The following is a 57,671-nucleotide window of genomic DNA, read 5'->3' as shown; positions in this document are numbered from 1 at the left end:
GAATTGCTTTATTTTGATGGGGTTTAGGATATCAATCTCAGTAAAACCATATGTTGATAAACAGATGTTCATCAATTTAAGGCTGCCTTAATTTATTTGGTTTTACTGACAGTGTGTTGAAGTTATTGGTCGAATTTATTCGTTTGAATAATCTTTGTCAACTTCAGCATAGTTTACATTAACTTTTAATGTATCAATGAGTTTACCCATACCATCCAAGATGCGGAACTCAGCAATAGCATAGTCACTTTCGCTCGTTACAAGTGTACGTAAAGCGCTGTTGTATTCATCTTCAGTATTGAGCAAGTCAAGCAAAGAACGTCTTCCTAAACTAAACTGTTTGCGGTAGCCTTCAAGAGTTTCATAGGTAAGTTTTATATGTTTTTTAATGTAGACTAATTGTTGGCCCACATATTTTTTTGCATCCCATGCATAGCGAAGGTTTTCAATAGTTTGGCGACGAGTATTGTTGCGTATCTCAGCGGCTTGTTGCACGCCTGCAGCGGTTCTTTTTCGGTTGGCTACGTCTTTACCACCATTATAAAGGTTGTAGCGTAAACGTAGCATCGCTTGTAAGTCTTCGTTTTTCCCTTTAATACCGTCAATGTCTTCATCGTAAGTTTTTAATAATTCAATATTCAGTGTAGGAAAGTACGGGCTTTTAGCACTTCTATGTTGGGCTTGAGCTTGCGCAATATCAGCATTAGCAGAACGTAAAGTTGGGTGGTTTAACAGTGCAATATCAATCGCATCTGATAAGGTGTCGGGAAGTTTGAAATTTAAATCAGGTTTAATTAGATCATTGTCCGGTAAACGACCAAGCACACGTTGAAATCGACTTAATGCATCATTGTAGTTATTGTGAGCAGCTAATTGGTTAGACGTGGCAAGAGCTAATCGTGCTTTTGCTTGATCAACTTCTACTTGGTTTCCAATTCCAGCTTCACTACGTTGGGTAATCTGATCAAGAATACGTTCGTGGGTTTTTCTGTTTTCAGATTCTAAACGAAGTAATTCTTGTTCTTTCAGTAAATTAACATAAGCCTGTGCCATATCAAGGGCAATTTTGCTGGCTTTTGCTTCTGCTGTGTAACCCGCAGCATCCATTTTGGCTTGTTGGCGTTCAATTTCGTTTTCTGTCTTAAAGCCTTCAAAAAGATTTTCTTTAATACTAATTGAGGATTCTTTTCTGGTCATACTTGTTGATGATCCACGGCTATCAATATCTGTTTCTTCATGGCCAATTCCTGCGGCCACATCAACAGTTGGTAACCAGCTTCCTTCTGCACCTTCTAACTCTGCAGCGGCACCTTGATGAATTTTAATTTGCTGTCTAAATTCTGGGTTATGAATAATGGCATCTTCAATTGTAGGAACCAGTTCCATCGCATAACTTGGCATGACAAAGCAAGTCTGCAAAATTGTTGCAGAAATAACAGAGGTCAGTAATTTGGTCTTTAAAGAAGTGTTTTTCATTATAATCCCGGGGATAAAAATCATTGTATTAAACAGTAAGGCGTATTAGTTTATTCTAATATGTTGAAATTATTACCAATTTTTTATTTTTAATACTAGTGCAAGTCTATCTGTAACGTCAAGTTTTTCAAACACATTGTGAAGATGTGATTTTACAGTTCTTTCAGTTATGCCTAGTTTATGGGCAATCTCTTTATTGGTATTGCTTTGCAAAACCAACTCTACGGTTTCTTGTTCTCTGTCCGTTAATAAATCTTTCCAGGCTTCTTGAGATTGCTCATGGCCTGAAATTGAGCTTATCATTGCAGCCATAACGTTTTGCCCTAACCAAATACTGCCGGCTTTTATTGTGGCTAAAACTTGTTCAATTCTTTCTACGGTTGCAAAGGTATTTACGTAACCTTTTACGCCGTTCTGAAAAAGTTGTAATCCTTCTGCATTATTAGGTTCATTGGCAAAACAAATAACGTCAAAATCTTTTGCTAATTTAATCACTTCATCAATCGGTGAATTATCAGAAATCTGAATTAAGAGTATGTGTGACTCTGTTTCAAACCGTTGAGATAAATCCACTAAATCATATAAGATTTTTGACTCTGTTCCGCATGCTTTCAACCAGTTTTTGAGTGCACTTGGATCCTGTACAAATATTAAAGGGCATTTCATTCGGTTTATTTAAAACTCTTTATTTTTGATTATAAAAATAACACCCCTTAATTCCGTGTATTCTAATGTAAATTACGTAGGGATGCAAAGGTTTTTAGGATTCTCTCAGAGCGGTATCTTTAGCTTTGATTATCGGTTTTAAGATGTAATCTAAAACAGTATGTTTACCAACAATAATATCAACACTTGCCGTCATACCAGGGAGTAAATAAAGTGGCTTGTCAGGCGTACCTAAATGATTTTTATCAGTTTTGATTCGGGCAATATAAAAACTATTTCCCTCTTCATCTGTAATGGTATCGGCTGAAATTCGTTCAACTGTACCTTCAAGCCCACCATAAATAGCAAAATCGTATGCCGTGAATTTCACTTTTGCTTTTAGCCCTTTGTAAACAAAACCAATATCAGAGGGTAAAATTTTAGTTTCTAACACGAGAGAATCATCTTCAGGAACAATTTCTACAATATCACTTCCTGGTTGTACAACACCACCAATCGTGTTTACAAACATTTGCTTAACCGTGCCATTTACTGGTGATTTAATGTCAGTACGGTCAACTCTGTCTTGTAGGGCCGCTTTTGATTTTATGAGCTGTTCTTTTTCAGCCAGTACCTTATTCATCTCTTCATGAGCATCGTTGGCAAAGGTTTCTTTGGCATCTTCTCGTTTTGAGCGTGCTTCAGAAATGGCTGATTTTAACCTTGGAATTGAGAATTCAACCCCCTTAAGTTTTGATAAAGCATCGTTCTCTTCACGCTGTAGTTTCAGAAGATCAACCTCTGATGCAATACCTTGTTTTACGAGCGGTTTCATAAAACTCACTTCTTTTTTTAGCAAGTCTAAAGAGCGAGTAAGTTGTTTTTGCTGGCTATAGGCATCTTTTAGATCGAGTTTTTTTTGTTCTATTTGCTCAACTAGAATTTGGTCACCTGTTATAAGCTGTTTTTGCCTAGCTTGGTAGAGGTAATATTCTCGGTCGTAAAGTTTTTGAATATCTGGATTGGTAGAAGGTATTTTATTAACTACGAAAGGTTTATCAAATGCCTCGGCGGCTAAACGTTGAGATTTAGCGGTTAATTCAGCCTCTTTAAGCTCACTTTCACCATAGGAACTGGCAAATTGGGTGTTATCTAATTTTAGAAGAATTTGACCTTTTTTGACTTTGTCGCCAGGGTGAATATAGAGATCTTCAACAATCCCACCCTCTAAGTTTTGAATAATTTGAATTTGAGAAGAAGGTACAACTTTACCTTCACCTCTAACAATTTTATCTAGTTCGGCATAGTTGGCCCAAACAATTAACCAGATAATAACCAGTAAAATGACCCAAACAACCATTTGAGATCTAACGGTTGGTTTTTCTAATGCAGCCTGGCTTAAGCTCGACATATAGGCAATGTCTTGCTCGGCAATTTGCTCTTTACGAGATTTTTGCTTAACTTCAGGCACTATGGGTAGATTTTCTTCTGTCATTGTCTATGTAACCTTATTAATTTTGCCTGTTTTTAAGGCTTCTAACACGGTTTGTTTAGGTCCATTCGCAATCAATCTACCGTTTTCAATTACCATCAATCTTTCGGTTAATTGCAGTAAGCTCATTTTGTGAGTCACTACCAAGGTTGTACTCGTAAGTGTACCTTGCTGTAAGCGATTAATCATTAATTGCTCGGTCTTTGCATCCATGGCATTGGTCGGTTCGTCAAACAGATAGATAGGTGAATCTATTAATAAAGCTCTTGCAACACCAATGCTTTGGCGTTGACCACCAGATAGAGAGCTACCACCTTCATTGACTTTTAGGCTGTAACCCGATGGGTGGCGTTTAATAAAGTCATCAACACCAGCAAGTTTCGCTGCCCTCAAAATGGTTGAGTCATCTACATATGGTGCACGGTAAGAGATATTGTCTCTTACATCGCCACTAAAAAGAGTAATGTCTTGTGGAACATAGTTTATATTTCGACGAACTTCTGCCGGGTCAAGCTGAGTGATATCAATGCCATCAATAAGAATAGAACCTTCATTTACATGATAAAACCCTAAAATAAGCTTTTCGATGGTTGATTTACCTGAACCAATACGGCCAATAATGCCAACTTTTTCACCTGGCTCAATTACAAAGCTAACGCGGTCTAACGCCGGCTTAGTCTCTCCTGGGTAGGTAAAGGAAACATTATTAAATTCAATGCGGCCTTCAAAAACAGGGTGTTGGATAAAGCGTTTATTTAGAGGGCGTTCTACCTCTTTTGCCATGAGTTCGTTTAAAGAATTAAGAGAAGTTTTTGTTTGTTGATAACTGGTGATTAAGTTTGCAAACTGCCCCATTGGTCCGATAGCACGCTGACTTAACATGACGGTAGCAATCAAGCCCCCCATGGTTAAATTACCTTCTTGAATAATATAAACACCAGTAAGTACGATAATGACTGTGCTCATTTGCTGCATAAAGCCAGTTACACGTCCTAATGAACTTTGCAGCATTTTGGATTTTAAGCTGGCTTTAGCAATCTCGCCAATCGCTTGCTCCCAACGCCATTGAGCTCTTGCTTCGACGCCTAGGGACTTTATGGTTTCCATTGCGGTTAAGGTTTCGATTAACACTGCATTTTTTTGGCTACTAGCTTCATAGGTTGCTTCAATTGCTCTTTTTATTGGACCTTTCATTAAAAAGCTATAAAGCAAAATAAGCAAAATAATACTGATGGGAACCAAAACAATAGCACCAGCTATGTAAAAAATAACCAGTAAAAAGATAATAAGAAAGGGTAGGTCTACAATGGTAGCAATAGTGCCTGATGTAAAGAAACTACGAATACTGTCAAATTCTTTGAGTTGATTGGCAAGAATACCAATTGAACCGCCGCGGTTTTCCATTGTTAAACCGAGCGTTTGTTCAAACAGCTTACCAGACATAATGACATCGCTTTTTTTGCCTGATATTTCTAAAAAATAAGAGCGTAAGTATTTAAGAATAATATCAAACATATACACAACACTAACACCAATGGCTAAAACCCATAGAGATTCAACCGCATTATTAGGCACAATTCTGTCATACACATTCATAACAAATAGCGGGTTAGCTAAAACAAATATATTGATGACGATTGAAGCAATCAACACATCGCGGTAGATTGATTTAGAAGCCCATAATGTACCCCAGAACCAATGTCCCTCCTGAAAGCCCATTAAGTTTTCAGTTTTTTGTTCGTGAAACGAGGTGTTGGTTAGGTAAACTGCAAAGCCAAGATAATCTTCCTCTAGAGCTTCAATGGTTACTTCTTTTGAACCTTCTGGAGCATCTGGAATAATAATGGTTGCAATGTTTTTATCAGTGTTGATGTTTTCTAAAATGCAGGCCTGGTGATTTTTTAAAGTTAATATGCATGGCAAAACTAGGTTAGAAATTTCTTCTAACTTACGTTCTTTAAAGGTCGCTTCTAAATTAGCCCTTTCTGCAGCACGTTTAAAGATTTCGGGTGAAATGTTTAGCGGATCTAAAGGTAAGCCCGATATAAGTGAATCTTTAGAATAGGGATGGCGGTTTAGCTTGGTATAAATGACTAAGCAATCAAGAAGGGGACTTTTAAGCTCAGAATCAACAGAGTGTAGATTGATATTGGCATCTTCCTGTATGGATGATTTTGACTTTTCTACTTGATCTGTCATTGCCAGCGAGTTCCTACTTCTATTTATAAAATAATTGATCTGATCTTTCAGTCTTTTAAGTTTGTCTGCTTAAATAACCCTGTAATAACTAGGTTAAACCTTACGCAATTTGCATCATAGCATAGTGATAAGTCTATGTTGTATTGTTTTATATCATTATATTTGAAAATTTTATATCAATCATTGCAAGGTAAATTATCTGTAATATTTTGCCTTTTAATTACGTTTCTCCAAGCGATCTAACCTATCTATCAAAACCTTTAAAATATACTAAAAAGAGGTTTTTTCTGTAAGCAAACTTGGAGCACCAAAATAATAGCCTTGGGAGTATTTTACGCCTAGCTCAGTAAAAGCTTTAAGCTGTTCTTCATTTTCAACCGCCATGGCAATGACATCAATATCTAAGCTGTTTGCCAATTCACATAGGCTAGATACATAATTTCGGGTTTGTTCATCTGATTCAATTGCTTTACTGAATGCTGAATCCAATTTTACGTAGTCTGGGCGTAAATCTTTAAGGTAACGCATGTTACCCAAACGAGTACCAAAATGGTCGATCCCTATATTAACCCCAAAGTTTTTAAGTTCGGTAATTAGCGGCCAAGCAAGCCCTTTTTGTTCATTGATAAGACGCTCTGGCAATTCAAAGGCCATTCTGTGAGCAAGTTTTGCGTGATTTGCTAAAGCTTGTAGTAAGTTTTTATGGAATAGGTCATTTTCTAAGACGGCTTTAGAAAGATTGATTGCCAAAATGTGAGTATCCAAGTGAGTTTGTAAGTATTGAATGACATAGTTTAGAACCAATTGGTCGATTTCAGCTGTTTTATTGAGCTGTTCAACCGCAGGCATAAAGTAACCTGCTGAACGGATGCTGCCATCAGTATCTTTAAGGCGAATAAAGAGCTCTTGATCATGCACTCTGTGATTGATGTCGTAAGCACTTTGTTGGAAAAGAAGAAAACGTTTTTCATTCATGGCTTGGTTAAGAGTCTCTTCCCATGAATGTTCGTTATTCTCTTCGCTTTGTTTGGTGTTGTAATAGAAAACACTGTTTTTGCCGTTTTTCTCTGCTTGTTCAATGGCAAAATCAAGGTGACTAAGTACAGGGCCTCGGCTTTCGCCTGGCTGGTAATCGGTATAAGCAACAGAGATTGAGGCTGCTGCTTCTGTAGCTTGAAGTTTGTCTAATATCTCAGGAAGAGAAGAGGCTATATTATTACAAGGTTGAGTAATTTGTTGGGATACCAGGCCTGGTAAAACCGCTACTAACTCAGTTCCATTTAAACGTGCAAAAAAGCTTCTCTCACAAGCTAGGTTAGTTCGCATGGTGTCTGCTAATGATTTCATTAATTTATCACCCACTAAATACCCAAATCGGTCATTGAGTTCTTTTAAATCATGAACACGAATTAAACAGATAATCCCTTCAGGGAGTTCTTCGTTTGGATCAAGCAAGGTATCAACAATCATTTCAAAATGGCGGCGATTACTTAGTTCGGTAACGCTGTCTTGGTAAGCCATTTTTTGTAGTTTTTCTGCGGTATTAGCATCACGTTCAAATACAGTTTGCAGTTTTTTCACCATCGCATTCATGGCAGAAACCACATTTCTAAACTCAATGGTTGATGGTAGGTGCTCTTGAATTAAATACTCTTTTTTAACAATCGCTTCGGCTTGTATTTCCATGTCTCTTAACGGTTTTAGCATCACTTTAAGAGTGTAAATAACGATTAAAATGGCTATTAAAGCCGCAATGCCAAACCAGATAGAAAGGTTAACGACGGATTTCCAAAGTTCTGTATAAGCGTAACCAGCATGACTTTGAACGCTTAAAGTTCCTATTGGAATCCATCCTGATTGAACCATGGCTTGAGCTTCAGGAGCTTTAAGTTGAATGGCATTAATAAACCAATCTGGAACAGCTTCCATACTTTTTGTGTTTTCACGACTATATAGAGGGTGGTTATCCATGTCCGTAAGAGTGATGTGAGAGTAATATCCGCGGTCAAAAACTGCATTAATCATGGTTTCCATGCTTGATAGGTCTTCTGGGTTTTCTATGCTACTTAGCGATAAACCTAAAGACGTGGCAGTATCTTGAGCATGTGATTGCAACTGATCTTGTAAGAAATTTTTGGTGTTATTTAAATTTAAGGTAAAGGTACCCAGTAATAAAATTATCAGCATAGTTGCGATAAAGAGAATCATCTGTTTGTTTAAACTCATACCTAAGTCCTTTTGTTAACACCTGTGTGTTACGCTGTATTTTAGCTTAATTTGTGTGTTTTACGCTTATCATTGTTGATTTAAGCGTTGTAGTAAATTGTTCCAGTTTTTAAGTTTGGATGTGCCGCCTGAGACCGACTTTCCTTTACCTCGTTCACGAGCTAGCCAAAGGCCATCACCATTAAAACTATATATTGGTACTAAATCTTTTCGTCTGCTGGCTTTTAGAATTCGTTTGTTTAAGTTGTCTAAAACCAGGGGAATGGATTTTGGTGTTTCAAAATAAGTGAGTACCATATGGGCTTGATTTAAACGTATGGCCTTAACGTAAGTAATATAAAGTTTACTTTCGGGAACGCCTAAGGCTTTAAGGGTAAAGTATTTAGCAATAGAGTAGTCTTCGCAATCACCAGCATCGGTAGCCAGCATTTCTAATGGAGTAGCCCAATAATCTTTTTGATGCCAATGAGTTAAGTCATCTATATATCGTACACGGTTAAAAAAGTCATTAACGATTTCGAGTTTGTCTTTTTCAGATTCATTTTGATTTTCATCAACTAGCTCTTGCCATTCTTGTAGTCTATCTGCAGCTCGAGAGCCATATTTGGCTTTAGTTTTTTGAATTTCTTGTTGGGTAACAACTCGTGGTGGTTCTCCAGCCGTAACCCATACAGCAATGATAGTGCTTAAAAACACGCTTAGGGCTAGGTTTTTTTTGAAAGAGAATCTCATGAAACTAAGTGTAGCCACAGAAAAAAATAAAGGCAACCAATAATGGTTGCCTTTATCTTTGGTTTTACTCGTTGTAAATGCACTGAGTAAGATGTTTTTTAAGCAACAAGTTACTTAACAAGCATTGCCTTAGGAATAGTCTCTTTTGCATCCGCTGGTAATTCATCTATATTGATGACTTTGAGTTCAATACGGCGGTTTTCTTGACGTCCTTCAGCTGTTTTATTGCTCGCAATAGGTTGCATTTCACCTTTACCATTAATATAAATGCGGTTAGATTTATAGTTTAATTCTTTCTCAAGGAATGTTTTAGTGCTGTTGGCACGTCTCCAAGATAAACGCTCATTTACATCAGCTTTGGCTTGCCAGTCAGTATGACCTGTAATTAAAACGACTTGATTATCTTTTAAGTCACTTAATACGCCAGCATCATGTTTTAACTTTGCAACCTGGTCGGCACGAATTTTGTCATCAAAAGAATCAAATACAATGTTTGCTAAGGCATATACTTTTGGCTCACAACCGTGGGCATTTACTTTTACACCTTCTGGAGTGCCTGGGCATAAATCATCGGCATCATTTACACCATCTTTATCGGTGTCGAGCAATTTTTTACAGCCAACTTCATCAACAATTGTGCCTTCTGGAGTACCAGGGCATTGGTCTTTACTATCATAAACACCATCTTTATCTTCATCGCCTTCACAGCCATAACGATTAACCTTAACACCAGGTGCTGTATCTGGGCAGTAATCTAAACGATTAAATACACCATCTTGATCTGAGTCTAATTCACAACCTTTAGCATCAACATCAACATGTAAAATAGTATTTGGACAATGATCAAGTTTGTCAGGTACACCGTCTTGGTCTAAGTCTTTATAGCTGCTTTCAACTAGATCAGCATCAATCTTTGGAATGCTTTCCAAAGCTTCTGTTTTTTGTCCAGCAGGATTATAGTCAAGTGGAACTGGTTTCGTTTCATTGGCTTGAACGTGCGTAAAAGCCGTAATTAAAATGAACGCTAAAAGATGGCTTATTTTTTTCATAGAAAATTGCCCAATATTGAATGAGTAAAGTATTAAGGATTAGTTTATAAGCAATGATACACTTTTTTTTAATGCGGTTAAAAGGAAAAGCTATGAAAAATTACCTATAAGCGTTTTCTAAAGTGTTTGTTTTAAAGAGAAATTTCAATAGCTTTTATCAGTTGTTTGTCAGAAAGCTTAACTGAGTTGCCAAGCATACTACCACTGCGGCAATTCTTGATGACTACTGAGGTGTTTTCAGTTGTAAGGCCAAATTCTGCTAAACCTTGCGGAGTATAGAGCAAAGCATACTGTTCTAAGGTATTTACCAGGCCTGGTAAAAGTTTTTTTTCAGTTAAGTCGGGGTTAAATAATTGACTTACCTGTTGGTATTTTTTTAATGTTTGCTTGGCGTGTTCTGAGTTCTCTTTTGCAAGAGATTCAATGTTTTGCTGAGTTATGGGGGCAAGTAACCTTGCACAGACTATGCCGTGAGGTGCTTCAAAAAAAGCACCAATTGGCCCAGCCAAGCCATGTACCGCACCTAACCCAGCGTTGGCTAAAGTAGTGCCCGAAAGTGACGCTGCTAGCATTAAATTGCTGTAACCATTTTGTTGGCGTATTTTATCTGTACTATTAATATCTTCAAAAGCCCCTTTAAATAAGGTCATGCCTTGCCAGGCTAGAGCGTCTGTCATTGGGTTAGGTTTTAGGGTGGTGTAAGATTCTAAGAGCTGAGTAAAAGCGTCCATGCCAGTTGAATAGAGAACATCTTGTGGACAAGAGACTAATAATTCAGGGTCTAACCAGGCTTCTTTAGCGAGGAGTTTATTGTCTCTAAAGGATTTTTTAAATTCACCAATGCGTGATAACACCGCATTTTTGGTGGTTTCACTGCCCGTACCAGCGGTCGTTGGAATGGCAATAAATGGGCAGGTTTCCACGTGGAACGGCTTGCCAGCCCCTACACCTTCTAAATAATCCATTACAGAAGTTTGGCTGGGGATTAAGCCAGCAATCGCTTTAGCGGCATCTAACACACTGCCACCGCCTAAGCCTATAACGACATTGCTATCAGAATCACATTGTTGAACAATTTCATCCACAATGTCAGGTGAAGGCTCACTGGAGATAATGAAGTGTTTTACCAGGCCTGTTGATTTTAAAACCTGAAACAGCTGATCTCCAAACTCATCTGGATGAGCAATGGTTTTACCGCTGATTAATACAACTTTTGCATAGGATTGTTGTTGTAAAGTATCAATCAGTTTATGACGGATTCCCCAACCGAAATGAATATGTGGCATGGGGGCAAATTCAAAGTTTGAAATTGGGTTTGTCATAAGGGCTCCTGATCACTGAGATAGAAAGTGGATAGAAAGTAGATAACAAGTAAATAGCAAGTCTAATTTTTCTTAAACATCGATTTTAAATTGGCAATATGGGCGTTACCCGTTTCCATTTGCTCTTCTTTAGAAACCACTACGCCAGGTTTACCTTCCCATTGCAATGCTTCTGGTGGTAGCTCTTCTAAAAAACGGCTGGGTTCACAGGCCATATCTTCACCATATTTTCGGCGTTTGGTGGCGTAAGTCATGGTTAAAGAGCGTTGGGCACGAGTGATTCCAACATAGGCTAATCGACGTTCTTCTTCCAGGCCTGGTGATTCAAGGTTTTGTTTATGCGGTAACAACTCTTCTTCCATGCCGATTAAAAATACATGGGGAAACTCTAATCCTTTAGAGGCATGCAATGTCATTAAACTGACCATATCATGCTCTTTTTCAGACTCATTGCGTTCCATCATATCCATTAATGCCATATGAGTCACAATAGTTTCTAAACGTTTCTCTTCACCATCTTCTTCTAGTGCTTTATTTACGATGCGTTCAATCCATAGGATTAAATCTCTAACATTATTAATACGGCGTTCTGCAGTTTTGGGATTGCTGGCGTTTTCGTGAATCCAGTTGTCATACTCTATTTTTTCAATAAGCTGTTTCACAAAAGAGGGTACTTCTTCACCAGAGGCGGAATCGGCTTCTTGAATCCACCCTAAAAGTTGTTCGCCAAAATATTGCACACGTTTTAAGGCTTTGTCAGACAAAATGGTGGTTAAACCAAATTCTTGGGTGGCGTCAAACAGACTAATGCCTCGGTTTGTTGCGTAGGTGGCCAGTTTTTCTAGGGTGCTGGCACCTATTTCACGTCTTGGTGTGTTTACAATCCTCAAGAAGGCCGCATCATCATCAGGGTTAACGATAATGCGTAAATAACTCATCACATCTTTCACTTCAGCATGGTCAAAAAACGATTTACCACCTGAGATAACATACGGAATATTCTGTTCACGCAATGCACGTTCCATCAAACGAGCTTGATGATTTCCTCGGTACAAGATCGCATAGTCGCGGTTTTTGGTTTTGTGCTTGAATTTATGCACAATGATTTCAGAAACCACACGTTCAACTTCTTGGTTTTCATTGGCACAAGATATTACGCGTAAAGGATCGCCAGCCCCCATCTCACTCCACAATGATTTTTCAAATACGTGCGGGTTGTTTGAGATAAGTTGGTTGGCCGATTTTAGAATTCGGTTGGTTGAACGATAGTTCTGCTCAAGCTTAATTAGTTCAAGTGAAGGAAAGTCTTCTTTAAGCATCGCCAAGTTTTCTGGTTGAGCACCTCGCCAGGCATAAATCGATTGGTCGTCATCGCCCACCACGGTAAAACGAGCTTGAATGCCCACTAATTGTTTTACCAACGCATACTGCGAGGCATTGGTGTCTTGATACTCATCCACCAATAAATAACGTACACGGTTTTGCCATTTTTCTAAAATATCTGGGTTGTCATTGAATAGACTAACCGGTAGGCCAATCAGGTCATCAAAATCCACCGCATTATAGGCTTTTAACTGTTTTTGGTAGGCCTGGTATAAAATGGCACGGGCTTGTTGTTGAGCATCTTCGGCCTTCTCTAGAGCTTGTTCTGGCGATATGTGAGCATTTTTCCAGTTAGAAATATCCCACTGAACCCCTTCTAATACTTCTGGATCTAAAGTTTGTTTAAGCATTAACTCTTTTAAGATTTGTCCGCTATCTGCGGCATCCATAATTGAAAAGTTAGACTTATAACCGAGTGCTTTATATTCGCGGCGAATAATATTTAAACCTAAGTTGTGAAAGGTAGAGACATTTAAGCCTGTAGTATTCTCATTTTTGAGAAGCTTGGTGACACGCTCTTTCATCTCTTTTGCGGATTTATTGGTAAAAGTTACCGCATAAATATTATGAGATTTAACATCGCATTTGCGAATTAAGTAGGCAATTTTCTCTGTAATTACGCGTGTTTTACCCGATCCAGCACCCGCCAAAACAAGGGTAGGTGTTTCTATATGCTTTACGGCTTGGCGTTGTCTTTCATTTAAACTATGCATGGGGTAATTGGCTACTTACGGTTTTTAAATTACAGAATGTAGAAAAGGTACAATATGATAATTCAAAATGCAGACAATTATTGGAAAATACCGTGGCAACCATTCAAGAATTAAAACAAGATTTACACATTCAAGCGAATTTAGCTGGCAAAGATTTAAAATTTGCCACTACCTGGGGAATTTTTAGCCCAAGAGAGATTGATTCAGGTACTGATCTGTTTCTGAAATACCTAGAAATTAAAGAAGACGAAATTGCTTTAGATATTGGCTGCGGTTACGGCCCAATTGGTTTAGCTATTGCCGCCAATGCACCAAAAGGTGAAGTGCATATGGTGGATAAAGATTTTGTTGCGGTCGATTATGCAAATAAAAATGCCAAGTTAAATAACTTACCCAATGCCAAAGCGTATTTGTCGAATGGACTGAGTGCTGTGCCTAAAGATATTCAGTTCACCACTGTGGTGTCAAACGTGCCGGCTAAAGTCGGTAAAGAGATGTTAAGTATTATGTTGCATGATGTACATAATCAGTTAGCACCAGGTGGACAGTTTGTGGTGGTCACCATTAATGGCTTAAGACAGTACATGAAACGCAACTTTATCGAGGTGTTTGGTAACTACGATAAAGTTAAGCAAGGTAAAGATTACACAATTTCTCGTTGCATTAAAGAAGCTTAATTCAAACAACGGTTACTAATGGTTTAATTAGCTCTGTGGACAATGATATCTATGGGCACAGGGCATACCAGGCCTGGTAAAAAGTAAATTAGCTTTTATGAATTGGTGTTTTAGATTTAAACCATTACAATGCATGCATATCCAATTACATATAGAAGTCTTGGCTTGAGTCAAAGGCCTCTAAATAAAATAAAAATAAACCCTAGGAGTTTATGAGTGAAATCCTTAATCAAATTTAAGTCTGTTTCGGTAATTATGTTGAGTTTGTTTTTTACCCTTATGTCGGTAACGCATGTTGCAGAAGCAAAACGTTTTGGAATGGGTAAAAGTTTTGGTTACAACAAACAAGTTGCCCCAAAACAATATACGCCATCCAAAACAACAGCCGCTAAGCCAGCCGCTACAACACGTCCTGCATCTGGTGCTTCAAAATGGCTTGGACCTTTAGCAGGCTTGGCAGCAGGCGGTTTAATTGCAGCAATGTTATTTGGTGACGGGTTTGATGGGTTACAGTTTTTTGATATTTTAATGTTTGCTTTGATTGCCTTTGTTTTATTTAAATTATTTGCACGTAAGGCTCAAAGTCGTACAGAAGAACAGTACCAACCTGTTTATGCAGAACAAGATAAAACACGCCAAGATGCTTTTTCTAATCAGCAAAATGCTTTTCTTAAAGCTAATGGTCAAAAAAATGAAACTTCTGCAATGAATGGTTCATCATCTAACAGCGGCTCTATTATTGGAGCAGATTTAGACGATGGTATGGGGCAAGGTGTTAGTGACAACGCTCAGTTTTTAAACGAAATTCCTGCTTGGTTTGATGAGCAAGGTTTTGTTGAAGGAGCTAAGTCTCATTTTGTTACCTTGCAAAAAGCTTGGGATAATGTTGATTTAAGTGAGATTGAATCTTACTGTACTCCAGAACTTTTTAGCGCATTACAACAAGAGCTAAGAGGTGTGCAGGCCGGTGATAACCAAACTGTTGTAGATACCTTAGATGCAGAAATTGCAGCAATGGCGGTTGATGGTGAATTCTTTATTGTGAGTGTCCGTTTTACTGGCTTTATTCAAGAAGATGCAGTTAAAGGTGCCCATGCATTTAATGAAATTTGGCATATTCGTCGCTTAGCTCGTGATGAAGGTAATTGGTTAGTTGCTGGTATTCAGCAAGCCAACAGTATTCAATAAAAGCGACAATAAAATTTAACATAACCAATGAGTTGTAGGTTTGGTTTTGTTAATTATTTTATGTGTGCGTTTTATTAATGGTCATACTTTTGTAGGTAGTTTGTTAAAAATTTAGTTAAAACAGAGGTGTTGTATGCGTTATTTCTGGTCTAAATGGTTTACATTAATGGCAGTTTTGTTCAGCTTATTAGCCCTTCAAGGCTGTAGTAAAGCACCCGTGCAAATTACATCGGCCAAGATTGTGGATAGCTTGGATAAAGGATCAGGAAACTTTGATCGTGTATTACAAATCTGCTTCGATAAACCTCTAAGTTCAAACTACTATCACAAGATTTCGATTATTACTAAAGAAGAAGTTAAAATCAGCGGCGACGGGACTTTACGCCCGTTAGCATCGGATCCAAATAATAAGTGCCATTTGCGTAATGTGTATTTATACATCAATAAAGATTCACCTATAGATGCCAGGCAGCTTATTAAAGATTATGTGGTACCAGGTAATATTCGCCAGATATTAGTGCAAATCTATGATGAAAAACCAGAAGGCAACGAACCTCCTATTGCTGAAAAACTATTTACTGATTTGTAAAACGCATAAAGCGAGACTTTGGCAAATCAAATATTTTACAGGCCTGGTATTTCCAGGCTTTTTTGTACCAAAAATAAAGAATTAATAAAGAGAATTGCTCATGCAATCAACCGATCATTTAAGACTTACCCCGCAAGAAAATGCTCAAGCTTCAAGTAATAAGGCCAATTTTAATTTATTTGCTTACGCTTATTCTCAACCTCAATTAACCGGACAGCTTAAAACCTTTGCTGAAGATTTTAAGGTTGAAGAAATCAACCAAACTGAGTTAAGTGGAGAGGGTGAACATCTTTGGTGTTGGGTTGAAAAGCGTGGTCAAAATACCGATTGGGTAGCTGGGATGTTAGCTAAATGGGCAGGTACAGCTAAACATAATGTTGGGTTTGCAGGCCAAAAAGACAGGCAAGCAGTCACCAAACAGTGGTTTAGTATTCAATTGCCAGGTAAAGCAGATCCTAATCCAGCGGATTTAGATATTGAAGGCGTTCATATTTTAAACATGCAACGCCATAATAAAAAAATACAACGTGGTGAGTTATTAGGCAATCGGTTTGAATTACTCTTGAGAAACATCAAATCTACGGATCAAAGTCTATCTATTGAAGAGATTAAAAAAGAATTAGATTCTCGTTTACAAACGATTCAAACTCACGGTGTGCCCAACTATTTTGGTGAACAACGTTTTGGCCGAGATGGTAATAATTTAGTTCAGGGTGAAAAACTCTTGTTAAGTGATTCGTATGCAAACGATAGAAGGCGTAAACGTGGAGCTAAAAGAGATCGCGGCAACCAAAACCAACAAAGTTTGTATATATCTGCATTGCGTTCTTGGATGTTTAATGAATTACTGAGCCAGCGAATTAAGCAGAAAAATTGGGATAACGTGATTCCAGGAGACCTTTTACAAACGGCAAATCAAGATGATTTCATTCTTGCTGATGACACACAAAACCTCGCTGATTTACAAAAAAAACTAGAGAGTACAGAACTATTCATCACTGGTGGGTTGTTTGGTGATGGTCATTTGCCCACAGCTTTAGAAGCCAAAACACTAGAGCAAGCTATTATTGGAAAATACCAGGCATGGTGTGATGCGTTAAGTCAAAATAGAGTAAAACAAGACAGGCGAGCTTTAAAACTTATGCCACACAATTTAGTCTGGGGTTTTGAACAAGAAAGTTTAGGTAATGATTTGCATGAAGATACTATTCAAAACCAGCAAAATCAACAGAGCTTAAATCTAAAACTCAGTTTTGCTTTACCTGCTGGGAGTTTTGCCACCATGGTTCTGCGTGAAATTTTAAAGGTATAGTTGCACTATTTAATGCTCTATTAAATACCGTGTTAAATGTATTTTTTATGGTGCATATAAAATATTATGGTTTCAAGTTAATACTTAACCTTGCTTGAAATATTACCAAGGTTACAATGGTTAAAGGGCTTGGCTTTTTTAAGCTTTTTATATTCAAAAACATAAACCTAAATGCTTGTTAGCATGATTTGTTTATGTCAAAAATAATGTCAGAACTATGTCAAACCAAAACACTCAAGACAATCTGAAAAAACGCCCTTCTAAAACTAAGTTTAGACTGCCGTTAATTTTTTGGTTTTCTATGCTGGGTTTGGCAATATCTATAGCCGTAGTCGCATCCTATATTTTGTCGCAAAATGAATTGAGAGTGAGTCAGGCCGCTAAAATATCGGCTAATGGACTTGCTTCATTTGTCTCTGACTATGTTGAAAAACATCAACTAATTGTTAAATCGATTGCTTATCATCACCAAGACCGCATTATGCAACTCTCAAAAGGGGGTGGCTATCCTTACGATTTATCAGAAATTGAAAATGATGTTAGAGAGTTGTTTCCACCAGATACTGAGTTTGCGATTATTAATCAAAAAGGCAAAATTATGGTGGGAAGCCATGTCGATCGAATGGGACCAAAATGTCGAAAGTTAATTAAAAGTTCAGTAAATTCAATTTCACCAGCCACTTCTCGAGTAAGAGCTCATAGTGCTCCTAATGGTGAGTTTCATTTTGATATTTTATTTCCGATAATGGTGGGAAATGATTGGGCGGGTTTATGGATAAAGCTCTCATTTAAACCTTTAGAGCGTTTTATTAAGCAGCTTAACATTAAAGAATATCAATTAGTTATTAGTGAGCAAATTCCTCCTTATAGGGTGTTGTTGGGTCATCCATCTACACAAGACAAAACCCTTAGCGGTTTTAACATTACCGATGAAATTGAAAGCTCATTAAACCTTTATAAAGATAACCCTGTTTTAGCGGTTGCTCCAATAGATAACGTGGCTTGGCAAGTAAGGGCTATTCAGCGTAAGGCGGTATTTGATGAATATGTAGATAATGTGCTCATAATTGCTTTTTTGATTTTTTTGGTCATTTTTACTGTTTCAGTCATTATTTATCTGTTTTTTAAACAGCTCCAAGAAGAGAGAGAAAAAGTAAAACAAGCAGAAGATCATGATGAGTTATTTAATGCTGGTCCCACAGTTTTGCTTGAAAAGAGAATTGATCGCAATATGTCGATATTATACTCTTCGCCCAATGTTCAACATTTGCTGGGTAAAGAGGCAAAAAGCCTAATTGACCACTCATTTTTGGAGTGGGTATATCCAGAGGACGTGGACACTGTTAGACAAAATCTGCTAGCGGCCTATGTTGAAAATGCCGATAAGGTTGAGATGGTTTATCGTCTTAAAGTTAACGGCAACGGTGGTTATAAATGGATTTATGATTTAAGTCATATTTTGTATAACAAAGCAGGTAAACCTGAACTTTTACGTGGCTATATCACCTCAATTCATGCTCAAAAAACCGCCGAGAAAAATGCGACAGATTTAATACAGTCGGTACCAGAATCAATTTTTGTTATTGATGTTGAAGGAAGAATTTTAAATACCAACACGGCAGCAGAGCATCTTTTAAACTGCCCCAAAGATGATTTAAAAGACACCTTATTCAGTCTTTGGTTAGAGGCTGAAAGCTTTTCAATTTATGAACAACTAAAGCAGCACTATTTAGATTTAGCGTCGAGCAAACAAACAGGACTTTCTAAAAATGAACCTTTGTTTTTAAGAGATTCAAAAGGTCAGCGTATCTCGGTGGAGATTAACTTTAATCAAATAGAGCTAAATGGTAATACCTTATTAGTTCAGGTTGTTCGTGATATAACCGTGCAACAAAAAACCCAGCAGCAGTTAAGTTTAGCTAAAGAACGTGCAGAAGCTTTGGCCAAAGCTCGTAGTCGTTTTGTTGCCACAGTAAGTCATGAAATTAGAACTCCAATGAACGGTGTTTTAGGCATGACAGACCTGTTGCTTGATACTCCCTTAAACAGCACTCAAACCCAATATTTACAAGCCATTCAGCAAAGTGGTGATGTGTTATTAAAAATCATTAATGAGGTGCTTGATTTTGCTAAGTTAGACGAAGGGCAAGTTGTCTTAAATAGTGAAAAGGTGAATATAAGGCATTTGATTGAAGAAATTTTGCACCTTCTTTCAAGCCTAGCGGAAGAGAAAGGGCTAGCCTTGAAATATGAAGTGGCAGCCGATGTGCCAATTGAATTGATGGGTGATTCAATGCGCATTAGACAGTTGCTGATGAATCTGCTCGGTAACGCTCTCAAGTTCACAGAGCATGGGCATATTTCAGTCAATGTTAAACAGGTTTCTAATCAAAAAGAACCACTCGCAACCCATGAAGTTAACACCGGTTTAAATAGTGAGCGTGATAAGGCTGATATTGAGAATAAACAGATCTTAATAGAAGTGGTGGATACCGGCATTGGTATCGAGCCAGATAATTTACCTAAGTTATTTGACTCCTTTACTCAAGCCGATAGTTCAACGTCACGGCAGTTTGGAGGCACTGGTTTAGGTTTGGCGATTTGTCGTCAGCTTACCGAGCTGATGCAAGGCCAGATTGGGGTAGAATCAAAACCCAATCAAGGTAGCTGTTTTTGGGTTAAATTACCGTTAATAGAGGTCGTAAACAGTACGGCAAGCAACTTGGTTAGCCAAGATTTAGTTGCTGATTTGCCGCCAGGTAATGAACCTTTATCCAATAAAAATGTGCTATTAGTAGAAGACAATGACATTAACCAAAAAGTGATTAAGGCTTTTTTACAACGGTTAGGAGCTAATGTATATGTGGCCGATAATGGTTTAAAAGGTGTAGAGCTTTGGCGTATTGCTCCACAAAGATACCAGTTAATAATAATGGATTGTCAAATGCCTGTTATGGATGGTTTTGACGCTACTCGTATGATTCGTAAGGAAGAGATGTTATCGTCAGATGGTAACCACATTCCAATAATAGCTTTAACGGCTAATGTATTAGTGCAAGATAAAAAACGCTGTATTCAAGTAGGGATGAATGATTTCCTAGCCAAACCTATTGAAAAAGAGTCTTTTAATGAAATGGTGATTAAGTGGTGTTTATAAAGCTAGTCAATATACCTGTGTTGTATGACTAATCAAATGAGCGAACAAAAAGGCATACAAATACCTCTGTCAGAAAATATAACCGGGGTGATTATTGCGGGCGGCCAAGGCAGTAGAGTGGGTTATCAACAAAAGGCACTTTTGCCCTATCATGGCGAACCTATCTTAAAACCCATTTTAAATTTGTTATCAGCTCAAGTCTGTGATGTTTGGGTAAACGCTAATGCTGAATTAGAACGCTATGAATCTTACTCAAAAAGCTTATTTAGTGATGAGTACCAAGGCTTTTTAGGCCCTTTAGCGGGGATGCATGCCGCTTGGCAATATATTAAAACTGACTGGGCGGTATTTGTACCGTGTGATAATCCCAATATTCCAAATGATTTTGTTGATAGGTTAGTTTCGGCATATCAAGAACAACCAAATCCTATCGTGGCGGTATTTGATGGGGAGCGTTTGCAACCTCTTTATTTAATGATGCACCGTTCGATGAGGCATTCACTCGGTAAGGCCATTGATATTGGGCATTTAAGCGTTAATAGATGGGTAAAAGAAAATGCATTTACTCAAGCCAGTTTTGCAGACTGTTGCCCGCATGCCTTTAAGAATATGAATACGCTTGAGAGTTTTGATAAGAGCTAAACAATAATTTACCCTGTGTTCACACAATATTAATTGCCACAGGGAATACCAGGCCTGGTAAAAATGATATTTAGGGCTTAAAAAACGTTTATAAGAACTAATATCAGAACTTCTAAAAAGAGTTATTTTTTATATAAGTCTTTAGGGTTAATAATTGGATCAGTCGTGACCGTTACTTTATCCTTATTCACTTCAGTATAAAAACAGCTTCTACGGCCTGTGTGACAGGCTGGACCAGTTTGATCAACTAGCAATAGAATGGCATCACCATCACAGTCAAAATTCAGTGATTTTAATAGCTGAATTTGTCCCGATTCTTCACCCTTACGCCAATAATTTTGGCGTGAACGAGACCAGTAACATACTCGGCCTGTTTGCAGGGTTTCTTCAAGTGATTTACTGTTCATCCACGCCATCATCAAGACTTCTTTGGTATCGTATTGTTGTGCAATAGCAGGGATTAAACCGTCGGCATCAAATTTAATTTGTGACTTCAGTTCTTGCCAATCAAATTGCTCACCTTGTTTGGCGTTTTCAAGTTGTTTGAATGTGGTATTACACATAATAAATTTCCAATTATTTTAAGAGAACGGCCTCAAAACCTGTAAAAAGCTTATTTTAACTGAGCTAATGCGGCAAACGGGTTATTGGTGATTGGCTTTTCTTTCTTTTTAGGTTTCTTTTCTTCAACCTTAGATTCAGCACCTTTTACCATCATCGCCTTAAATAAATCAACCGTTGCAATCGCATCGGCTAAAGCGTCGTGGGCATCACCCGGAAAAGGTTTGCCCAATACTTCTTCATAAGCCACCGTCAGTTTGGGTGTTTTAAAGAACCAGTACATGTTTTCACTGTGCCAACGCATGGCTCCAATCAGGTCTTTACTGAGCTCTGCGGCATCTAACCAAGTGTTGTAGTCCAAATCAAATTTAAGCATCTTCTTTTCAGCACTTTTTTCTAGGTACATAAAGTCACTTTCAGTGCTATAAGCCAATACCACGTCTGCTTCAAGTAGCGTATCGTGAATCATGTCCCAAGCTTGTGCAAGCGTTGGTTGACCTTGAACCATCTCGGTGGTGATATTGTGTTTTTCATTTTCTGGGATATCGTAACCAGGGTTAATTAACTGGTTAAACAGCTCTTTACCGTCAATATCACAAGCCGATACTTGAATAATATCTGCTTCAGGGTCAGTAGAAATGTTGGTGGCTTCTATATCAATACAAACGACCTTTTTATCCTTTAACTCTTTAGCGTGACCTTTAAGTTTAAACAAGGCGTCATTACGCTTTTCTTGAATCAGCGGAATGACATCTGAGTCACAAAATTCTTTGATTAATTCAGCTAGTTTTTTAGCAAAACGAGTAACTGATTTAGTCAAAGCGGCACGTACCGCTTCATCTTCAGAACAACGTTCAATAAACTGGTCGATAGTGATGATTTCTTCACCAATGATCAGTTTAGACATAGACTCTTCAGTTAATTTTTTTGGGTTGTAGTCAAAGTCTTCTAAAGGAGGAATGTAAATGCTGGCATTGAGTAATGACTTTTGCCCTTTTGCAGGAGAGGCCATAACTTCAACCCCTTTGATGTTTAGGCCATCGGAGGCGGCGACCGCAACAAGATACTCTTTAAGAGGTTGATTACGTTTATCTAGCAAAATCAGTTGTGCATTACTCATAAGAAAAGGGCTTCGTGTTAAAAAATAATGAGGAGTATTGTACCGTTTATATAAACAGATAATTAAGAAATCAGTTCGTTTAATGTCGCTTTTAGCCGAAGTCGTAAATGGGCTCGCAATTGAGCTCATAATTTAGCTTTTAACTTGGCTATATACGCTCCAATCAATAGGGCTAAGATTTTGTAAATACTGTTGAGTAGCGTGGGGCCAATTAAATTGCGGAATAGTGAGGTGAATATTCTCTTTTGGTAAAGCTAAAGCTTGTTGAATGGCTGTTTGTAAATTGTCGTTGATTGAGCCATTTAAACCTTCGGTAATAATGTCTTTTGGGCCAGTAACGGGGTAGGCTGCTACAGGTGTTCCACATGCAATGGCTTCAATATTTACTACACCAAAGGTATCCGTTTTGGACGGGAATACAAAAACATCCGCAGAGGCATAAAATTCAGCTAATTCCTTACCTTTTTTAGCCCCTAAAAAGTGGCATTTTGAGTAGCGACTTTTTAAGCTATCCAATTCTGGCCCTTCGCCAATAATGATTTTACTACCAGGCATGTCCAACTTAAGAAACTCTTCAATATTTTTTTCAGGTGCAATGCGGCCAACATAAAGCATGATCGGTTTTGGATAATTCAGTTCACGTCTTTGTTGCGGGTTAAATACTTCAGTATTTACCCCACGAGACATTAAGGCCAAATGTTTAAAGCCTTTGTTTTCTAAGTCTTGCAATATTGACAGGCCTGGAACTAAGGTTTTTTGGGCTGCACCATGAAAATGACGTAATAAATTGTAAATAATAAATAAAGGAATAGGCAAGCGAGCTCGAATATATTCTGGATAACGAGTGTGATAACCACTGGTAAAAGGCAGTTTATGTTTAATGGCGATACGTCTTGCAAACCAGCCAAGAGAACCTTCGGTAGCAATATGAATGGCATCGGGTTTAAAGCTAAGTATGCGGTTTTCTAACCCTTTAGGTCGCCAAACACAGCGAATTTCATGATAGGTCGGCAAGGGAAAACTTTTGTACTCAGAAGGTTGAATAATATCTACCTCAATACCCTGGCGAGTTAACTCTTTAACCAAATTGGTTAAGGTTGTCACCACGCCATTTATTTGTGGAGACCAAGCGTCCGTTACCAATGTTAACCGTTTGATGGGTTGTTGATGGGTATGCTCACTAAGCAATTGGCTCGGTTTAGTTTTTAAACTATGAGGTACTAATTGCTGGATATTAGAGTTTATAGCGTTCATGCCTTCACTCTAAAAGCTTAATGTTAAAAATAGATGATAGCTAGATGAAATTATGAGGTGTTTTTGTTCATCTAACAGTCATGTTATTGTCAAAATCGGTTTATACACTGTGAGCATATAACCCTACTTTTGAGACAGTAATATGAATATAAATTCACTGAATGTAAGCAATATCAGTAGTATGAGTAGTCAACTGGAATCACAAATTCGTTTTCCAGATTGGATGGCAGCGATCGCTGATGATGATTTTATCTTGGCTGAAAACGATCATGAAATGCATCGTTACAGAACCATTTTTATTTCAGACACTCACCTGGGAAGCAAAGGTGCAAAAGCCGAGTTTTTGGCTGAGTTCTTAAAATACAATCACTGCCAAAAACTCTATTTAGTGGGCGATATTATTGATGGTTGGCGTTTAAAAAAACGTATCTATTGGCCGCAATCACACACCAATGTGATTAGACGTATTTTAACCATGTCAAAACGTGGCACTGATGTGGTGTATGTTACCGGTAATCACGACGATTTTTTACGCCGTTATTCAGGGTTGGATTTTGGCAATATTAAGCTGTGTGATGAAACCGTATTTACCGCCGCTAACGGTCATAAGTACTTGGTGGTGCATGGCGATAAATACGATAGCGTAGTACAAACACAAAAGTGGTTAGCAGTGATTGGTGATTGGGGTTATGAGAGTTTGGTGATAGTAAATCGTCACTTTAACCAATTACGTCGCAAGTTTGGAATGGGCTACTGGTCGCTTTCTGCCTATGTTAAGCAAAAGGTAAAAGGGGCGGTATCGTTTATCTCTGCGTATGAAGAAGCGGTGGTGAAAGATTGCAAAAAAGAAGGCTACGATGGTGTGATATGTGGGCATATTCATCACCCGGAAATTAGAAAGATTGATGATATTCAATACTTAAATTGTGGCGATTGGGTAGAGTCTTGTACCGCCATTGTAGAAACTTTAGACGGTGAGATTAAGTTATTACGTTGGGTAGAAGTGAGTCATGAAAACAATCATTAACTTCTAACAATCTTATTAAGGCTTGTTGTTAATAGTAAAAAATATAGAGTTTTACTGTACCCTCAATGTCTCAAAGCAATTTACCAGGCCTGGTAAATTACAAAAAAGCGTTATTGATATTAGTTTTGGTTCTTTATTATGGGTTCTTTATTATGGACTCTATAGTTGAGATTAAATCTGAGCTTTATATTTGAGATTTATATCTGATTATCTTCAAGTACCTTAGGGCCAAATTTATTTAGTAATTTAGCAAACCCTTGCATAATCAATGTACGGCTACATGAGAGGTGTTTGGTGTAAAAAGCCGTATATTCAATAATCGGTTGCCCACCTCGTGCTCGTTTAAAACCGCCTGCTCCAGAGCTTAAATTCATCATTTTTCCTGATTCATAAGTCTCTTTTAATAAAACCGCCATTAATAAACGATAAAGGCCTAATTCTTTAGGTTGGTTAGTATCGTAGCCAACAATCGGCGTAGTAATAATCTCTTGTTGGGTAAATAAACCAATCGAGGCAATGATTTTTTGATCTTCCGGGTTTCTAAAACTATAAAACTGAATAAATCCCATTTTGTGCATTTCATACAAATAATCAGCACTAAATTGCGGATTAAAATGCGAATGTTTTTCAATAAATAGCATCTTAAAACACTCGGCAATATCAGCAAAATCAGCCTGCTGATGTTCATCAGGTTCAAGTAAAGTTAAGTGTGTTTTTTGCAGAAAACGTTGATCTCTTTTGGTGTGACTTCTTTGCCACCATTGTCTATCTTGATTATCAAATAGATAGACTTGCCTTGCAGGAATCAATAACCAGCCATTGTCTTGTAAAGCTTGCATCAGTTCTGCATTGCTATGCCAATTTAGAGAGCGAATATTAAAGCTATGTATTGGGTAGCTATGAATGAGCTTATTGGTAAGAGTCGGTATGGTTTCTGTTGACCATTTAGGCGGTAGATTGGTTGAGACTAACCAGTTATTTATAGATAAAGTCTGGTTGATTTTAGCCAGTTTTAATAACTTTTCTGCAATGCGAATCGCTACCCAAAACAGTCTACGCTGAGAGTGAGATTTAATCAGTTGCAACTCATCTTCAGCATAAGAGATATAAGCCGTGTAAGGAGAACATACATAGCTGTTATCAAACTCCTGATTGTTAAGAGTTGTTGGTACTGGCTCGCCATCCACAATCAGTACATCCAGTTTGGTCTGTACATTATGAATGGCTTGGCTTATACCTAGCTGTTTTAAAATTTCAATATAGGCAATTGATGGATGTGTTATATCCATAATTATAAAACTTCTTGCTGATAATTATGATTGTGTGAGTTGTGATCATGCAACTTCACCGCTTTACGAATATAAAGATGCACACCACCATAAATGCCAGAACGGTCTTGTTTAGTAAAGTTAGCATTATCAAAAGAATCTGTGTGCCATTCACTAAGAATATTGTGTGGTAACTTCTCTTCTAAAGGCGAGGTATCGCCCGCAGTGCGAAATACGACACGGGCATTATCCATAGCAGTTCGGTTAACCTCTTGCCATAGTTCGGTCAGTTGTTTGTCATCCATCCAATCTTGAGCGTCTAAAAATAGGTAAGCATTTAGGCTATTGTCTGGCAAATCTTTTAAGCGTTGGGTCATTGAGATATGGGTGACATTCACTCGATTAAAATGCGTGGTTAAACTCTCAAAATAATTGTGTTTAAGGTAGCGTGGTAACGCCTGACGTTTTTTAATGTCATAACTTCGGTTAAATGCTTGCCAAGCAAAGTAGTTATCTTCTAACGGAAAATCGCAAGCTAATTGTCTAGCACGTTCTTTAAGCAAAGAGTGCATACCAATTTGGGCCTCTTTTGAGTCACGGTTCATTTCATCAAATTGAGAAGGCGGAATACCCAAACTGTACATCACCATTGAACGATTACATAAAAACTTAAGTAACTTGGTATCGAAAATAGGGGCAACATGTTGGTTAAAAAGCTGTTCTTGTTCTACTAATGTGCGGGCTTGCATAATTTTAGAAATGTCGTGACCAAAACGTTTGCCAGTCCAGTGAATAAGACCAATAAAATGCCCTAACAAGCCATGTTTATAAAAGCCGTTAGTAAAGTAACTAATACGTTTTGGGCTCCAAGGACGTTCACGAGACTCCCAATAGGCCAGCGATTCTGAGTCTAAATGAGGTTTGATGTACGCCTCATAACGATCTAGGTTTTTTACTAAATCCGCACGTCCAAAAAAGTCAAAAAATGACTCATAACTTGGTAGGTGTTCAATGGCGGTAAGCTTGAGTTTAATGAGAGCAATATGGGCTTCATTCAAATCGACGACTTCAATACTTTGTGGCTGTTCTGTTAAGTAGTTAAGTACATTGCAACCACCTGACGAAATAGTAAAAATACGAGAATCTTGATTGATTTGTAAGGCATTAATATCGACTTCTGGGTCTTCCCAAATTTGGGGATAGACTAGACGATTAAACCAGGCGGTAAAAAGGCGGTCTAAAAATCCTTTACGAGAGAATATCGAGGTATTGTTTACAGCTGAGTCTAAAAGTTTGCGGGTATTTTTATTTTCGGTTTTCTTATTAGCGGTTTTTTGGTTTTCGTCAGGTAAATCAATTGCGGAGGTTGTCATGGTTTTTGCCCAATAATAAACACGTGGAATGTTATTGAGCATCATAAATGGCGGGTGTTACTACAATGTTACGCTTGTGTAACATAAAGATGAATTTACAACAGGTGAATTTAACGCATTTAAAACTTAAAATTACCAGGCCTGGTATTCCCTGTGGCCTTTTTGTTGATTAAGCACAGGGTAAATTGAAATCCAACGATTTGATAATCTGTTTATCTAATCAGTACAACTTACTTACCAAGAAGCGGTACGACGGATAAAAGCGTTTGCTGTAATAAATAATCGGCATTGCTCATCGCTTCGCGTTCATCCATGACTTTATTCACAATGCTAAAGATGGCTTTAAATTCAGGCAAGTCTTCAACTGAGCAGGTTAGACTTCCGCAAATACCAATGGTTGGAATGTTAAATTGATGACCTAATTGAGCAATACGCAACGGCAGTTTGCCAAAACGGGTTTGGTTATCAAAACGGCCTTCACCAGTAATAATGTAATCAAACGCTTGGGTTTTAATTAACTCTTCTAGTTGAAGGGTTTCATTAATTACATCAAAACCAGGCACTAAAGTAGCATTTAACAATCCCATAAAACCAGCAGCCATACCGCCAGCGGCTCCTGCCCCAGGTTCTAAATGAATCGCTGTTTTGGCATGGCTCTCTAACACTTGAGCGTAGTTAGTGAGGGCATTTTCTAATACCGCTAATTGATGAGGTTGTCCGCCTTTTTGCGGGCCAAAAATGGCTGTTGCTCCGCTTTCACCCAACAATGGATTGGTGACATCGCAAGCAATTTGCCAATCTATTTTTAAAAGATGATCAGGTATTTCGCCAATAGTGCTTAGATCTTTTAAAGCTTGGCCACCTAAATTAATAGCCTGGCCTTTACTGTCTAACATAGGCACACCCAAAGCCATTAATGCACCTGCACCACCATCATTAGTGGCTGAACCGCCTAAGCCTAAAATGATTTTTTTGGCTCCTAAATTAATGGCTTCTTGAATCAATTGGCCAGTACCGTAAGTGTGTGTACTTAAAGGGTTTAACTCTTCTTTTCTTATTTTTGTAATGCCAGAAGCCTGGGCCATTTCAATAATGGCGGTTTGACTCTCTTCTTGCCAGGCAAAACTGGCTTTGGTTTTTTTGCCTAAAGGTCCAGATACCCAAGCTGATTTAGCTTGACCGGCACCAGCACAAACAAAACTATCAATAAAACCTTCGCCACCATCAGACATGGGGCGCGAAAATACCACAGCATCGGGTTCAATGCCTTGAATGACCTGGGTGGCGATTTCGCAGAACTTGGAGGCGTCTAATGAACCTTTAAAGCTATCGGGAGCAATGAGATAAGTCGACATAAATAAAACCTTTTTAGCGTAAATTTTCTTTTTAGTAAGTCTTTATATGAATGAATTACGCCTTTGTAATCATTTGGATACGTTGTTATCTTAATAGATTAAGTAATGAGTTTGGGGTAATTATAAAAATTACTTTTTCTTATGAAGAAAAGTTTGATGCAAATTTTTTAATCGCCCCCCCAAAGTTGAATAAAACCTGGCAAAATGAAAGAGTTGACTTTATTAGGAGTAGAACATGACTTTTGCCAAAGGTTTTCTACAAAGCTTTATTTTTGTATTTATGGTATCTCTATTGGTTGTGTTTGTCTTCTTATCTTGGTATCAAAGTAATCAAGCTATAAAAACCGCAGAAATACTGAAAACTCAAAATCAGCAATTAATTGCTAAAGGGTACGTTAATGTTAAAAATTGGGTAAATCATATGGTACAAAATACCCTTTTTTTAGCCAGTCAGCAACCTCTCTCTGAGTTCTCTAGAGAGAATAAAATTACCTTTCTACAAAACGAGTTCTCTTCTTTTATTAGGTACCATAAAGAGTTAATGCAAATCCGTTTTATCGGCAATGATGGTTATGAAAAAGTCCGAGTAAATCGAGAAGGTGACAATATTGTCGTTGTTGCCCAAAAAGCACTGCAAAATAAATCTAAACGTGATTATTTTATCGAATCAAATAAATTAAAGAAGGAATCCATTTTTATTTCTGAATTTGATTTAAATGTCGAATTTGGTCGCATTGAGGTGCCAATTAAACCGACTATCAGAATTGCGACTCCTGTTTTTGATAGTCAAGAGAATCGCATTGGTGTGATTGTTATTAATTTTAATGGGAACTATTTACTTGAGCAGTTGACGGGCATAAATAAGGTTAAAAACCAAAAACTTTGGTTAGCCAATCAAAAAGGGGATTGGCTCGTTCCACCAGATGGAGCACGGAGCTTTGGCCGCTTGCTTGGTTTTGATAGGGATGTTGTTGATACAAGTTTTCCGGGATTGGCTAAGCAACTATTATCTAGTCAAAAAATAGATGGAGCTTGGGAAGAGGCTGGCTACTTAATGGAGGTCAAGCAGATTGACCTTTTAAAACAGGGTGCTTCGGAAAATGTGAGCTCGGTTGTTAATAAATCAGGGCACTTCGAATTAATTGCCTCAATGCCACAACCTGAGCCCTGGTATTGGCATATCTCAGACTCAGATATGACACTGCTTGTGAATTTGTTCATATCACAATTGCTTTTGAGTTTATTAATCGCGTATATATGGAGTCTTAAACGCCATACTGATAAAAAATTATTGAATCAAAATTACTTGATTCGTTCTTTCTTTGATTATTCACCACAAACTATGTTTACCTTTAATGAAGATGGTGAAATCATCAGTAAAAATCATCAATCAATCGTTTTTCTTAAGCTTGTTGAATTAGTGTCTGAAGATATGCCTTTGGACTTTTGGTCAATCGAAGGGCGTAAGAAAATATGGCAAGAAGTTGCCTCTAAGCCTAGATTAGATGCAGAAACCACTATGGAATTGTCACTTGACTTGAGAGGAGAGCGACATGTCTATGAATCCCAGTGTTTTGTTATAGACCGAGGGTATCATTTTTCAGCATTGGTAGCGGTTACCATTAAAGATATTAGTTCGTATAAAAAATTGGAAGAAGATTTACAAGACCAAAGCTCGCAATTAAAGGCTATTTTAGATACCGCTCCCGATGCGATTATTATGTCTGATGAAGAGGGTTCTATCACTTTGACGAATCACCGTGCTCAGGAGATTTTCAAAATAAGTGAGAAACAATTCCTTAAAACGCGAATTGATGACTTGGTTCCTTCGCCATCCAGAAGTATTCACCATACTCTTCGAGAACAATTTTATAAAAACCCTCATAGTCGCATGATGAGTGAAGGCATGGTCGTACATGCACAAGATTCGGGGGGGCGTTTATTTGATGTGGAAATCAGCTTAAATAAAGTGGTTTTACATGATGTAGGTTATGTATTAAGTATTGTTAGAGATGTCACTCATCGAGTTAAATTAGAACAACAATTACGTCAAAATCAAAAAATGGAAGCGATGGGGCAATTAACGGGAGGTATTGCCCATGACTTTAATAATCTTTTAACGACTATTCAAGGCAATATCGAACTTTCCACAATGCTGCTTGAAAAAACCGAACTGGATAGAAGAAAAATAGTTAATTGTTTAGATACTGCTATGAGTGCATCGCAAAAAGCTTCTCGATTAACGCGTCGGTTACTTAGTTTCTCTAGAAAAGAAGCCAAAAGATTAGACGTGATGCATGTTAGTCAATATTTACAACAAGAATTGGCTTTAATCCAATCCGCTCTCGGTAAACTGGTTGAGTTACACTTTTTTCCAAATAACGATATTTGGCCAATAGAAGTAGATCCGGAAGAGTTTATGTCCAGTATGGTCAATTTAGCGACCAATGCTCGTGATGCAATGGATAAAGGTGGAGATGTATTCATTGAAATGAATAATGTCAGCATTGTTGAGCAAAGCGAGAGCCCGACGCAAAAAAACATCCCAATCGGGGATTATGTTGTTTTAAGTTTTTCAGACCGTGGCCCAGGTATTGCACCAGAAATTGTGGATTCAATTTTTGAACCTTTCTTTACGACTAAATCAAAAAACCGTGGAACGGGGCTTGGATTAGCTCAAGTTTTTGGATTTACTAGCCAGTCAAAAGGACATATAAGGGTCTATTCTGAGCTTGGCGTCGGAACATCGTTTAAGTTTTATTTCCCAAAAAGTAGTAAGGCTTTATCTGAAGTGATAAGGATGCAAGAAACATCTGTACCTCAAACGAGCACTCCTTCTACTCCGCCTGCAATAGACAGCCAGAATTTGGATTTGTCTAAGCCGTCCGAGGGGGGGCATGGTAGGGTTTTGGTGGTGGATGATGAAATCGATGTGATGTCCGTCGCTAAAGCCTATCTTGAGTACGCAGGGTATGAAGTTACGACCGCTAATAGTGGAAAGCTAGCATTAGAAATTTTAGAAAGAGAACAATTTGATTTAATCATTACTGATGTAATTATGCCTGAGATGACGGGGTTTGAATTGTTAGAAGAGGTTGAGAAGCGTTTTCCAAATTTACCAAGTATTGTATGTTCTGGTTTTTCTGAGGAGCTTTTGAAACAGTACGGCGATCAAAAACAGAGCTTAAAGGTTTTAGATAAACCTTATTCAAGAGTTCAATTAATTGGTTTGGTGGAAAAAGTACTGAATTCTGAGGAGAATAATTAATCATGGCTGTAAAAGTATTAGTTGTTGATGATGACGATACAATTTGTGATCTTGTGGTTAATGCTTGCGACATAATTGGTATTGAAGCGGCGAAAGAATCTAACCCATTAAGTTTATCTAAAACCCAAGTTGATGGTTATTTACTTTGGTTTTTAGATTTAAATATGCCTGAACGGGATGGTATTGAGGTGATTCGCTGGCTTGCAGAAAATGAATATAAAGGCATGTTGATATTGATGAGTGGTTTTGACCGTTCTGTTTTATTGAGTGCCGAACGACTTGCCCAAGCACATCACTTGAATATTGTTGGCCATATTGAAAAACCTTTTAGCTTGCGTAACGTACAGCTTTTAGTTGAAGAGGTGATGGAAGATTTTGAACCACAAATAAAAGAAAAATCATATCAGCCCCCCAAATTGGAATTAAGCAATAATGCAGTTGAAGAGTTAATTGAGCAAAATCGTATTGTGGTTCATTATCAACCACAAGTTGAATTAGCGACGGGGCGCTTGATTGGATTTGAAGCTTTAGTTAGGTTAAAAAACATGGCTGGTGACCTGATTATGCCTAATGATTTTATCGAGTTAGCTGAAAAACAAGGATTGATTCAAAAGTTAACTCGAGGTGTTGTTTGTGAAGCATTGAGAGCTTTTGAAAAAATGCTGGAAAAGTTTACCAAGCTGACTTTATCCATAAACCTCTCGGCACTGGACTTAGAGGATAAAGGCTTGGCGAACTGGCTCGAAGAGCAAGTTAATCAGCATCAAATTATGCACAGTAAGGTTATTTTCGAAGTCACTGAAAGTAAAGAAATTTTTGCTATTACTAATGCGTTAGATATTTTGAATAGATTACGTTTAAAGGGGTTTAATCTCTCCTTGGATGACTATGGAACTGGTTCAGCTGTTTTGAGTCAGGTGCATCATTTACCTTTGACCGAACTTAAGATAGATCGTGTTTTTGTTAAAAATGTGTTGTTTGACGAAAAATCACAAGTTTTAATTAAAAATGTTATTTCTATGTGTAAAGACCTACGCTTAGATGTGGTTTGTGAAGGTATCGAAGATCAAGAAACGGCAAGTTTATTATTGAGTTACGGAGCTAAAATCGGACAGGGTTACTTATATGCTAAGCCAATGTCTTTTGAAGATGCTATGGCGTTAGTAGAAGGCAATCAGCAGGATATGTCCTTAGACTCAGTCTGTTTAACGAGTGGTGATGAAAATAATATTCCGCATCAAATTTCATTGAACCCCGCTGGTTTGGATGGTCAAGAGCTTGCAACGTTTTATGGACAATCGGTTTTGTCTAACAAGCCAAGTCCAGATGTGTTTTTATCCTACTCATTGCCTTTAACCGGTAACTTTTCTTTTATTGGGATCTCAGAAAAATATGGCGCGATGTTGGCCTATTTAGAGTTGTTTGCAGATCAAAGCCAAGCCGATATCGGCTTGGAGTTTTTTGACGATGAATCAGAGTTATCGAAATTAAAAGATAATTTGACCCACCAGGTTTCGGTAAATAGTTTGGGCTCGGTAGGAGCCACTTTTCCGTTTCAATATTCTCAAGAATTTGCTGAGTTTGCTAGTACTCTGAAAACGCCTATATTAGCGCCTTTTAATGGTTGTAAGGCCTTAAGGCTTGAAACAGCGCATAATGTTTACAATATTAAAGCTGGAATTGAACAGGAGTTAATGGCCATCGCTAAGAAATTCAATGCGAGTGGGCAGCGTTCAGTCATGGTTCATGCTCCAGTGAGTCTAAAGCAGAGTCCGGTGGAGTTTTTTAAGCAGATAAGCAATGTTGAAATTATTGAATTTTTGCCACAGAACTCCGAAGAAACCATTAAAAAAATTAGAGAAATACGTCCTGTCAACGTGATGTTTTTTGGTTCAGCAAAAAGCCTTTTACAGGTGGTTGAGGCTCTGGAGAATGAAGAGATTAATTTCTATAGTACATCCCTTATCGGATTTGGTACTTTAAAGAAATTGCTTATTAGAAAACCGAAAGTCAAAGTTTGGGTCACGTCGACTATACCTGATTATCAGGGCGACGATCATACTGCAACTGAATTTAGGAATATTGCACAAAAATTTAATTGTCCCGAAAAGTATATTAATAGTATTTGTTACGACATGTATTTGGCTACAAAATTTTTGCTGAAAACATATGAAAATAGTCACCAAGTGAGAGGGGATATTGAAAGCCGTGTGGAGACTTTTGAACGGACGTTAACAAATACTTTTGGATTTGACTTAGGCATGAAATGTCCCTTGAGTTGGAACCCTCAAAACCGTAGTTTTTCAAACACGGTTTATTTTATAAACGTAAATGAATATTAAGTTATTGATAGATTTACTTGGGCTGTTTGTTTTTTTCAATTGAAATGTCATTATAGTTAGAGGGCACTTTCTTATTCATTTGCTAAATCTTTTTGACGTTGATAATGACGGTTTATGGTTCTATCTGATAAAGCTAACTTGAAGTTTTGCTCTAGATTTGTTTGAATAATAAGCCAAGTTAATAACCCACAAGGTTTAGTCATCTTTATTTTAGAGATTTCAAATTCAAAAAACAGAGCTTCTAAAAGCATGTTTTTAGACCCTTTTTATCGCTTTAAGCGGTCGTCACTTATCAAAAAAATCCAAAGGAATTATCCTGCGGAATCAATTTCTTATTTTTTGTCTTACATGAGTTTGTCTTACCTGAGATTGTCTCTCATAAGATTGCTTTTTAAAGCAAAGGCTTTGTGCTGTCGTTTTTCTTTTAAGCCTTGATCGTCTTTAAATTCATGATTCTTTTTAAGCCGTAAACCTGTATGGGGTTACCGTTTATTTTCTAGATTTCCAATGTGTTAATTTTTACTATTTTTAACTAAAGCAACGCAAGCAAGCGTTTACTAAATTACCGAGTATTTTTATGGAGTATGACCCCCCAAACTTAAGCAAATCAAACAATCAAACGACGGCATCAGCACTTAATTTTAGAGCCCCTACCTTGCAAGATGGTATGGCTATATACCAGTTAGTAGCAAATTGCCCACCGTTAGATTTAAATTCTAGTTACTTGTATTTTTTGCAATCTAGCCATTTTGCCGACAGTTGTATGTTGGCCGAACTAAATGGTGAGATTGTTGGTTTTGTCTCAGCTTATCGTAGACCTGATGATTTACAAAATCTATTTATTTGGCAAGTCGCTGTATCACCAACTGCACGCGGTAAAGGCTTAGCTAAACGCCTGATTACCGAACTGCTTTACAAGCAAATGCAGTCTAATATTGCACTCACCGCAGTGAGTTGCACCATCGCTCCTAGTAATGCCGCATCGCAAGCATTATTTAAGTCCATTGCTAAGCAATACCGCCTAGATTTAGGTGTTAGAGACTTTATTCTTGCTGAACATTTTGCAGGCCAGGAGCACGAAGCGGAACAAGAATATACCTTGCGAGCACCGCAAGATCTTCCGCTGCACACTTTTTTAAACTTATAGGAGTTAACCATGGCGTTAAGTATTTTTAATCAATATGAATCAGAGGTAAGGGGTTATGTACGCTCTTTTCCAACAGTCTTTGCAAAGTCTAAGATGGCTGAAATCTGGGATGAAGACGGCAAGAGATACATCGACTTTTTTGCTGGAGCGGGTGCACTAAACTACGGACACAATAACCCCGTTGTGAATGATGCAGTTATTAACTACCTGCAAAATGATGGTATTGGTCATGCTTTAGATATGGCCACCGTTGCTAAACGTGATTTTATGGAAACGTTTGTAGAGAACATTCTAAAACCACGTAATTTAGACTACAAACTACAGTTTGTGGGTCCAACGGGTACAAATGCGATTGAAACCGCTTTAAAAATTGCTCGTAAAGTAAAAGGGCGTAAGCAGGTTATGTCCTTTACCAACGGTTTTCATGGTATGTCGATGGGGTCGTTGAGTATTACTGGTAACAGTTATTACCATGATGACAACTATGGTGTGCCTGGCTATACCTATCAAGTACCATTCCACAACTATCTAGGCGACAAGGTCGATACTATGGCGTACCTGCGTAAGATTTTAGATGATGCTTCTTCGGGTACCGAACTTCCAGCAGCAATCGTATTGGAAACAATTCAGGCTGAAGGGGGGATTAACGTTGCTGGTGAAGAGTGGCTACAAAAGTTACGTAAAATCTGTGATGACTTTGATATTTTAATGGTTGTTGATGATATCCAGGTAGGTAATGGTCGTTCTGGTGAGTTCTTTAGTTTTGAACGTGCTGGTATCGTACCTGATATTGTGACGTTATCTAAGTCGATTGGTGCTGGTCACCCGATGTCTTTAGTCTTGATGAAGCCTGAACTTGATAAATGGAGCCCAGGTGAACACTCTGGAACATTCCGTGGAAACAACTTAGCCTTTGTTGCAGTTACGGCTGCACTTAAAGAGTATTGGGCTGATGACCGAATGGTTAAACAAACCAAGGCCAAATCAAAATTGGTTCAAAAACGTATGGAAGAGATTGCTCTGACCTTTCCAAATTTAATTCGTGAAATTCGTGGTCACGGCTTTATTTGGGGTATGGAGTTTAAAAAACCGGAATTGACTTCTGACATTTGTTCAACTGCTTTTAATGACGGTCTTGTTATTGAAACCGCCGGTGCGGATAGTGAAGCGATTAAATTTTTAGGGCCATTGGTTATTACTGAAGAGCTCATTAATGAAGGTTTTGACATTTTGCAAAATGCCATCCGTAAAGTCCTTGAAAAAAATGAAAATAACCAAAAATAGGAGCTCAAAATGATTGTTCGTAATCTCTATGATGACATTATTGGTACCGACGCCGATGTTGACGATAAACAATGGACAAGCCGCCGTCTTTTATTAGCTAAAGATGGGATGGGATTTTCTCTGCATGACACCATTATCAAGCCAAATGAAGATTTACATTTATGGTACAAAAACCATTTAGAAGCGGTTTATTGCATTGAGGGTGAGGGCCAAATTTACGATAAAGCGACCGGTATTACTCACCCTATTAGAGAAGGTACCGTTTACGCACTCAATAATAATGACCAACATATTTTAAGTGCTAATAAGGGCGTGCCAATGCGCATGGTTTGTGTGTTTAACCCCCCAGTAACTGGGCGTGAAACCCATGATGCTGATGGCTCTTATAACTTACCAGAATAAATGAGACCTTTGCACGAGTGTATCTACGTTTAAAAATGAAGAATTTTTCACATTTTTAATTCGCACCTCACTCATGCAAAGATCTTAAGTAAATAAAACCCTATGGCATTTTACCAGGCCTGGTAAAACGCGGGTTTATTTAGAACCACTTCTATTTTGTGTATTTAAATCAAATTAAAAGAGAATCATGACACAAGAAAACAACAGCACATTAAGTGTTGAAAAGATTGGCGGTACTTCCATGAGTGAGTACGCGTCGGTGCGTGACAATATTATTTTATATGCTCAAGATCCTTATCATCGGGTTTTTGTAGTCTCCGCTTATTCAGGGGTTACAGATCTATTATTAGAGCAAAAAAAGACCGGCACTCCTGGGGTGTATGGTCTATTTGCCAATGACGATGTCGATGCTAATTGGCAAGCAGCGTTAGAAAATGTAGCTAACACGCTTAATGAGATTAATGCCACGCTTTTTAACGAGCCTGCACAGTTGGTTGAAGCCAATAAGTTTATTAATCGACGTATTTTAGAAACCGAGCAGCTACTTACCTATTTACAAGATTTATGTAGCCACGGGCATTTTTCATTAGAAAGTCATTTGCTGACAGTACGTGAATTACTGGCCAGTTTGGGTGAAGCACATAGTGCCTATAACCTAACCAGTCTTTTGCAGTCAGAAGGTATTAACGCAAAGTTCATTGATTTGACCGGTTGGCAAGCCAATGAACCTATGGCTTTGGATGACATGATATCTGAGAATCTTAAAGAGATTGATTTTAGCAATACTTTGCCAGTTGTAACGGGTTACAGCCATTGCCAAGAAAACCTTATGCAAACCTATGATCGTGGATACAGTGAAATGACCTTTAGCCGTATTGCGGTGTTACTCAAGGCGAGTGAAGCGGTAATCCATAAAGAATATCACCTGAGTAGTGCTGACCCAAGATTAGTCGGTGAGGAGCAGGTTATTCCTATTGGTAGAACCAATTATGACATTGCTGATCAGCTTGCTAATCTGGGGATGGAGGCGATTCACCCACGAGCGGCAAAAGGACTTAGACAAGCCAATATACCTCTACGTATTAAAAATACCTTTGAGCCAGACCATCAAGGTACCTTAATTACTGAAGAGTATGTGAGTGACTCACCTAAGGTGGAGATTATTGCAGGAATGTCTCGCTTGTTAGCGGTTGAAATCTTTGACCAAGAGATGATGGGTAATCGAGGGGCTTATGAAGAGATTATTCAAGAAATCACTCAGCGTTTGCAATGTGATGTGATTAATAAAGACTTTAATGCCAATACCATCACTTTGTACATTAATGATTCACTCAAAAAAGCGAGCCGTCTATCTAAACAATTACAAAGTCGTTTAGATACCGCATCAATCCAAACCAGTAAAGTTGCGTTGGCTTCTGCAATGGGTAGTGATATGCGAATTAAAGGCTTTTTAGCTTGTGCGGTAGGCACTCTTTACAAACAAGGTATTAATATTGAAGCGATTCATCAAAACACTCGCCAAGTTGAAATGCAGTTTTTTGTAAATGAAAACGACTTTGAGAAAACCATCAAAGCCCTACATACTAATTTAATTGAAACTCAAAGTAAAAAGGGTGCGATATGCGAACATTAATCTTTGCTTTTATCTTGTTGTGGGTGCCAATGGCTCATGCCGTAACAGAGTTAAAGCATGATAGCGAAACCCAAGATGTCAATAAACTCACTAAACCCATGTATAACCCTTTTGTTGAGCGTTATGTTATGGATGAGTTGCGACAGCTAAGAGTAGATATGAATGATCTACAGGTTAATATCACCAAAGAGGTGGTAAATAGAGAGTTATCAGCGGTTAATCAAGCAGTCGGATATGCAACCGATACAGTTACCTATTTTTTCTATTTGATTGCGGGAATCTCATCGGTTCTATTATTAGTAGGTTGGAGCTCTTTGCGGGATGTAAAAGAGCGTGTGCATAATATGGCAGATGCCAAAGTCACTGAAGTGATAGAGACTTACGAAGGCAGATTAAAAGCCTTGGAAGAAGAGCTTAATCGTAAATCAAGAGGCATTACTTCAGCCCAACAACGCTTAAGTCAGCACCAAGATATTCATAGCCTTTGGCTTAAGGCAGGGCAAGAACAAATTTTAAGTAATCGTTTAGCTATTTACGATGAAATCTTAGAGATAGACCCTGAAAATGCCGAAGCGATGACCTATAAAGCAGATCTTTTATTAGAAATGAATGAGCCGCTTTGGGCTATTAATCTGTGTCAGCAAGCCTTAAAGATCGATGCCAATAATAAACACGCTTTTTATCAGCTAGCAGGAGCCTATGCGCTGCTAAATCAGCCAGAAGAAGCACTCGACTATTTACAAAAAGCCATTGAAGATACTGAAGGTTTACTTGAAGAGGTTAAAACAGATCCTATTTTTGCAGGCCTGGTAGATCACCCTGATTTTCAGTCATTAATTAAAACGAAACATTACGAACCTGATGTTCAGCAACCAGGTAAATAATGTGCTTAATTTAACCTTTCAATACTTTGTTAAGTTAGTTGATTAATATGATATTAACTACCTTCATGTTGTTTTTATCGCTGTTTTTTGTGGTCGGTTTATCAAGTTATTGGGCTAGCCGCAAAACAACCAGTGACTACTTGGTGGCTGGCAAAAATATGTCTCCCGCTTTGGTGGGGTTGTCTGCCGTTGCCACCAATAATAGCGGTTTTATGTTTATAGGTATGATTGGTGCAACCTATAGCATGGGGTTATCTTCAATTTGGATAATGGTTGGCTGGATTTTTGGTGATTGGTTAGCTCAAAAGCAAACTGTAAAAGTCATTCAAGAGATAGGCCATCAAAAGAATGTGCATTCCTATAGTGGGTTATTGACACATTGGATTCTCAAAAATGAAAGCCACGTTGATTCACAATCAGCAACCAAACCGCTTGCTAGCTCAAGTTGGGCGGTAAGACGTTTTAGACAAACGGTTGGTGTTTTTACCGTAGTGTTTTTAACTGTCTATGCGGCAGCTCAATTAAAAGCTGGCAGTAAAGCTACCGAAGTTCTATTGGACTGGTCTCCAGAAACAGGCATTATTCTTGCCGCGATTATGATTTTTTTCTACAGTATGGTTGGTGGTTTACGAGCCTCTATTTGGACGGACGTTGCTCAATCAATTGTTATGTTAACGGGCATGGCGTTAATGGTGGTATTTGGTGTGCAAGCGGTGGGTGGACCAGTAGAGTTTTGGAACTCATTGCAAAACGTTTCACCTGCTTATGTTGGCTGGTTTCCTGAAAACCTTGGCATGATTGAAGCAGGGTTATTTGTTTTAGGTTGGATCATTGGTGGCATGGGTGTGTTAGGTCAACCGCATATTGTTATCCGTTTTATGACCTTATCTAATAGCTATACCGCCAAACAGATGCAACATTATTACTATGCCTGGTTTATCACTTTTTATAGTTTGACTATTTTAGCAGGCCTGGTAAGTCGTTTACTGATGCCAGAGCTCAGTAGTTTTGATGCTGAATTAGCTTTACCATCACTGGCTGATCAATTGATGCCTGAGATATTTGTTGGTTTGATTTTAGCGGCTTTGTTTGCCGCCACCATGTCAACAGTTGATTCATTGGTACTTTCTTGTTCAGCCGCCTTAAGTCGCGATTTAACCGTAAAACCAGTTGAGTCTCTATTATTAACCAAATTGGCTACCGCACTTATCTTATTCGCCGCTATGAGCTTGGCCTTAAGTAATAACCAAACCGTATTTAGTTTAGTGTTAGATGCTTGGGGTTGGTTGGGTTCAGCATTTGCACCACTGATCTTGTGGCTTGCTTGGGGGCGACGTATTACTATTGGTTGGGCAATGATAGCGATGTTATTTGGTATGACGGTCTTTGCCGTGTTTGCGTATGGTGGTTTACTGAGCCAGATTTATTCAATTACATTTGGCTTTATTGGCGGTTTTAGCATGTTATTGATTAGCCAATATCTGAGTCAATATATTAGCCAGATAAGAAGCAAATTTACTGCTTGATAATATTTAAAACAATAATATTCAAAAGCAATAACATGCCTAAATAATAAGATTTTGCATTGTGAGAGCTGTAATAAAAAGCTCTCATTAAGTCTAAGCGTTTAACGATTCAATACTAAACGTGTAAATTGAACCATTAAACAATACAAGGTTCTTTCAACATCACTGTCATTTTTTCATCTGATGGTATTACCATGGCAAATCCTTTTCCTTGCCATTGATCCATTCCACCCGTCATATTCATTACATTGGTAAAGCCCATTTCGGCCAATGTTTTTGTAGCTAGTGCCGCTCTTCCTCCAGATTTGCAAACCACCAACCATTGGTCATTACGATGATCACGTAAATCAGGATTTGCTCCTGCGTATTCTAAATCCGCAGCCGGTTCTAAAACACCTCTTGGAATATTAATAGCACCCTCAATGGCCCCAGATAGAAATTCGCCTGGCTCTCTAACATCTAGTACATTGATACCCTGTTCAATTAGTTGTTTACTATCTTCAATGGACACTTCTTTGATTTCTGATCTGGCGTCTTCAATATAATCTAATAATGTTTTCATCTTTTATCCTTATATATTCAATCTTATATATTCAATTTTAGGGATACATTTTCTGAGTAGGTTTTGTCTGAGCAAGTTATAAATGGGTAATCATTAGGGCTCAGTAAATACAAAAATCAAAGTACAGCACACAATAGAACGTGAAACATAATGTACTACATGCACTACACAAAACTGTAAAAGTCCCGCTTTAAATTTATAATGATGTTAACACTTTTTTATTAAATGTAAAGATGGTAGTTTGGGCTGTTAATGTTGCTAAATAGAGATTAGAATAAAAAGATTACAATTAATGGTGGTATTCTATTTTTTAGCTTAAATATTAAATAGTTCACTAATTTTTCAATTGATTTTAAGTCTTTCTCACATCTTGTGCAGAGTGCTCAATTTTAAAAAAAATAACGAAATGACATCAAAAAATACCAAGCAAGAAATTACAGAACTCGCACTAAAGTGTTTTTCCCAATTTGGCTTTAGTAAAACCAATATGTCATTAATCAGTCAATATACTGGTTACTCCAGAGTGACAGTGCATAAATACTTTAAGAATAAAAAAGTATTATTCAGAAATGTAGTGGAGCTTTGTACCAGCAATTCTATTCATGAAGCAGAAAATAGAATTCAAGAAATTCAATTAACTAACCCCTGGGATATGATTGAAGAGTATTTGGTTGCAAGCGGTAAAAAAGTATTTGAAAACGTTGAAGATGACTATGTATTAAAAGATTTACATAATGCGATTGGTGAAACATCTGGAGACATTGTTGAAGCAAAACAAAAAATTATCATTAAATTTATTCAACAAGAATTAGAGCGTGGTATTAAAGACAATCTTATTGTTCTAGATTCAATAAAAACAAACCCTGAAAAACTGGCTTACCTGATAGATTATTGCTATTTGGGGATTATGAGAAACACTCCCGTTCAAGACATTCAAAATCAACTACATCAATTAATTCGTGTTTATCGCATGGCTACTCAAGTTTTATAGCTCAGAAAAGGGTAAATACCACATTTACGTTTAAGTAATCACGGCTAGTTAAAACAATCGTGTTTTGTGAAATGTATTGTTGTGAAGGTTTTTATATTAAGAAGGGTTTTTGTTAAGGGTTCACATGTAAGCTGTGAACCCTTTTTTATTTATGAGTTTTTATCTTTTAAAGATTTTTCCATGGCTTTACGCTCTTCAATCCATGCTTTTTGGTCAAAATCTACATTCATGCAGGTATAACAATGCTCTTTAAATATCCCGATTTTGGCAAGAATCCAATGCATTTTACAGCCTAGACAAAATCCAAAGATAGCTTCTAACCACATCAACCCAAAACAGACCCCAACCAGTAACGGAATAAAATTAGGCATCCAGTTTTCTGTAGTAGGTAAGAGTTCTTCTGAGAACAAAGCATTAACTACGCGTGCCACGGAGTCAGGATGAAAAAACGTTAAACATGAAATAATTAATACTGCTCCAATAATCCAAGCAAAACGTTTGGGTTTTAAAGGTTCCCATTTAGGGCGAATATTTCGGGTTAAAAGGGTCGCAATATGAATGGTTGGAGAAAGGTATGCGGTTCTAACGAACATGCCAGTAATCATTTCAAATAAACCGTAGAACAACACATAGGTAGGAATCGTGTAATCAAACGGGGTTCTAAAAGCCTGAACATTAAAAATAACTCTAAAATCGGTTGTGACATCAAAGGTTTCTTCAGCAAATGTATTTGGGGTAACGGTCCAGGTTGGAGCAAGAACGGTAGTGAATAGAATAATTACCATGTAAATAGGAATAAGAAGCATCAATCCTGCACGCATCTGAACTGCGTATTTATTAATAAATACAACATCTTCTGTTTTATCCCGAAACCAAAGGTTTTTGAAATGATATTTGAGCATGAGTCTTTAATCCTAAGTAATCATATATACAAGTTAACATTTATTATATAAGTGTTAACTTGAGAAGCTAATTAAATTAATTTATAGGAAGTACATTGAATTAGATAGGATTTTTGTTAAAAACTTTCATAATCAAAAAAAATAAATACCTATTTATGATTTCCACTTAATTGAACAGCCAATGCTTGGTATCTGTTCTAAAGGCCCTTGACCCGTTTTAGCTATTTGTTGCATCGCTTCTAATAAATCTCTACGCACACCTGCTGGCGAAGTCTCTTTTCTAGATTCGTCTAAACGTCCACGGTACTGAAGTTTTAAATCGGCGTTATAACTTTTACACAGTAAACAGACCTTTCTATAGACAATACCTAGATACTTTGAAAAGTATGGATTTATGTCACTTTGGTTAATGTCTATAAGTTTTTCTATTTTTAGTACAATTATATACATAATTTTGTCTATACCGTTAGTTGATGAGAAAAACTGCACTTAGCTGGTTTTACTTCCTATTCGGGGTAGATTATAGATAGTCAAGGCATTTGCTTAATGTCACCTTCTTTAACTTGGATTACGCATATCCTTCCATATATTTGAATCCGTCATTAACGTGTCAAAATATTTAATAACTTCTTCGTAAATCTCTTTTATTTGTTGCACAGGTAATTCCTCAGGGAGCTTGTTCTTAACTGCATCGATAAAATCATCAAATCGTTCAAGGTTTAATTTAGGCTTTCTATCTTTAATCAATACAAAAAAAGGTAGCAATATTGATTTTTCTGGGGAGTATGGAATGACGTTTTCAAAATGACCATGAATAACAGTATTTGTCATTACCAATTTTTCAAGATTTTTTATTCCATTAAAGTAATCAAATAAAGGAATAAAAAGCCGGAAACTTTGAAAACTGGTTTTCAAAGAGATTTCGATAAATTTAACCAATTCGTCGTCAGATATTTGTACCTTGCTTTGACTTTCAGAAATTTGGATTAATTCTGCTATGCGAATTAGTCTAGTTTGTTTTGAATTATCGTCTTTGTATTCTACTGTGCTGTAACGAATCCCATTGTTTTCAGAGGTGTCGATCCACTCCTTTAACCAAAGTTCTGTTATAAATAACGATTCACGACTGTTTAACTCATTAAAAAAGAAAACTTTGTTATCATCTAAAGTTTCGTTTGCTTGAATGTGGTCAAGAATCAATTTAACTCCCACCTTCATTGAATTTTTAATTGAGTGGTATTCAGTATTCCCTTCATAGGTTCCTTCAAATGCAGTCCAATCGGACTTATATTTATTGGAAATGTGGATCCAATCTGGATCTATGTCTATGTCATCCTTCCACATATGGCAGATTGCAGAGACGCGAGCTTTTATGTGAGGCTTTGAAGAAATCATGCTTCCATTTTGCTTGATCCAATAACCCAAATTCTTTTTGACCACAGAATTTATATTTTGCTTTCCTAGTTCTGTTAAATCATTTCTACTAATGGTTACCCAATCACTTGCTTTCCCTGAATATAAGTCCAATTCAATGGCAAAAAAATCATATACAGAGTTAAATTTTTCTATATTCTGCCCTCTATAAGAGAGGCTACTTCTGTATCGAATATCTCGTTCATTTTCTAAATAGAGCTTTGAGAAGCTATTGGTTGCTTGTATAAAATTTTTTGATTTATTGTGGGTAGGTAATTCAGTTTGATATTTTGTTGAATTGTAGTTTATATCTATACGAATGAGGCTTCCTTGAGAAAAATCAGAGGCTTCATCCACAAGAGATATAATCTTGGCTGGTAATTCTTGCTCTAAAAACCAATCATTTTCTGAATATGCCTTTTCAACAAGTGAACCATACCTATAAGAGATGTTCTTTGGCGTTTTGTCTACCTCTATTTCAAAGGTTAATTCAGTGCCCAGTTTTTTGATATGTTTTGTATTTGAAATTAGCTCAATCGTTGCTAACCCTTGTAATACACCATTTGGGTTGTTAACTTCAATTTTTAACTGGTCATTATCGTAACTGCTTTGTGTTAGGATTTTCACTTTATCCGTCCACATAAAAACACTTTGAAAACCTATTCCAAAAGTACCAGATGGTCTCAACCACTCGGGCATGTCATTAATGATTTTTTGTCTAGCCTTGTTTGATGAGGAGCCACCAACCTGTAATACAAATTTTAAGTCTTCTGAGCTAATTCCTATGCCTTGATCTTTTATCGTTACAGACCAAATAACCTTCGACTTGTCTTCTGCTTCTCGTTCTCGATTAAAGCTGATTTCAATCGGAAATCGTTCAAAATAACTTGGTGAGTCTTCGTCTGGATAATCCTTTATTTTGTTGTCGTCGAAGGCTTTATTCTCTAACCATGAGCGAATAAGAGTTGCATCTACAGAGTTCTGTAATAACTCACGAATTGTGTCATTTTGATTATAAAAATTCTGACCTTTTAATAAACGCATCACCCCATTAGAGTTTAGAGAGAACTCAGGTCTTTTTCCTTCAGATAAGATTAATTTTTTATCCTGAATTTCTACTTTAATTTTTCCAATAGTGGGTAGTAATCCAAACTCTGGTGAGGGTGTTATGTCCCTCCACTGCGACATTTGTTGCTGAATTTCTTTTTTTATCCAATCAAACCATTTCCACTGTTCTAAATATCCGCTTTCTGTTTCAGTCATAGCGGTGATTTCAATACGTTCAGGGTCAATTCTTAAATGCTTGATGCTGCTGTGCTTATCTTCATGGGCTTTTGTTAAGGATGGTCGATTATTTCCTACTAGTCTTTGCATTACTGGACAAAAGCGGTTGTCATCAATATCAAGAAGATCACCCAAACGAAGTAAACATGCTATAAATCTTGGATGACAATCATCGTTAGAAATTCCTGCTTCTTTGTAGTCTAACTCAGCAAGTAACGTTTCAAATGATTCCCCATGGATTCTGCAAATTTTTCCAAGAAGCTTAAAAAGTCTATTTGGAATCAATTCGGTTCGTGGAGAGTTGAGATTTAACTCAGAGATAGGATTGTTGACAGTTTTTTCAGATTTATTTGCATGAGGTCGTCTGTACCATTCAGCCATAAGAAAACGAAGTTTATTAATCGCGTCTAAAGGGTCTTTGGCTCCAATAAATGCTTTTGAAAGATCTTGAGAATTAAAGAAGTGAGCAAACTGACTCAATTCATTACTTGTATCATTGGCAACTTCACGGATATATTCTTTAAAATCTGGATTTTCATGAATATCTTCATCCATTGTTGAATAGGCAATTATCATCCCTGTATCGTGCCAATAAGCTGCTTCTAAAAGAAGCCAAGTATCAGTTGCACTTAGTTGAGAGATTCTATTCGGACCAAGTATTCGTTCAATATTTATCAAAATTTGATCACTGTGTGATTGATCATGTAGGCTGAAATGAGGAAATAGTTGACCAACATTTTGTAATGCTTTAGGAACTAATTTTTTATCAAAATCCCATTGACTTAATAAAATGCTAAGTTGTTCTTGCTCAGTGGCTTTATTCTTGAGATGTTTTTGCAATGCGTCAGACATACCTTAATTCCTCAATATTTCCTTTATTTATCCCGACAATTATCAATTAATTTTGTTTTTAGAGTTTCTCAGATTTATTGTCAAGATTGGCTACCTATTATGCACGGTTGCGAATTAATGTTTGAGTTCTCTGGAGAGAAGTTGAGCATTTTCAATTAGTTTTTCCACTTAATTGAACAGCCCATACTTGGTATTTGTTCTAAAGGCCCTTGACCCGTTTTAGCTATTTGTTGCATCGCTTCTAATAAATCTCTACGCACACCTTCTGGCGAAGTCTCTTTTCTTGATTCATCAAAGCGGCCTCGGTATTGCAGTGTCATGTCTTTTGAAAACCCGAAAAAGTCGGGGGTACATACTGCACCGTATGCTTTAGCAATTTCTTGTGTCTCATCAATTAGGTAAGGAAATGAGAAATCCATTTCTTCAGAAATACGAATCATATTTTCAGTTGAATCTTCTTCATTCAAAGACTGGTCGTTAGACATGATTGCTACTGTATTAACTCCATATTCGTCTTTAAGCTTTCTAACATCTTCAACAAGCCTTGGGAGAATCGCTTTGATGTATGGACAATGATTGCAGATGAAGGCAATTAAGGTGCCATTTTGGCCTTTTGCTTTTTCAAGGTTCCACATTTTTTTATAAGCATCAGGGAGCTCAAAATCGATTGCTGGCGCATCAAAATTACATACTGGTGTTGTTAGGCTTACCACTTTATTTCCTTTGTGTTAATTAATTTCGTTTACTCTATATTTTTACTAGGCCTGCTGTAAGTATGCACGTAGCCTTCTGTAGGCTGGAGACGTGTTTAAATTAGGTTTACTTTGGATAATTAACTCTAAGCATGAAGATAATTCCTCTGGACGCCAAATTTGATTCTCAATTAGCTTATCTAAAAAGCTTAAAGCTTCTTCGGGAAACTGCTTAGAAATGTTTGTTTCATACAGTCGGTGAACAACATAATCTGGATGTGCTACTGGAATAATCCAGTGTTGGAAAACTGTAAAGGCAGTGGGGAAATACTCTCCTGCTTCAACACATAGTTTCGCTAGTGATTCGCTCACATCTTGTGTTATGTATTGGTTAGATTTTGGCCAAATATTTTCCCAAAAAGGAATTACCCTATTCACTAGGTAAGATTCCTTTTTGTCTCCTGAACTTGAAAATGCAGAGTAGAGAGTATCTACAACTTGTTGAATGCCTTTTTCAGAAAGGTTGGTTATTGCATCCTTAAACTCGGAGTCCGTGAAGCCTTCTAGCTTGTTTAATGCTAGGTGGGTCAAAAATGAGGCAAACTGAGTATCGTAGTTATCTAGTTCTTCATATCTGCTTGCAGTGGCAAGTAGATTACTTTTTAGCTCTATCATTAGAGGCTGATAAATACGAGGAGCCCAAAGGAAACCTTGCCAAACAGCCTTTGCTTCTTCTGGATAATCATTCCAGTTAAATAGTGGTAAAAGGTTGCGTCTTGTCCAATTTGTATCAACTCGATGTAGGGCTATAAGCTGAGAAGCCAAGACAACCCTTGCAAGCAAATATGGCGATTTTTTAACATTCGTTAGTTTTGTGAAAATTTTAGATAACCGTTCTGGAAGTAAGTCCCCATCTTCTGGTTTTCCTTTAAACCAGACATTGATCAGGGCTTTAGTTAAGTGTCCTATAGAATGGTTTATAGCTTGACTAGTAATGTCGTCTTGAAATTCAAAATCATCTACATTTTCTTGTACATTAAGCAACCTTTCTGACAGTTGAATAAGTTCTTCATCAGGAATTCGGTTACTGGAAGAGAGTTTTTCTAACAACCACCCTAAACTATGAGAAACATTTATTAAAGTTTTCTCTGACATCAAATTGAATTGAACGTAAATGTGTTTCCATAATTTAATTGGAATCCGTAGATTTCTACTCCACGAATTTAAGGCAGTATTCCATTTATCGATTGGCCATTCTTTTTCTGAAGCTATGTGAGAAAGTGCTGCCAAAACATGACAAGGCTTTTTGAGGCATGTTTCTTCCCAGTTATCCCTGTACATCCAAGGACTTTCTTTTTTCTTTGGGTGCTTTATCCAATCAATGATTTCTTCTAGTTTGTGGGGAACTATATCAATAGTTTGGCTTTCTTCATAGTCAGGGTCTCCAGTGCCACTCATCCAATATGAAAACTCCTCTTGCTCATACTTTGAAAGCTTCCACTCTGGATATTTATCCGAAAGTTTCTTAAATTTTTTTTCTGCTCCTGTTCCTAAATGAGCTCCAGATTGATTAAGTTTAGCTAAGAGAAGCCAAATGCTTCTGTCACAATGTTTTTGGAAGCTTTCGTCATCATCAATGTCTAGTTTAAAATTGTTTTTAGGAGGTCCTTTTAAAATGGCTTCTTCTAAGACTGTCTGATACTTTTTAGTTTTGGCTCCTCTCAAAGAAATTAATCGCATAGTTTCTCTCTTTGTTTCAGGAGTCCATAACCACCATGTATTATCTTGAGTTAACCAATGAATCCAAATTTTCGAGGGAATACAATTCTCATGACTAGCCGCAAAAAAAGCCAATCTCTTAAATACAGGGTAAGGAAGTGAAAACCAAGTTTCGGCAATTACCCTAGCTTTATTTGGGTCATTGTTATAAGTGTCGAGCCAAGAATCTCTTAACAACTCAATAAGGATTGTCCACTGACGAGACCTTTTATTTTGAAAGTGCTCACTGATTGAAGGCAGGTCAAAGAAAGAATTGTCATGGTGTTCATCAATTGTACCAAGCTCACTATTTAGGTCTAGTGCATCAAGTAAAAGTTGCTGTAACTCATTCAGTAATAGGGGAAGAACCCCATTTAATGTATCATCTGAGATATGTTTAATGGCTGATTTTGGATGATCCTCAGCTAAAGTTAATTCAAACCTGACTAAATCCGAAATTCTTTCCGCGCTATTGGGGCAGTCTAACTTATCTATTCTAAATGGTTTTTCAATTTGAATTTTTGGTGCGAGAATTTCTCGAAGTTCAAAACGAAGACTTGGCGTTAATCCACTATATTTGAGTTTGTCTGCCCAGTCATATAGATTCATTCGACTCCAGTGTCGTATCGTTTTTACCTTGTCATTCAAAAACAGACCCCATAGCCTCTCCATTAAACTTGAAGGTATGCCATTTGGAGAAGCTTTCTTAATTTTATCTAATGAAACGGTATCCTCTTTTCCCTTTAGTTTATGAAGTTCTTTTAGTCTATTTTCAACAATGTGAATTAAATTTGAATTTAGCTTACCTCCTCGCTCAGCAAACCAAACCAGAAGCATAGGGTCATTCAAATGGTAGCTTATCCAAGTGCCTAAATGACTCATAATGCTGTCCCACTGGCTATAAGAATCAGGTTGAGAAAGTAATGACATTTTTGCAGAGATAAAATGAGGAGAAGGTCTGTGTATTAGGCTAAATTCGATATCAGAATCTTTCTTAGGGCTAGGATTAATGCCAAACATTTTTAAGTCAGAATATTTGAAGTTGTTTTGGCTGAAATATTGGAGCCAATCTAATGAAGGGGTTGGAGTTAAGTGAGCGAAACGTTTTGCAGGGCTGCCAGATTCATCGGAAAGAGCCCAAATTACTCGTCCTACATAGTCATCCTGAACGGTACTTGACGAAGGGGTAGCCAAAGCATTTTGAGTGACAATACTCTCTTTACCTGTAATTCCATCTTGATACATTTCAGCCCAAGCTTCTAAGGTTTCGTGTAATTTTGAACGTCCGTGATTTTTATCAAATAGTACGGGTACGACTCCCTTTGAACTCCATTCTTCCGTAGCTGAGTCTTTATTTGCAGCGCCATCGTAGGTTCCAAATGCATATGAAAGAGCCGTGTTTTCCCCTAGCATCCTATCAGCGGCTAATGCATCCATCATGTACCTTAGAACAGGATCATTGATACTGTATCCAACAAAACAAACGACAAAGTTTCTAAATAGTTCACTGACAAATCGAGATGCCCATCTTTCTGTCAGATAGGCTAAACCAAAGTCACCGCTGGTTATTACCAGACGATTGAATGCCTCTATATCATTTGTTTCAGGTAATACCCCGTGAAGATATATCAGTCCGTTCCAACGGCTAACTTTGGGGGTTGGAAGCATAGGCGCTGCATAAGAATTTATTTCAACTTTTAAAAGACTAGCAGCTTCTTCAAATATATGGTCAAAGTTGGTCGTTACAATTCGTAATGAACCATAATTGTCCGTTCCGAGCTTTATCAGTGATTCGTGAGTTTTAGTCGCGTTACTTAAAGATAAATCAGGGTTTAGAGAGTTTTTTAAAGCACTGCGAACTGTTAGCCGGTTACCAGTAATTCTTCGCTCTAGTAAATCCAGAGTGACATCATACTGAGCTCTTTGAAAAGAGCTTTCTTCCAACGGCGCTTTTTCCTCATTAAGGGATTCATAAATACTCTCGACTAAAGCTTCAAAGCCTGGTAAGCCTGCTGGGTAAGAAATCCCTGCCCCGCAAAAGAAGACTACTCTTCCTTCTTCGTGAGCTTGAAGAAGGTCGTTCGGTATGTCTGGGCCATTTGGAATGAATTGCATATAAGTAGTCTACGTTATTTTATTTGGTTTGTTAAACTCGAGTAGCTAGAATAGTATTAGTTGCGTCTTTTTTTGTAAATGGGTAATATGATTTGGAAGCTTTCTGCAAGCTTACGGCCGACCATTGGTAAAATCCCCTTCTGGATAGCAGGTATAAAATCAAATATTGAACCGTACATTTTGTTGTTTACGTATGGCTTGTCGGCGGCACACGCAAAAAAACATTATTATGGAGCAATATAACATGTTACCCGATACCCTCAAATTCCCTTCAGGCCGAACAGTAAAAAGGCTCAAGCAGGACGCTAAAGCCTTGGCCAAAAAAGAACAGATCCCTTTACATGTCGCATTAGACACGGTTGCGGAAGAGAATGGATCTCTGAATGGTTGGAAAAATGCCATAAAAACCCTACAAAAAACTTATCCAGTAAAGTCTATTAATACACCAAAAACAAATATGAACCCTTATAGAAAGCTAGTTACATTGGCTCTAAATAAGGCTATTGAATCTGGAAAAATTTCTCTCAATTGGGATAATAAAGAGCGACAAGAATCAGGATACCTCATAACCTCAATTGCTGGTGAAAACACTGTAATCAATTGGTCTGATGCAAGCTTCGGTGAAATCAGAATAAGTGTTTGGTGGAATTATGACCATAATCAACACCCTCAGGCTAATATGAGAGCTCCATACAAAGAATGTTTTCAGACTTCTTTACCTTTGGCCAAAAGGCAGCGTTATAAAGAATTTGTTGGCATCGTATGTAGTGCCTGGATCGAAAGGGATTCAGGCCGACATATTCAAGGGTATGGTAATGAATCAATTTTTGACAGATATACTCGAAAAGGGGAATTACAAAAAGTTAAAGTTTTGCCAAACCCTGAGCCGCTTGGATTCGAAATAGAAGGCAAATTCTTTATGTAGCGAGAATGTTTATGTGCGAAAAACTGATTTCAGTCTTTCGCCTAAAAAAATATTTGAGTTAAACTTCAGCACCTCAATTCTATGATTTCAGTCGGTTGGCTAAATCCTATTAAGGTTAGTAGGATTCTTAATGCCATTTTCACAGTCACTTAATTGGTCTCTCAAGTCGTCAATGAGCTGGGCTTGAGCTTCGCAAATTGAAGCTAGCTTATCGCGCTGCTTTTTGCAATCTGCTAAACGCTCTTCAAGTGTTCGCTGTTTCCGCAGTTGCTTTTTTTTGTTGATGATGTCGCTATCAATTTCTTGCTGTTTTATGTAATCTTGTATTTCTAACACTAACAACGGGAAACGGTCTTTTTTAAGCGCTGTAGGATGCTTTCCTGCCTCTTTAGCGATGTTATTTTGGCTGACCTTTGTTCCCTTCGGTAAATTGATAGGCGTGTTTGTTTTAAGGCGTTCAAAGGCTTCTCTGAATAATGTTTCTGCTTTGCTCATTTTGCACCGCCTTTTTTGGTTTTAATTACGTCTAAGACTTTTTCATACCCTCGCACTTCGGCTTTCAATGCCCCGTATCTTGGGGAGTCTTCTGGGACTTCATCCATTTGTTCTTCGTAATAGGCTTTATCATCTTCAAATTCTTGTTCTCTGGAACCATCAATAATTAGGTCTGAGCACATATTACCACCCGTGCCACCTGCACAATGGGTAATTGAATCAAAACCACCATATTCGCAAGTTCCTTGCTTCATACAGCCACCAAGTAGGTTTTTTCTATAACCCACTGCACCGTTTTTCTGAGCTTTGAGAAGCTTTTTCATTTCGCCTTCTTCAACAAAACAGACGACATCCTGCTTAACAGGAGATTGCTTGTGAGGGAGTACCGCATCACCATGTACTACTGATGCGATATTGCGAGCCATTTCAGCGTAATACTCATTGACCACTTCTTGCTCAGCTAAATGGTTTAAACGAAGGCGTCCAGCGTTATTTTGGTAGTGATACTGTTGCTCACGAGTACTATGCTTCATTTGAACTTGAGTCGAGGATGGAGAAACTTGATTCAAGGCAAAGTGAACTGCTAGAGTTCTCCGGAATTGATGGAAGCCAAATTGCCAGATATTGCCGACTTTAAACCAGTCTTTTCTCAATAGACTAGGGGTGAGTGCTATTGCCTCGTCATAATCACTTTGAGTTATTACAAATTGCTTAACGTTAAAAAAATCAGCGCCATGCTTCATGAGGTATGTGCATTTATCAAAGTTTCTATAAGTTGACGCTTTTCCATTACTATTCCAAATTTCTACCCTTTGAAAAATATACTCACTTTCGTCAGTAATTTTTTTATGCTTTAACTTCCAAGAAACTATTGTGCTAGCAATATTTATCGCTCGGTCAACGTGATATGGAACAATCCACCTATCGTCACTGTCAGGATCGGTTTTTGTTGTTTCACCTGCAAGCAAAGTGAACGAGCCTAAATTACTATCTTTTTCTTTTCTTAAACAATCTAGGCGAAGTTTGTTTGCTTCAAGTTTTCGCATAATTGAATAATTAAGTACATAAAGGTAACAGCTGGCAACTATGTTATTTAAAAGGCTGCTGAACTGTTGAACTTGGTATTGGTTAAAACCATTATTCGGTCTAACCTCATATTTTTCAAAAAGCTGCAATAGATCGTTTGCAATCAGATAATCTTCTAGGGAGCCATTGAATTTAATTTTTTTGCTTGGGCCTATTGAATCGAATGGGCTTGGTTGTTTAATTCCATTTTTTTTATTTTCAATAGTGTTTAGGGCTGTATAGTGGTATAGCTCCTCAAGCTCCTTGTGGTGTGCTTCAAAGTCATCAAAGACAACCTTGATATGTTGAATTAGTTTTGTCCATATTTTTACTGGTATATATGGTGTTTGTCCAAGCTTATACTTGGGGTCAAATGATTTAAATATACCAATAGCTCTTTCATTTAGGAGTGTGAACCCAATCTGATCTTTGTTCTTAAACAGTTGGTGGAAGTAAAAAATATAAATTTGAAAGCTTGATGGAGTGTTTGTGGATATTTCTTTTGAGATGGCTTCAATTACTTTGGGGTGTCGGCTTAATTGATTTGCTTGAATTCCAGACTTAGTGCACTGTTTAAATAGGGCTTGTAAAGCAAGATACCAACCTCTAAGACTAATGTATTTTGATGGAAATAAATGACTGTAAATTATGTAATACACAACTTGCTTGAACAACTTCTTATTCTCATCATCATATTCATGAAAGTACATTAAGTTTGGGTTTCCAAAATGTCTAAAATCCCAGGAGTCATCCATATATCTGGAAATGGTTTTTCCATCTTTATCAATAGATACTACAAAGTCACCTTTGGGTGGGTACTCAGTTGATTTGAAGCAAGCACTATTCTCTGATACAAAATCAATATCGGCTTTAAATTGTAAGTTTTCGACTAAGTTCTGTTGCATGAGCTATCCATAAAATTTTTCAATCTTTTTAAACCAGTTTGGGTGGTATGAGCCTTCAATAATCCTCATTTTAGATTCATCAACCCACTTCTTATGTTCAGGATTATCAGAGCTTTTAAACCAGTTTATTTTATAGTTGACCCACTCTATGGCAGTGTTTGAGGGCTTTTCATCTTAAGTACGATGAGAGCTGGATTCAATAATTTTTAAATACCTAAAACTATATAAATTCCACACATACTCAAAGGAATCTTCATCTCTATAGTGTTTGCACCCAATACAGCCGGTAGGCGTTATACAATCAGGGGCTGGTAGTCGGCCTGATGCCGCTTGTATAGATTCGGGTATTCCAATGCATGGTGAACCAAACAAAGAAACCTTTGGCGTTCCGTGAAACAGTGGATCGTTTTCATTCCAAAAACGGGTGATTTCATCACCAGCCCTTTGAAGAGAAGGCGTTTCATAATAGTTTCTAAATACTGCAACTCCATGGCCAGCATATTCAGCAGCAGTTTTTTCGTTAGAACAAAGCCTCATTAGAACGTTTTGTCCGATTTTCCTGAATTCCCTTGGTGGGGTCCAAGGTATTTGATTAATGTTGCAAAGTCTTCTAAATGGCTCAATGCAACGTATTTGCCTTTTGGTGAATCCTTTCCCTTTTTCCAAAAAAGGAAATACCCATTCAGCATTTGGTGCATATTCTTCAAGGAACTGAAGGTAATTTTCAAAATAAGGTTTATAGGGTTTTGGTATTGAGAATATTATTTCACCTCCTTTTCGAGCCTTGTATTCACGAACCTCATACTTATCATTTAGTGGTTTATAGTAAAATTTTTCACGCTTCAGGTTTAGCGTAGGTGTAATATTTTGAATAGTCATAGCCAGAAAAACCATAAGTTCTGCGGAAACTCGATGATTGAAGGCTAAAGCAGCATGGGTGTTAAAAAAATCATCATTTAGTTCAGCACGTTTTTTTTTCTTAGGAGTTAAGTTCACTAAAGTCTTTTTTAGTTCACGGCTTACATTGATTTCGATAGGTAGCTTTCCAGAGATAAGGTCTTTTGGATCAAAATTCTGTGTAATTTCAAAGCAGAACTTTGCTAATTTAGTAGCGTCATGAAGTAGTACTTTTTCTGCGTTTCGACTAATAGCTCTTCTAGAACGTCTTTTTCTCTTTAGTCTAGTGTGTTTAATATCAAAGTTAACTCCAGCAATCGCCTCGTTAATTTGCGCTGAAACAAACTCTATTGAACGGTATGCAGTCAAATGTTCTATTTTGCCAAGTGAAGCACGATTAAATTCATGTTCCGCATAGTCATATAGTGCTTGACGGACATTAAGTGGTGTATTCAATGGTTGTTTATTTTTGTCGATAAAAGTAAAAAAAGACTTTAGTTTGTCTAAATAGACCAAAACTGAATGCTGAGATGTTCCTCTGTCTAGTAATTCAATTGAATGATCTTTAAGAGATTCAACAAATTTGATCCGGTTTTCAACAAGAGGAAGATATTCAATTTCTTTGAGCCATTTGCGAGTATTTTTTTTGACAAAAGCGCCACCAAGAAAAACAAAAGGCATCATATTCCAACGCGATGAATTCGGAGTTTCAATTCTAAAATGAGTTATGAACAAGTCGGGTAAATCATTCATCTTCAAATGTTTCTCCGCTTGTTAAGTGTTCAATGATTTGATTGGATTGCTCTTGTGAGCCTGTAAATATAGACCATAAAGTTTCGAGAAACTTTTCCTCTATAGGCTCCTTCTCAATAAATTTAATGTATTTCCAAGTAGAGCTAGGATCTTTGTGGAGCATTGCTTCTTGAACAAACTCAATAGCATTTAGTGAAGACATTCCTTGAGTTTTAAGAAGTGCTCGCATCAACATAGTTCCGAAAGTTGCTCTTAGTTGATGGAATTTAAAACGGCCAAATTCCGTATGACCAGCTTCAATTAGTTCGTTTTTTAAACGATGTAATAGTGTGCCAAATGTCTGAGAGGTGTATCTGTTTCCTCGGGATGTTAAGAAGATATTTCTTTGGAGTGCGTTCGAGGCTTTGGAGCGTCTTAATATCGCTTCTGCTGAATTGAAGTATTCGGTTAACTCTGAAAGCAATGCTTGAGGGATATAAATATCTCCAGATGCATTAAATTTGGTTTCCACACCTGTTCCTGGGCCAACTTTTACTCTCATGATGTTTGACAGAATTTGATCAGGGTATGCGTTTTGAACTGCGTCAATATTGAGCGTTGTAACTGTTTCATGGCGGCAACCTGTTTGAAGCGCTACCTTAGAAATCAAGTAAAGTTCATAGTTTCGATGTTCAGAAAGGTAAGCCATAAGAGTTTTAGTGCTAGCTTGGTTAATTGGGGTTAATCCATCTTCAAGGAGGGTTCCTGTTCTAGTTCGATTGGGAATAGAAAGTTCTGAAGATGTCACACTCATGGTTCGGCTAAAACCAACTTTGT

The 57,671-nt window shown here is 37.5% G+C and carries 42 protein-coding genes and 1 pseudogene (1 of these 43 only partly in view); 17 read left to right on the top strand and 26 right to left on the bottom strand.

The window, feature by feature from the left end; translation table 11 throughout:
* Window positions 1–135 precede the first annotated feature (135 nt).
* The 9 genes from ACORJQ_RS00440 to rep form a co-directional block, all read right to left on the bottom strand.
* Window positions 136–1,476, bottom strand: coding sequence for a TolC family outer membrane protein (locus ACORJQ_RS00440; protein WP_321325022.1), 1,341 nt, complete (start codon window positions 1,474–1,476; stop codon window positions 136–138).
* 72 nt (window positions 1,477–1,548) lie between these two features.
* Window positions 1,549–2,142, bottom strand: coding sequence for a response regulator transcription factor (locus ACORJQ_RS00435; protein ID WP_321325021.1), 594 nt, complete (start codon window positions 2,140–2,142; stop codon window positions 1,549–1,551).
* 94 nt (window positions 2,143–2,236) lie between these two features.
* A complete protein-coding gene (locus ACORJQ_RS00430) occupies window positions 2,237–3,616 on the bottom strand; it encodes an HlyD family type I secretion periplasmic adaptor subunit (RefSeq protein ID WP_321325020.1) in 1,380 nt (459 codons plus the stop codon).
* A gap of 3 nt (window positions 3,617–3,619) precedes the next feature.
* Window positions 3,620–5,812, bottom strand: a complete 2,193-nt coding sequence (locus tag ACORJQ_RS00425; protein WP_321325018.1) for a type I secretion system permease/ATPase — start codon at window positions 5,810–5,812, stop codon at window positions 3,620–3,622.
* A gap of 270 nt (window positions 5,813–6,082) precedes the next feature.
* A complete protein-coding gene (locus ACORJQ_RS00420; RefSeq protein WP_321325016.1) occupies window positions 6,083–8,038 on the bottom strand; it encodes a bifunctional diguanylate cyclase/phosphodiesterase in 1,956 nt (651 codons plus the stop codon).
* 69 nt (window positions 8,039–8,107) lie between these two features.
* The gene (locus ACORJQ_RS00415; protein WP_321325015.1) at window positions 8,108–8,770 is read right to left on the bottom strand and encodes a transglutaminase-like cysteine peptidase; all 663 of its coding nucleotides are present in this window, start codon (window positions 8,768–8,770) and stop codon (window positions 8,108–8,110) included.
* A 110-nt stretch (window positions 8,771–8,880) separates the two neighbouring features.
* Window positions 8,881–9,819: an OmpA family protein gene (locus ACORJQ_RS00410; RefSeq protein WP_321325013.1), complete on the bottom strand. Its 939-nt coding sequence runs from the start codon at window positions 9,817–9,819 to the stop codon at window positions 8,881–8,883.
* A gap of 131 nt (window positions 9,820–9,950) precedes the next feature.
* Window positions 9,951–11,141, bottom strand: coding sequence for an iron-containing alcohol dehydrogenase (locus ACORJQ_RS00405; RefSeq protein ID WP_321325012.1), 1,191 nt, complete (start codon window positions 11,139–11,141; stop codon window positions 9,951–9,953).
* Window positions 11,142–11,203: 62 nt separating this feature from the next.
* Window positions 11,204–13,237: a DNA helicase Rep gene (gene rep / locus ACORJQ_RS00400; protein WP_321325010.1), complete on the bottom strand. Its 2,034-nt coding sequence runs from the start codon at window positions 13,235–13,237 to the stop codon at window positions 11,204–11,206.
* Window positions 13,238–13,329: 92 nt separating this feature from the next.
* On the opposite strand from rep, the gene ACORJQ_RS00395 reads away from it, so the two are divergent.
* The 6 genes from ACORJQ_RS00395 to mobA all read left to right on the top strand — a co-directional run bounded on the left by ACORJQ_RS00395 (window position 13,330) and on the right by mobA (window position 20,802).
* A complete protein-coding gene (locus ACORJQ_RS00395) occupies window positions 13,330–13,914 on the top strand; it encodes a class I SAM-dependent methyltransferase (RefSeq protein WP_321325008.1) in 585 nt (194 codons plus the stop codon).
* 216 nt (window positions 13,915–14,130) lie between these two features.
* Window positions 14,131–15,102, top strand: coding sequence for a Tim44 domain-containing protein (locus ACORJQ_RS00390; protein ID WP_321325006.1), 972 nt, complete (start codon window positions 14,131–14,133; stop codon window positions 15,100–15,102).
* Window positions 15,103–15,268: 166 nt separating this feature from the next.
* Window positions 15,269–15,691, top strand: a complete 423-nt coding sequence (locus ACORJQ_RS00385; RefSeq protein WP_321325004.1) for a hypothetical protein — start codon at window positions 15,269–15,271, stop codon at window positions 15,689–15,691.
* A 100-nt stretch (window positions 15,692–15,791) separates the two neighbouring features.
* A complete protein-coding gene (gene truD / locus ACORJQ_RS00380; RefSeq protein ID WP_321325003.1) occupies window positions 15,792–17,003 on the top strand; it encodes a tRNA pseudouridine(13) synthase TruD in 1,212 nt (403 codons plus the stop codon).
* A gap of 217 nt (window positions 17,004–17,220) precedes the next feature.
* A complete protein-coding gene (locus ACORJQ_RS00375) occupies window positions 17,221–20,160 on the top strand; it encodes a PAS domain-containing hybrid sensor histidine kinase/response regulator (protein ID WP_321325002.1) in 2,940 nt (979 codons plus the stop codon).
* A 36-nt stretch (window positions 20,161–20,196) separates the two neighbouring features.
* Window positions 20,197–20,802, top strand: a complete 606-nt coding sequence (gene mobA, locus ACORJQ_RS00370; RefSeq protein WP_321325000.1) for a molybdenum cofactor guanylyltransferase MobA — start codon at window positions 20,197–20,199, stop codon at window positions 20,800–20,802.
* 122 nt (window positions 20,803–20,924) lie between these two features.
* On the opposite strand, the gene hisI is transcribed toward mobA, so the two are convergent.
* The 3 genes from hisI to ACORJQ_RS00355 form a co-directional block, all read right to left on the bottom strand.
* Window positions 20,925–21,365, bottom strand: coding sequence for a phosphoribosyl-AMP cyclohydrolase (gene hisI / locus ACORJQ_RS00365; protein WP_321324999.1), 441 nt, complete (start codon window positions 21,363–21,365; stop codon window positions 20,925–20,927).
* A 50-nt stretch (window positions 21,366–21,415) separates the two neighbouring features.
* A complete protein-coding gene (locus ACORJQ_RS00360; RefSeq protein ID WP_321324997.1) occupies window positions 21,416–22,483 on the bottom strand; it encodes a 3'-5' exonuclease in 1,068 nt (355 codons plus the stop codon).
* A gap of 132 nt (window positions 22,484–22,615) precedes the next feature.
* Window positions 22,616–23,737 carry a glycosyltransferase family 4 protein gene (locus tag ACORJQ_RS00355; protein ID WP_321324995.1) on the bottom strand — a complete coding sequence of 374 codons (1,122 nt, stop codon included), beginning with the start codon at window positions 23,735–23,737 and terminating at the stop codon, window positions 22,616–22,618.
* 223 nt (window positions 23,738–23,960) lie between these two features.
* Here ACORJQ_RS00355 and ACORJQ_RS00350 point away from each other — a divergent pair, with 223 nt between their 5' ends.
* Window positions 23,961–24,764, top strand: a complete 804-nt coding sequence (locus ACORJQ_RS00350) for a UDP-2,3-diacylglucosamine diphosphatase (protein ID WP_321326896.1) — start codon at window positions 23,961–23,963, stop codon at window positions 24,762–24,764.
* A gap of 197 nt (window positions 24,765–24,961) precedes the next feature.
* On the opposite strand, the gene ACORJQ_RS00345 is transcribed toward ACORJQ_RS00350, so the two are convergent.
* The 3 genes from ACORJQ_RS00345 to ACORJQ_RS00335 form a co-directional block, all read right to left on the bottom strand.
* Entirely contained in the window at window positions 24,962–26,053 is a 1,092-nt protein-coding gene (locus ACORJQ_RS00345; RefSeq protein WP_321324994.1) for a GNAT family N-acetyltransferase, read from the bottom strand.
* Between the two features lie 2 nt (window positions 26,054–26,055).
* Window positions 26,056–27,405, bottom strand: coding sequence for a BtaA family protein (locus ACORJQ_RS00340; RefSeq protein WP_321324993.1), 1,350 nt, complete (start codon window positions 27,403–27,405; stop codon window positions 26,056–26,058).
* A 230-nt stretch (window positions 27,406–27,635) separates the two neighbouring features.
* The gene (locus tag ACORJQ_RS00335) at window positions 27,636–28,760 is read right to left on the bottom strand and encodes a glycerate kinase (protein ID WP_321324991.1); all 1,125 of its coding nucleotides are present in this window, start codon (window positions 28,758–28,760) and stop codon (window positions 27,636–27,638) included.
* A 235-nt stretch (window positions 28,761–28,995) separates the two neighbouring features.
* On the opposite strand from ACORJQ_RS00335, the gene ACORJQ_RS00330 reads away from it, so the two are divergent.
* Together ACORJQ_RS00330 and ACORJQ_RS00325 are read left to right on the top strand one after the other, a co-directional pair.
* Window positions 28,996–32,028, top strand: a complete 3,033-nt coding sequence (locus ACORJQ_RS00330) for a response regulator (protein ID WP_321324989.1) — start codon at window positions 28,996–28,998, stop codon at window positions 32,026–32,028.
* Window positions 32,029–32,030: 2 nt separating this feature from the next.
* Window positions 32,031–34,370, top strand: coding sequence for an EAL domain-containing protein (locus ACORJQ_RS00325; protein ID WP_321324988.1), 2,340 nt, complete (start codon window positions 32,031–32,033; stop codon window positions 34,368–34,370).
* 71 nt (window positions 34,371–34,441) lie between these two features.
* Here the strand turns inward: ACORJQ_RS00325 and ACORJQ_RS00320 are convergent, their stop codons facing one another.
* A complete protein-coding gene (locus ACORJQ_RS00320) occupies window positions 34,442–34,621 on the bottom strand; it encodes a hypothetical protein (RefSeq protein ID WP_321324986.1) in 180 nt (59 codons plus the stop codon).
* 326 nt (window positions 34,622–34,947) lie between these two features.
* Here ACORJQ_RS00320 and ectA point away from each other — a divergent pair, with 326 nt between their 5' ends.
* The 6 genes from ectA (at window position 34,948) to ACORJQ_RS00290 (ending at window position 41,246) form a co-directional block, all read left to right on the top strand.
* Window positions 34,948–35,517: a diaminobutyrate acetyltransferase gene (ectA, locus tag ACORJQ_RS00315; RefSeq protein ID WP_321324985.1), complete on the top strand. Its 570-nt coding sequence runs from the start codon at window positions 34,948–34,950 to the stop codon at window positions 35,515–35,517.
* Between the two features lie 9 nt (window positions 35,518–35,526).
* On the top strand, window positions 35,527–36,801 hold the full coding sequence (gene ectB / locus ACORJQ_RS00310; protein ID WP_321324983.1) for a diaminobutyrate--2-oxoglutarate transaminase: 1,275 nt from the start codon (window positions 35,527–35,529) through the stop codon (window positions 36,799–36,801).
* Window positions 36,802–36,810: 9 nt separating this feature from the next.
* A complete protein-coding gene (locus tag ACORJQ_RS00305) occupies window positions 36,811–37,203 on the top strand; it encodes an ectoine synthase (RefSeq protein WP_321324981.1) in 393 nt (130 codons plus the stop codon).
* A 187-nt stretch (window positions 37,204–37,390) separates the two neighbouring features.
* Window positions 37,391–38,836, top strand: coding sequence for an aspartate kinase (locus tag ACORJQ_RS00300; RefSeq protein WP_321324979.1), 1,446 nt, complete (start codon window positions 37,391–37,393; stop codon window positions 38,834–38,836).
* Window positions 38,824–39,720: a tetratricopeptide repeat protein gene (locus ACORJQ_RS00295; RefSeq protein ID WP_321324978.1), complete on the top strand. Its 897-nt coding sequence runs from the start codon at window positions 38,824–38,826 to the stop codon at window positions 39,718–39,720. The genes ACORJQ_RS00300 and ACORJQ_RS00295 overlap by 13 nt, the downstream gene beginning before the upstream one ends.
* Before the next feature lie 47 nt (window positions 39,721–39,767).
* A complete protein-coding gene (locus ACORJQ_RS00290; protein WP_321324976.1) occupies window positions 39,768–41,246 on the top strand; it encodes a sodium/proline symporter in 1,479 nt (492 codons plus the stop codon).
* A gap of 136 nt (window positions 41,247–41,382) precedes the next feature.
* On the opposite strand, the gene ACORJQ_RS00285 is transcribed toward ACORJQ_RS00290, so the two are convergent.
* The gene (locus ACORJQ_RS00285) at window positions 41,383–41,808 is read right to left on the bottom strand and encodes a rhodanese-like domain-containing protein (protein ID WP_321324974.1); all 426 of its coding nucleotides are present in this window, start codon (window positions 41,806–41,808) and stop codon (window positions 41,383–41,385) included.
* Between the two features lie 406 nt (window positions 41,809–42,214).
* Here ACORJQ_RS00285 and ACORJQ_RS00280 point away from each other — a divergent pair, with 406 nt between their 5' ends.
* The gene (locus tag ACORJQ_RS00280) at window positions 42,215–42,799 is read left to right on the top strand and encodes a TetR/AcrR family transcriptional regulator (protein ID WP_321324973.1); all 585 of its coding nucleotides are present in this window, start codon (window positions 42,215–42,217) and stop codon (window positions 42,797–42,799) included.
* Window positions 42,800–42,948: 149 nt separating this feature from the next.
* Here the strand turns inward: ACORJQ_RS00280 and ACORJQ_RS00275 are convergent, their stop codons facing one another.
* The 5 genes and pseudogenes from ACORJQ_RS00275 to dsr1 form a co-directional block, all read right to left on the bottom strand.
* Window positions 42,949–43,701, bottom strand: coding sequence for a DUF4395 family protein (locus tag ACORJQ_RS00275; protein ID WP_321324971.1), 753 nt, complete (start codon window positions 43,699–43,701; stop codon window positions 42,949–42,951).
* Window positions 43,702–43,854: 153 nt separating this feature from the next.
* Window positions 43,855–44,031: pseudogene (locus ACORJQ_RS00270) on the bottom strand (thioredoxin family protein); the annotation flags it as partial.
* Window positions 44,032–44,259: 228 nt separating this feature from the next.
* Window positions 44,260–47,250 carry an HD domain-containing protein gene (locus tag ACORJQ_RS00265; protein ID WP_321324970.1) on the bottom strand — a complete coding sequence of 997 codons (2,991 nt, stop codon included), beginning with the start codon at window positions 47,248–47,250 and terminating at the stop codon, window positions 44,260–44,262.
* Between the two features lie 155 nt (window positions 47,251–47,405).
* Window positions 47,406–47,963: a thioredoxin family protein gene (locus tag ACORJQ_RS00260; protein WP_321324968.1), complete on the bottom strand. Its 558-nt coding sequence runs from the start codon at window positions 47,961–47,963 to the stop codon at window positions 47,406–47,408.
* A 45-nt stretch (window positions 47,964–48,008) separates the two neighbouring features.
* Complete coding sequence (gene dsr1 / locus ACORJQ_RS00255) at window positions 48,009–51,815, bottom strand: anti-phage defense-associated sirtuin Dsr1 (RefSeq protein WP_321324966.1); 3,807 nt, start codon at window positions 51,813–51,815, stop codon at window positions 48,009–48,011.
* Between the two features lie 244 nt (window positions 51,816–52,059).
* On the opposite strand from dsr1, the gene ACORJQ_RS00250 reads away from it, so the two are divergent.
* Window positions 52,060–52,740 (top strand): hypothetical protein, encoded by a 681-nt coding sequence (locus tag ACORJQ_RS00250; RefSeq protein WP_321324964.1) that lies wholly within the window; start codon window positions 52,060–52,062, stop codon window positions 52,738–52,740.
* A 99-nt stretch (window positions 52,741–52,839) separates the two neighbouring features.
* Here ACORJQ_RS00250 and ACORJQ_RS00245 read toward each other — a convergent pair whose 3' ends face one another.
* The 4 genes from ACORJQ_RS00245 to ACORJQ_RS00230 all read right to left on the bottom strand — a co-directional run.
* A complete protein-coding gene (locus ACORJQ_RS00245) occupies window positions 52,840–53,235 on the bottom strand; it encodes a hypothetical protein (RefSeq protein WP_321324963.1) in 396 nt (131 codons plus the stop codon).
* Window positions 53,232–55,205, bottom strand: a complete 1,974-nt coding sequence (locus ACORJQ_RS00240) for a hypothetical protein (RefSeq protein ID WP_321324962.1) — start codon at window positions 55,203–55,205, stop codon at window positions 53,232–53,234. The genes ACORJQ_RS00245 and ACORJQ_RS00240 overlap by 4 nt, the downstream gene beginning before the upstream one ends.
* Before the next feature lie 174 nt (window positions 55,206–55,379).
* A complete protein-coding gene (locus ACORJQ_RS00235; RefSeq protein WP_321324961.1) occupies window positions 55,380–56,861 on the bottom strand; it encodes a hypothetical protein in 1,482 nt (493 codons plus the stop codon).
* Window positions 56,848–57,671, bottom strand: the 3' portion of a protein-coding gene (locus ACORJQ_RS00230; RefSeq protein WP_321324960.1) for a tyrosine-type recombinase/integrase. 481 nt of this gene lie beyond the right edge of the window; the window shows 824 of its 1,305 coding nt (coding positions 482–1,305); its start codon lies beyond the right edge, outside the window; its stop codon occupies window positions 56,848–56,850. The genes ACORJQ_RS00235 and ACORJQ_RS00230 overlap by 14 nt, the downstream gene beginning before the upstream one ends.

It is taken from the genome of Thiomicrorhabdus sp. (assembly GCF_963662555.1).
Lineage (GTDB): Bacteria > Pseudomonadota > Gammaproteobacteria > Thiomicrospirales > Thiomicrospiraceae > Thiomicrorhabdus.
The sequence above is the reverse complement of the archived record's forward strand: the minus strand, read 5'-3'. Positions and strand labels throughout refer to the sequence as shown.

Excerpts from the sequence above, each read along its gene's own strand:
- ACORJQ_RS00440 (WP_321325022.1), bottom strand. The coding sequence starts at position 1,476 with ATGAAAAACACTTCTTTAAAGACCAAATTACTGACCTCTGTTATTTCT.
- ACORJQ_RS00435 (WP_321325021.1), bottom strand. The coding sequence starts at position 2,142 with ATGAAATGCCCTTTAATATTTGTACAGGATCCAAGTGCACTCAAAAAC.
- ACORJQ_RS00430 (WP_321325020.1), bottom strand. The coding sequence starts at position 3,616 with ATGACAGAAGAAAATCTACCCATAGTGCCTGAAGTTAAGCAAAAATCT.
- ACORJQ_RS00425 (WP_321325018.1), bottom strand. The coding sequence starts at position 5,812 with ATGACAGATCAAGTAGAAAAGTCAAAATCATCCATACAGGAAGATGCC.
- ACORJQ_RS00420 (WP_321325016.1), bottom strand. The coding sequence starts at position 8,038 with ATGAGTTTAAACAAACAGATGATTCTCTTTATCGCAACTATGCTGATA.
- ACORJQ_RS00415 (WP_321325015.1), bottom strand. The coding sequence starts at position 8,770 with ATGAGATTCTCTTTCAAAAAAAACCTAGCCCTAAGCGTGTTTTTAAGC.
- ACORJQ_RS00410 (WP_321325013.1), bottom strand. The coding sequence starts at position 9,819 with ATGAAAAAAATAAGCCATCTTTTAGCGTTCATTTTAATTACGGCTTTT.
- ACORJQ_RS00405 (WP_321325012.1), bottom strand. The coding sequence starts at position 11,141 with ATGACAAACCCAATTTCAAACTTTGAATTTGCCCCCATGCCACATATT.
- rep (WP_321325010.1), bottom strand. The coding sequence starts at position 13,237 with ATGCATAGTTTAAATGAAAGACAACGCCAAGCCGTAAAGCATATAGAA.
- ACORJQ_RS00385 (WP_321325004.1), top strand. The coding sequence starts at position 15,269 with ATGGCAGTTTTGTTCAGCTTATTAGCCCTTCAAGGCTGTAGTAAAGCA.
- truD (WP_321325003.1), top strand. The coding sequence starts at position 15,792 with ATGCAATCAACCGATCATTTAAGACTTACCCCGCAAGAAAATGCTCAA.
- ACORJQ_RS00375 (WP_321325002.1), top strand. The coding sequence starts at position 17,221 with ATGTCAAACCAAAACACTCAAGACAATCTGAAAAAACGCCCTTCTAAA.
- mobA (WP_321325000.1), top strand. The coding sequence starts at position 20,197 with ATGAGCGAACAAAAAGGCATACAAATACCTCTGTCAGAAAATATAACC.
- hisI (WP_321324999.1), bottom strand. The coding sequence starts at position 21,365 with ATGTGTAATACCACATTCAAACAACTTGAAAACGCCAAACAAGGTGAG.
- ACORJQ_RS00360 (WP_321324997.1), bottom strand. The coding sequence starts at position 22,483 with ATGAGTAATGCACAACTGATTTTGCTAGATAAACGTAATCAACCTCTT.
- ACORJQ_RS00355 (WP_321324995.1), bottom strand. The coding sequence starts at position 23,737 with ATGAACGCTATAAACTCTAATATCCAGCAATTAGTACCTCATAGTTTA.
- ACORJQ_RS00350 (WP_321326896.1), top strand. The coding sequence starts at position 23,961 with ATGGCAGCGATCGCTGATGATGATTTTATCTTGGCTGAAAACGATCAT.
- ACORJQ_RS00345 (WP_321324994.1), bottom strand. The coding sequence starts at position 26,053 with ATGGATATAACACATCCATCAATTGCCTATATTGAAATTTTAAAACAG.
- ACORJQ_RS00340 (WP_321324993.1), bottom strand. The coding sequence starts at position 27,405 with ATGACAACCTCCGCAATTGATTTACCTGACGAAAACCAAAAAACCGCT.
- ACORJQ_RS00335 (WP_321324991.1), bottom strand. The coding sequence starts at position 28,760 with ATGTCGACTTATCTCATTGCTCCCGATAGCTTTAAAGGTTCATTAGAC.
- ACORJQ_RS00330 (WP_321324989.1), top strand. The coding sequence starts at position 28,996 with ATGACTTTTGCCAAAGGTTTTCTACAAAGCTTTATTTTTGTATTTATG.
- ACORJQ_RS00325 (WP_321324988.1), top strand. The coding sequence starts at position 32,031 with ATGGCTGTAAAAGTATTAGTTGTTGATGATGACGATACAATTTGTGAT.
- ACORJQ_RS00320 (WP_321324986.1), bottom strand. The coding sequence starts at position 34,621 with ATGCTTTTAGAAGCTCTGTTTTTTGAATTTGAAATCTCTAAAATAAAG.
- ectA (WP_321324985.1), top strand. The coding sequence starts at position 34,948 with ATGGAGTATGACCCCCCAAACTTAAGCAAATCAAACAATCAAACGACG.
- ectB (WP_321324983.1), top strand. The coding sequence starts at position 35,527 with ATGGCGTTAAGTATTTTTAATCAATATGAATCAGAGGTAAGGGGTTAT.
- ACORJQ_RS00305 (WP_321324981.1), top strand. The coding sequence starts at position 36,811 with ATGATTGTTCGTAATCTCTATGATGACATTATTGGTACCGACGCCGAT.
- ACORJQ_RS00300 (WP_321324979.1), top strand. The coding sequence starts at position 37,391 with ATGACACAAGAAAACAACAGCACATTAAGTGTTGAAAAGATTGGCGGT.
- ACORJQ_RS00295 (WP_321324978.1), top strand. The coding sequence starts at position 38,824 with ATGCGAACATTAATCTTTGCTTTTATCTTGTTGTGGGTGCCAATGGCT.
- ACORJQ_RS00290 (WP_321324976.1), top strand. The coding sequence starts at position 39,768 with ATGATATTAACTACCTTCATGTTGTTTTTATCGCTGTTTTTTGTGGTC.
- ACORJQ_RS00285 (WP_321324974.1), bottom strand. The coding sequence starts at position 41,808 with ATGAAAACATTATTAGATTATATTGAAGACGCCAGATCAGAAATCAAA.
- ACORJQ_RS00280 (WP_321324973.1), top strand. The coding sequence starts at position 42,215 with ATGACATCAAAAAATACCAAGCAAGAAATTACAGAACTCGCACTAAAG.
- ACORJQ_RS00275 (WP_321324971.1), bottom strand. The coding sequence starts at position 43,701 with ATGCTCAAATATCATTTCAAAAACCTTTGGTTTCGGGATAAAACAGAA.
- ACORJQ_RS00265 (WP_321324970.1), bottom strand. The coding sequence starts at position 47,250 with ATGTCTGACGCATTGCAAAAACATCTCAAGAATAAAGCCACTGAGCAA.
- dsr1 (WP_321324966.1), bottom strand. The coding sequence starts at position 51,815 with ATGCAATTCATTCCAAATGGCCCAGACATACCGAACGACCTTCTTCAA.
- ACORJQ_RS00250 (WP_321324964.1), top strand. The coding sequence starts at position 52,060 with ATGTTACCCGATACCCTCAAATTCCCTTCAGGCCGAACAGTAAAAAGG.
- ACORJQ_RS00245 (WP_321324963.1), bottom strand. The coding sequence starts at position 53,235 with ATGAGCAAAGCAGAAACATTATTCAGAGAAGCCTTTGAACGCCTTAAA.
- ACORJQ_RS00240 (WP_321324962.1), bottom strand. The coding sequence starts at position 55,205 with ATGCAACAGAACTTAGTCGAAAACTTACAATTTAAAGCCGATATTGAT.